Raw genomic sequence first — 56,999 nt, 5'->3', positions numbered from 1 at the left:
CCGACCGTCCGCCTTGGGGTCGTCGAGGGAGATCGGGCAGCCGCTCCCGCCGAAGCCGAGACCGGAGTAGGCCAGGGCCACATAGCCGCGGGCGGCGAACGCCTTGGCGGTGGCGTCGGTCGAGCCGTCCGCCTTGCTGCCGCCGAAGCCGTTGGTGGTCAGCACGGCGGGCGCCGGGTGCGCGGCATCGACGCCGGCGGGGCGGTAGAGGTCCGCGTCCAGGGTGCAGTCTCGGTCGCCGGCACGGACGGTCAGCTTGAACGCGGTCACGGTGTACGGGTCGGCGGCGGACGCACTCGCGGGGGCGGCCAGGACGAGCGGCGCGGCGAGGGCGGTGCAGGCCAGCAGGGCGAGGGGGTTGCGGAGTACCGGGCGGGACACGGCACGGGACACGCTGGGCACGAATGACCTCCACAAGGACGGCCGTACCCACCAGTCGGTAACGGCGGCCTCATGTTGTGACACGAGTAACTGACGTGTCAACGCCCCTGACAGGAGTGACCGACAGGTGGTCATTTTTCTTTGACAGAACGTCAGTTTCTGTCAGAGAGGTGTCAGTTGACCGCATTTCTGCGGAGTTCAGCGGAGCGCGGGCCCTTCGAAGGTCAGCGTGCCGGCCGTGGCGTCCAGCTCCGCCATGACACCGAGCGGCAGCGTCAGGGCTGAGTCGCCGTGGCCGAACCCGAACTCCTCGACCACCGGCACCCCGAGCCCGCCCAGCCGGTCGGCCAGCACCTCCCGCACCCGCGCATACGGGCCGCAGTGCGCCCAGGAGCCGAGGACGATCCCGGCAACACCGTCCAGCCAGCCGGCCCGCAGCAATTGGGTCAGCGCCCGGTCGAGGCGGTACGGGGACTCCCCCACATCCTCCAGGAGCAGCAGCCCGCCCGCCGCACAGGGCCGGGCATGCGCGGTGCCCAGCTCGGAGGCGAGCATCGTCAGACAGCCGCCCAGGGTGACCCCACGGGCTCGTCCCGACACCAGCGGCCGGGACTTCGGCGAGGACACCGTACGGACCGTCGAGGGCGCGAAGAGGGTCCGCCGCAGCCCCTCCCGGGTGGCGTCGTCCTTGAGGAAGACCTCCCCCGCGACGGCCGGGCCGTGCAGTGTCGCCACCCCCGCGCGCACCGCGAACGCCTCGTGCAGCACGGTCACATCGCTGAAGCCGATCAGCGGCTTGGGCGCGGCGGCCCGGACGGCCCGCCAGTCCAGCAGATCGACCATCCGCTGGGCGCCGTAGCCGCCACGTGCCGCGAACACCGCCCTGACGGCCGGATCGCACCACGCCCGCTGGAGGTCACGGGCACGGTCCTCATCGGAGGCGGCCAGATAGCGCAACGTGGCGTGCGCACCCCGGGCATGGGGCGCGGCCACCGGGTCGAGGTCCCAGCCGCGCAGCACGTCGAGCCCGCGGTCCAGCCGCTCCGGCGCGACCGGACCACTGGGCGCGACGACCGCCACCCGGTCGCCCGGCCGCAGGCGCGGCGGCCGGACCCCCGGCGCCACCGTCATGTGCGCAGCTCCAGGGCCGGGATGTCGTCGCGGCGGAAACCGAAGGTCTGCGCGTACAGGGAGAGTTCGGCCTCCACGGCCCGCACGATGGTCTCGGCGCGACGGAAGCCGTGGCTCTCACCGGCGAAGGCGAGGTAGGCGTGCGGTATGCCGCGCCCCGCGACCTCGGCGAGGAACCGGTCGCACTGCACGGGCGGGCAGATCACGTCGTCCAGCCCCTGGAGCAGCAGGAACGGCGCGGTGATCCGGTCCGCGCGGTTCAGCGGCGAGCGCTCTCGGTAGCGCTCCGGGACCTCGGAGAACGGGCCGACCAGCGACTCGAGGTACTGGGACTCGAAGTCATGGGTCCCGCCCGCCGCCCAGCCGGCCAGGTCCAGGATGGGGTAGCTGATCGTGCCGCAGGCGTAGACGTCGGTGGCGGTGAGCGAGGCGGCGGTGGTCCACCCGCCCGCACTGCCGCCGCGGACCGCCAGCCGGGCGGGATCTGCGGTGCCCTCGTCGGCCAGGGCGCGGGCGACGGCCGCGCAGTCCTCCACGTCCACCACGCCCCACTGGCCGCGCAGCCGCTCACGGTACTCCCTGCCATAGCCCGTCGAGCCGCCGTAGTTCACCACGGCGACGCCGATGCCGCGGGAGGTGAAGTAGGCGAGCTCCAGGTCGAGCACCAGCGCCGCATGGCTCGTCGGGCCGCCGTGCGCCCAGATCACATACGGCGGCAACTCGCCTTCGGAACCGACGAATTCGGGGTGGTGCGGCGGATGGACATGCGCATGGACGTCCCGGCCGCCGGGCCCGGTGAAGGTACGGATCCGCGGCTCGGGGTAGTACGCCGGATCCACGGCGTCGACATGCCCGGCGGCGATCACCCGGGAGCGGCCGGTACAGGCGTCCAGCTCGACGATCTCGTACGAGCTGCGCGGCCCGGCGGCGATCCCCATGACGCGGCTGCCGTGCACCGCGAGGGTGGGGGCCCATTCCGTCCAGGGACCCGCCGAGTCGACCAGTTCGCCGGAGGCCGGGTCGAGGATCCCCAGGGTGGTGGTACCGCGACCGTGGATGACCGCGAGCGTGCCGTTGTCCAGGGGGAGGAACCAGCGCTGCCCGACGTTCCACAGCGGACCGGCGAACTCCTCCTCGCGGGCCGGGCACAGGCGCCGGCTCGCCACCACGCCGTCGTCCGCCGCGTCCGGGTCGATGCGCTGCAGCTCCCACCAGCCGCCGGGATCCGAGACGAAGAGCAGCGAGCCGTCGGCGGCCCACTCGACCTGGGCGACGGACTCACCGGCCCCGCCTCCCCCCGCACCGAGATTGCCGACGACCGGCCCGATGTCGTCGAACTCCCCCTTGGCGGTGATCCGGGCGAGCATCACCAGCGTGCCGTCCCAGGGCATCTGCGGGTGGTCCCAAGCGATCCAGGCCACGCGCCGACCGTCCGGCGAGACCCGCGGACCGGTGACGAAACGGTGCCGGTCGTCGCTCAACTCCCGCACCGAATCGCGATGTCCGGCCGCCGAACCGTCCAGCGGCACGGCGGCGATCACCCGGCGGACGTCCGTCGGCCGCTCGCCGGTGAACTCCTCCATGACGCACCACACCTCGCCGAGCTCCGGACGCAGCACCGGATCGACCCAGCGCAGCCCGTCGCCGGTATCCGACAGCGGGGTCAGCGGGCGCGGCGCCGCGCCGCCGTCCGGCTCGTAGGCGTACAGCCGCTGGTCGGCGAAGTCGCTGAACACGACGAGGGGGCCGCTCCCGGTGACCGTGCCGGCCCAGGGCTGGCCGCCGTACTCCAGCACCCGGCTGCGGACGTTCCACGGCGCGGGCAGCACCGACTCCGTGCCACCGTCAGGGCGCCGCCGGACCAGCGCCCGCCGGCCGCCCTCGGCGGGGCGCGGCTCCGTCCACCAGACCTCGTCGCCGACCACGCCGACGAACGCCGGGCGGCCGTCGTGGGCGGCTACCGTCCCGGCGTCCACCGGAGACGGCCAGGCACCGTAAGGAGCTGTGGTCACCATGCTGTCGTACCTCCTTCACCGGACACCGCCCGGTGCCCGCCCCATGCCCCACGACTGCCGTGGGCCCGCCCTGATTCCTGCCCCAGGGGTGTCCGCAAAGTCCGGACACCCCTAGGCCCGTCTGAGGAAATGGTCGAGGACACGGACTCCGAAGTGCAGAGCCTCGACCGGCACCCGCTCGTCCACGCCGTGGAACAGCGCCTGGTAGTCGAACCCCTCGGGCAGCTTGAGCGGCGAGAAGCCGTAGCCGGCGATGCCCAGCCGGGAGAACTGCTTGGCGTCCGTGCCGCCGGACATGCAATACGGCACCACATGGCCCTGCGGATCGAACCGCTCGACCGCGGCGCGCATCGCGGCATACGTCGGTGAGTCCAACGGGGCCTGGAGCGCCACCTCGCCGTGGTGGTAGTCCCAGGTCACCTCGGGGCCGGTGAGCGCGTCCATGGTCGTGCGGAACTCGGCCTCGCCGCCGGGCACGACCCGGCCGTCCACATAGGCGACGGCGCTGCCCGGGATCACGTTGATCTTGTACCCGGCCTCCAGCATCGTCGGGTTGGCGCTGTTGCGGACCGTCGGCTCGACCAGCTTGGCGCACGGGCCGAGCTTGCTCAGCAGCGCATCGACGTCGAAGCCGGGCGCGGTGACGTCCACGTCGATGTCGTGCAGCGCGGCCAGTTCGTGCAGCGCGGCCCGCACCGTCGGGGTGAGCCGCACCGGCCAGGTGTGCTCGCCGATCCGGGCCACGGCGGCGGCCAGCCGGCTGACGGCGTTGGCGTGATTGACCTTGGAGCCGTGGCCCGCCTGCCCCTGAGCGGTCAGCTTCAGCCAGGCCGTGCCCCGCTCCCCCGCCGCGATCGGATACAGCCGCATCCCGCCGCCCCCGTGGAACGTGAACGCACCGGACTCGCTGACGCCCTCGGTGCAGCCCGCGAACAGATCGGGGTGGTGGTCGGCGAGGAAACCCGAGCCGTCATCCGCGCTCGCCTCCTCGTCGGCGGTGAAGGCCAGCACGATGTCGCGCCGCGGCCGGACCCCCGCCCGGGCCCATCGACGGGCGACCGCGAGCACCATCGCGTCCATGTTCTTCATGTCGATGGCGCCGCGGCCCCAGACCACGCCGTCACGGACCTCCCCGGAGAACGGGTGCACACTCCAGTCGGCGGGCTCGGCGGGCACCACGTCCAGATGGCCGTGCACCAGCAGGGCGTCCGCCCCCGGGTCCGTGCCCGCGATCCGGGCGACGACGTTCGTGCGACCCCTGGTGCGCTCCAGCAGCGTCGGTTCGAGACCGGCCCCGGCCAGCCGCTCCGCGACGTACTCCGCGGCCGGGCGCTCCCGGCACGCGCCGTCACCGGCGTTGCTCGTGTCGATGCGGATCAGCTCGGAGGTGAACCGCACCACTTCGTCGAGAGCCTGCTGGTCCACCGCGCCGGCGGGGCCGGAGCGGTCGGTGGGGACGGGCCGGTCGGCAGGGCCGGGGCGGCCGCTGGACGCAGTGTGGTCGGCCGGACGGTCAGCCATATTGTTCCTCCACGGCGGACGAGACGACGGTGGTGACCGCCTTGAAGCACCGGATGGCTTCGTACATCTCCTGACTGGTATACGCGACGCGACGCTCTCCGCTGCGCTCCACGCCGGGCACGCACGTCGCCGCGCCCACCAGATGCTCCGCGTCGAATTCCAGCTCGAAGCGGTACGGGCCGCGCCGCACCGGCTCATGACGCAGGGCCAGCGCCGCACCCTGCTGCGCCGCGGCCCGGATGTCGGCCGCCGTGCGCGCCGGGGGCCGGCACACCGCGGCATAGCGCGACACATAGTCCTTGACGGCCACCCCGGGAGCCTGCGGCGCGTAGCCCAGCGCGTCCTGACACGTCCGGTCGTCCCCGGTGACCAGCACCACCGGCACGCCGTACTCGGCCACCACAAGGGAGTTGAGATACCCCTCGCTGGCCCGGGTGCCGTCGACCCAGACCCCGGTGAGGGTGTTCGCCAGATAGGTGTGCGCGAGGACCCCCTCGGTGCCCGCGCCGGTGTGGTAGCCGACGAAGGCGATCCCGTCGACATCGCCGTGCTGGACGCCCTCGACCATGCTCAGCGACTTGTGCCGTCCGGTGAGCATCTGCGCCCGCTCGTCGAGCTGCTCCAGCAGCAGATTGCGCATCGTCCAGTGCGCTTCGTTGACGAGCACCTCATCGGCACCGCCGTCGAGGAAACCGGCGATCGCCGCGTTCACATCGGAGGTGAACATATGCCGGCAGCGCTCCCACTGCGGCGTCCCCGGCAGCACATCGGCGGGCCAGGTCACGCCGGTGGCGCCTTCCATGTCCGCGCTGATCAGGATCTTCATGCCTCGTCACGTTACGCGGCCCCGAACACCCGGGCCAGAGCTGTGGATAACTCCGGAGGTCCAGACCAGTGAAGGTGTACCCGGGTGGCTCAGAGCGGGGCCGCACCGGTCGCTCGCGGGCCCGGCGGCACCCCCCGGAGCGGCCGGACCTCTCCGGCACGGGGCCCACAGCCACCCTCCCGTCGCCGTCGCCACAGCCGCCCGGCGCAACGCGCCGTCGCCGCCCTGAGCCCCCGCGCTCCTTCCCCCCCCCGCGCTCCCTCAGGCCACCGCGCTCGCCGAATCCGCGAGCTTGCGCCGTGTCGCACGGACGGCCGGCAGGAGACAGGCCGCTCCGGCGACCACCACGGCCGCGCCGTCGACGAGCAGCAGGGTGCGCAGGTCCGGCCCCTGGGCGATGCCCGTGCCCCAGCCGCTGGCGCTGCCCTGGAGATCGATGAGCCACTCGGAGGCGGCGACACCGAGCACGCTGCCCAGCAGGGCGGCGGCCAGCGTGATGAAGACGGTGGCCGCGACGATCACCGCGGCGATCTGGCGCGGGCTCAGGCCGACGGCCCGCAGGGCGAGCAGGTCGCGGCTCCGTTCGCGTACTCCGGCAGCGACCGTCGTCGACAGCTCGGCCAGGCCGATCAGTACGAGGACCGCGATCAGGCCGATGATGACGGCGCGGACCGCCGAGAGCTGCCCGGCGGGGTTGGGGATCTCCCGGAGTTCGAGGCGGCCGGCGGACGCGTCGGCCAGGGCGTCGCGGACGGCTGCCGGGTCGGTGCCGTGGCGGAGGACCAGGTGGTAGAAGTCCGGGTGCGGTGCCGTGGCGCCGTCGCGGAGGGTGTCCAGCCCGGTGGAGACGACCCGGCCGCCGTCGGCCGGTTCGATGCTGCGGCCGACGATGTGCAGGACGTGCGGCTCTCCGGCGACGGTCATGCGGACCCAGTCGCCGACGTGGGCGTCGAGAAGGTCCAGGAGGCCCTGTCCGGCGACCGCCTCGTCCGGGCCGCGGGCGGCGCGGCCCTCCGCGACGGTGAAGGGGTAGGGGTGCGCGTGGGTGCCCAGGCCGCGCAGCGTGATGGTCCCGGTCTGCCCGGGCACCAGGGCCTGGACCTCGGCACCGGGATAGGCGGTGACCCCCGGCCGGGCGGCGAGGAGTTGGCGCAGCTCCCGGTCGCCCAGGCTGTCGGAGCGTGCCGTGAGAGCGGCGGGCAGGCCGACGCTCTCGGGGTGGCCGGTGAAGCGGTCCAGGGTGGCCCAGGTGCCGAGGGCGATGGTGACGAGCAGCAGCGGGACGGCCAGCCGGGCCACGGCCGCCGCGGCGCGCAGCGGACGGTGGAAGGCGCTGCGCCAGCCGAGCACCAGGGCCGGGGGGACACGGAGGCCGAGCGCGCGCCGGGTCGAGCCGGACGCCCGGCGGCCGGAGGCCACCGCGGCGCGGGCGACGGGCACCGGGGGCACCCGCCCGGCCCGCCACGCGGCCAGCCAGGTCGCCGACCCGATGAAGACCACCACGCCGGCGCAGACGGCGGCCGGGAGCCAGGCGTGTTCGGGAAGGTCCCGCCACAGGGCCAGCGCCTCCCCGATGCGGCCGGGCGCGAGCGGGCCGAGCACCTGTGTGAGCAGGGCGCCGAGGGTGACGCCGATCAGGGCGAAGCCCAGGTGCAGGACGAGGAACATGCGGACCACCTGGCCGGGGGTGAAGCCGATGGCCTTGAGGACGGAGATGTCCCGCAGGTGGCCGTGGATCCGGGTGGTGATGGCGCCGCCCACCGCCAGGGCCGCGGCCAGCAGCGCACCGAGTCCGAACAGGGCGAGCAGCCGGCCCAGGAGCTGGTTGTCACCCGCGGCCTCGGCCTCGGCCTGGCGCCAGGTGGAGACGTCGGTGATCTGGTCGGCGCCGAGCCTGGTGACCGCCCGCTGGACGACGTAGTCGGTGTCGTCGGGGTCGGCGAGGCGCAGGCCGACGGTCCGGCCGCGCTGGTCGCGGTCGGCGTCCGAGGCCGCGAGCGTCGTGGGAAGCACCCATGCCGCCCCCGGGGTCTCGCCCGCCCGGAAGGCGACCTCGGCGGTGTCGGCGACACCCACCACCCGCAGGGGTGCGGCGAACCCGCCGAGCGCGATGGAGTCGCCGGGCTTGGCCCACATCGCGCGGGCCACCGAGCTGTCCAGGACGATGCCCCGGCCGGCGCCCGCACGGTTTCCGCAATCGCGGGCCGCATCGAGCCAGCGGCCCGCGGCGATCCGCGGGGCAGCGGTGCCGGGACGGTGCGGTGTGCCGCGCAGCTCCAGCGTCGCCCTGGAACCGCCGAGTCGCAGACTCGCGGTGGTGCGGACCGTACGGAAGGGGCCGGAGGCGGCCCGTACCTCGTCCAGACCGGCCAGCGACGCGGTGGGGGCGTCGGCCCGGGTGTGGATCCAGACGTGGGCGCCGGAGGTCTGGGTGAAGACCCGCTGCCAGGGGTCGGCGGCGTACGCGAAGAGGGCGGAGGCGAGCAGCAGCGAGACGGTGATGCCGGCCGTCGCCAGCACGACGAGGACGGCCGCGGGGCGGTGTGCCCGCAGATGGGCCCGGGTCCAGCGGGCCGCTGCTCGCACGGGTCAGCCCTTCAGCTTCAGCACGTCGGTCACGTCGGCCCCGGAGGACCCGCCGCCCAGGTGCACGTCGTCGGCCACCTGACCGTCGAAGAAGCTGATCACCCGGTCCGCGGCGCTCGCCATCCGGGCGTCGTGGGTGACCAGGAGGATGGTCTGGCCGCGCCGGTGGAAGCGGGCCAGCAGTCGCAGCACCTCCCGGGTGCCCTTGCTGTCCAGGCTTCCCGCGGGCTCGTCGGCGAGCAGCAGGCTGGGGGCGTTGACCAGGGCGCGGGCCAGGGCGACGCGCTGCTGTTCGCCGCCGGAGAGCTCGCCCGGGGTGCAGTTCTCCTTGCCCGTCAGGCCCAGCTCCTCGAGGAGTTCGGTGCGGGCGGCGCGGGCCTTCTTCGGGGCGCGACCGGCCAGCAGCGCGGGGAGTTCGACGTTGTCGGCGACGGTGAGGTTGGAGACGAGGTTGAAGAACTGGAAGACGACGCCGATGTGGTGACGGCGCAGCGCTGCCCAGCGGGCCTCGCTGACGGCGTCGACGCGGCGGCCGTCGAGCCAGAGGGCGCCGCTGTCCGGCCGGTCGAGGCCGCCGAGGAGGTGCAGGAGAGTGGATTTGCCGGCGCCGGAGGGCCCGGTGACGGCGACGAATTCGCCGCGTTCGATGGTCAGGTCGACGCCCCGAACGGCCCGGACCGGCGCGGCACCCTCCGGCCGGTGGGTCTTGACCAGGCCGACTGCCCGCACTATCGGGCCGGACGGCTCGGTCTGGTTCATTCCCACTCCTCTTGGCAGCGCTCCAGCCAGTCGAGGTCCGCCTGCAGATGGAGCATCGCGCCCTCGATCAGCAGTTGCGCGACCCGGTTGTCCCGGTCCTCGGCCGCGGCGAGCCTGGACAGGTCGCGCATGGTGTTGAGGTAGTGGCGGCGCTGCTTGTTGATCAGGGCGATCTGGTGGGCGGTCCCGGTGTGCGGGGCCAGGGCGAGCTTCATGAAGAACTCGTCCCGCACCCGCGGTTCGGCGGTGGATTCCTCGAACCACGCGTCCACCGCCTCGCGTCCCGCCGCGGTGATCCGGTAGATGCGTTTGTTCGGGCGATCCGTCTGCTCGACGTCCTCCCCTTCGATCAGGCCCGCCTTCTCGAGCCTGCCCAGGGTGACGTAGATCTGGCCGACGTTCGGCTGAGGGTATGCCGCGCCCAGGAGGTTCTCAAGGGCCTGCTTGAGTTCATAGCCGTGTGCGGGGCCGCTGACCAACAGCGCCAGGAGTGGCAGCCGCACGCTCTCCCTCTCCCTCTCCGCCCGTGGTGGTCGGTCCGTCGCCGTCGACCGGTCCGGGCTCGTCCGGCCGGGGGGCCGGTTCGCCGTCGTATATTCCTGCAGAGCCGCGGCGTACGGCAGCTCTTCCCGCATTCCTGCGGCACTTTCCGCGGGACCTAGTATCCCCGCATGGCTAACAGGTATACAGGGGGCCTACCGTCGGGCCGGTGACTCGTCGGTGCCGGCGCGAGGAGGAGCCCATGCGGTGGAAGCGTGCCGCGGGCCGGGCTCTGCTCGTGTGCTCGCTGCTGGTCGGGGGCATGTCGGGTGCCCGGGCGGATGAGCCGCGCGCCGACGCGGACGGGCGCGGCCCGGTGACCCTGGTCACCGGCGGCGATCTCACCGGCTATCTGCGCGGAGTGCTCGACGGCTGGAACGCCCGTCATCCCCGGGAGCGGGCCACCCTGGTCGAGCTGCCGGACGCCGCCGACGAGGTACGGGCGCAGATGGCCACCGAGCTGCGCTCCGGCAGCGACCGCTTCGATGTGCTGAACATCGACGTGGCGTGGACGTCGGAGTTCGCGGCCGCGGGGTGGATCGCGCCGGTGGACGGGCGACGGTTCCCGCTGCGCCGCTTCCTGCCGCCGGTGGTGGACACCGCCACGTTCCGGGGACGGCTGTACGCCGTGCCGTATGTGACGAATGCCGGACTTCTGTACTACCGCAAGGATGTGCTCGCCCGAGAGGGCGTCCGACCGCCGCGCACCTGGGCCGAGTTGGCGCGGCTGGCGAGGACGGTCGCGCCCAAGTACGGACTGGACGGTTACGCGGGGCAGTTCCTGCCGTACGAGGGGCTGACCGCCAACGTCGTCGAGGCGGTGCAGTCGGCGGGCGGCACGGTGCTGGCGGGCGACGGCGCACGGGTCACGGTGGATTCGGCGGCGGCGCGGCGCGGACTGGCGTTCCTCCTGGACGGGGTGCGCGAGGGGTGGATCCCGCGGCGGGCGTTGACCTTCAAGGAGGAGGAGTCCCGGCGGGCGTTCCTGGACGGCAGGCTGCTGTTCCTGCGGAACTGGCCGTACGCGTACGCGCTCGCCGGCCCGGGGGCCTCGAAGGTGACCGGAAAGGTCGGCACGGTGCCGCTGCCGGGCCCGGACGGGCCGGGGTCCAGCGTACTGGGCGGCTCCAATCTGGCGGTCAACCGCCATTCGCGACACCAGAGGACGGCGGCCGACCTGATGTCGTACCTGACGTCCGAGGCGGTGCAGCGCCAGGTACTCACCAAAGGGGCGCTGCCACCGGTGTGGGCCGGTCTGTACGAGGAGCCGGCGCTGGTGCGGCGGTTCCCGTACCTGCCGACGCTCAGGCGCAGCGTGCTGACCGCCCGGCCGCGACTCAAGAGCCCCCGGTACGACCAGGTGAGCCTGGCGGTTCAGGCCGTGATGCACGACGCGCTCGCGCACGGACGGAGCACCGGCGCGACGGTCGACCGACTGGACCGGGAGCTGCGGGCCATCGTCGGTCGCAGTTGATCAACTTCTTGCTTCTAGTTACACGTTAAGTAGCTCGCGGCCTTCACTTACCTCACCAAACCCGGGCATATCTCTGTCATTTTCGACAGTTTCGTTGACACCCAAATGACACGCCTACTTAACATGCATGCATACCAACGACCTGACCGGCGAACTGCAGGCCGCTTCGGCATGCTCGGGCAAGAACGGGAACACGGCAGATGCTCACCACCTCCGCAGGGAACGGCCCCTCGGTCGGACTCGCACCTTCTCCCTCCCCGGCACCGGACACCGCTCCGGACGCGTCACAGCGCTGGTGGCGGGATGCGGTCATCTACCAGGTGTACGTCCGCAGCTTCCGCGACACCACCGGCGACGGCATCGGCGACCTGGCGGGCGTCCGCACCGGCCTGCCGTACCTCAAGAAGCTCGGGGTGGACGGCCTGTGGCTCAGCCCGTTCTTCCGCTCCCCCCAGCACGACCACGGCTACGACGTCGCCGACTACCGCGCGGTGGACCCCGCCTACGGGGATCTCCCGGAATTCGACCGCCTGGTGGCCGACGCCCACCGGCTGGGCCTCAAGGTCCTCCTGGACATCGTCCCCAACCACTGCTCCAGCGAGCACCCGTGGTTCCGCGCCGCCCTGGAGGAAGGGCCCGGCGGCCCGGCCCGCGCGCGCTTCCACTTCGCGGCGGGGCGCGGGACGGACGGTGAGCTGCCGCCCAACAACTGGCGGGCGATGTTCGGCGGGCCCGCCTGGTCCCGGGTCACCGAGGAGGACGGGCGGCCCGGCCAGTGGTACCTCCACATGTTCACGCCCGAGCAGCCCGACCTGAACTGGCGCAACCCCGAGGTCGGCGCGGACTTCGAGAAGGTGCTGCGCTTCTGGCTGGACCGCGGCGTCGACGGGTTCCGCATCGACGTCGCGGCGGGGCTCTTCAAGCACCCCGACCTCCCCGACTCCCCCGACCCGGCGGCCGACGAGCGGACCCGCGACTCGGTCAACCCCCTGGCCTGGAACCAACCCGAGGTCCACGAGGTGTGGCGCGAGTGGCGGGCGCTGTGCGAGGAGTACACCGCGCAGGACGGCCACGACCGCCTGCTGGTCGGCGAGGTCTCGGTCCGGACCCCGAACGAACAGGCCGCCTATGTCCGCGCCGACGAACTGCACCAGGCGTTCTTCTTCCACCTCCTGACCGCGCCGTGGGACGTCGACGTCTTCCGTACGGTCATCTCCGAGGCGCTCACCGATATCGCCGCCACCGGCTCCACCGTCACCTGGGTGCTCAACAACCACGACCAGGTGCGGACCGTCACCCGCTACGCGACCGGGCCCGACGACCGGACGAACGGAGCGGGCGCGGCACGGGCCCGCGCCGCCGCGCTGCTGATGCTGGCGCTGCCCGGGGCCGCCTACGTCTATCAGGGCGAGGAACTGGGCCTGCCGGAGGTCGACGACCTGCCCGACGAGGTCCTGACCGACCCGATCTTCCACCGCACGGGCAGCCGCCTGCACGTCCGCGACGGCTGCCGGGTGCCACTCCCCTGGTCCGGTACGGCCGCCCCGTTCGGCTTCAGCGCACGGGCCGCCGACGCGGCGGCCGGGAGCGCGGGGAACGGGAGCGCGGGCACCGGGAGTCCGGAGGCCGGGGGCGCGCACACCTGGCTGCCGCAGCCCGCGGCGTTCGCCGGGCACACCGTGGACCGGGCGGTCGCCGACACAACCTCGTTCTGGCACCTGTACCGCGAGGGGCTGCACCTGCGCCGCACGCTCCCCCAGCTCGGCGAGGGCACCCTGCGCTGGCTGGACTCCCCGCCGCAGGTGCTGGCCTTCGTCCGTGGCGACGGGCTGGTGTGCGCCGTCAACTTCGGCACCCGGCCGGTCCCCGCCCCCGTCCCGGGCAGCCCGCTCCTGGCCAGCGGCGCATGCCCGGCGGGAACGCTCCCCGGCTCCACCGCGGCCTGGTGGATGCACCCGCCCGCCGCCCGATAGCCGCCGCGGCGCACGCCGCGCCCACCCCACTCCCCGGCGCCTCCGCCGGCGTCGCCGGGCCCCAGCGCCCGGCGGCGTGGCACACCCCGCGCCACGCGAACACCCCGCCCCACCGACGCCTTTCGCCCTTCGACCGATGGGAACCCCGATGAGACACATCCCGGTACGCCACCCGCGCACCACCCGCACCGCCATATCCGGCGCCGTCGTGCTCGGCCTCGCACTCACCGCGACCGCCTGCGGCGGCAACGTCTCCCCCGGGGGCGGCCATCAGGAGCTCAGCGGCCAGTCGCTGACCGTCGCCGGTGTCTGGACCGGCGTGGAGCAGAAGAACTTCAAGCAGGTGCTGGACGCGTTCGCCGAGAAGACCGGCGCGAAGGTCTCCTTCTCCTCCACCGGCGACAACGTCTCGACCGTCGTCGGCAGCCAGATCGAAGGCGGCAACGCCCCCGACGTGGTCATGGTCCCGCAGGTCGGCGTGCTCCAGCAGTTCGCCAAGAAGGGCTGGCTGACGCCCCTCTCGGCGGAGGTCGGCGCCCAGGCCGACAAGAACTACGCGCAGGTGTGGAAGGACTACGGCACGGTCGGCAAGACCTACTACGGCCTGTACTTCAAGGCGTCCCACAAGTCGACGGTCTGGTACAGCCCGGAGGCGTTCTCCCAGGCCGGCGTCAAGCCCGCCGGGACCTTCGACGACCTGCTCAAGTCCGGCCGTACGCTGTCCGATTCGGGCGTACCGGCCTTCGCCGTCGCGGGTGAGGCGGGCTGGCCGCTCACCGACTGGTTCGAGAACATCTACCTCTCGCAGGCCGGCGCCGCGAAGTACGACAAGCTCGCCGCCCACAAGATCCCCTGGACGGACCCCAGCGTCGTCAAGGCGCTGACCACCCTCGGCAAGGTCTTCGGCGACAAGAACCTGGTGGCCGGCGGCGGATCGGGCGCGCTGCGCACCGACTTCCCCGAGTCCGTCCAGCAGGTCTTCGGCCCGCAGCCGGAGGCCGGCATGGTCTACGAGGGCGACTTCGTCGGCGCGCTGGTGAAGGACGAACTCAACAAGGAGGTCGGCAAGGACGCCAAGTTCTTCCCCTTCCCCTCGGTCGACGGCGGCAAGGCACCGGTGGTGAGCGGTGGTGACGCCGCCGTGGTACTCAAGGCCGGGAAGAACAAGAAGGCCGCGATGGAGCTGGTGAAGTTCCTGGCCGGTCCGCAGGCGGCGGGCATCTGGGCCAAGGCGGGCGGCTACATCTCGCCCAACAAGAGCGTGCCGGCCGGCGACTACCACGACCAGGTCACCCGCAAGGCGGCCAAGTCGCTGACGGACGCCGGGAATTCCGTGCGCTTCGACATGTCCGACCAGGCCCCCGCGGCCTTCGGCGGCACCCAGGGCGCCGGCGAGTGGAAGGCGCTCCAGGACTTCCTGCGCGACCCCTCGGACCCCGAGGCCACTGCCCACAAGCTCGAGGCCGCCGCCGCCAAGGCCTACCGCAGCTAAGGGACACCGCCATGCCAGTCACCACTCCCCCGGCGCCGCCCACCGCGGCCCGCGGCACCCGGCCCGTCCCGGACGGCTCACCCGGCCGGGACGGTGCCCCCGGGCGGCGCGCCGTCCGCCGCCGCCGGCACATCGCGGCTCTCTTCCTGCTGCCCGCGCTGCTGCTGCTGGGCGCGCTCGTCGCGTACCCCATCGTCTTCTCCGTCGTCCGCAGCCTGTACGACGCCTCGGGCACCACCTTCGTCGGCGCCGACAACTACACGCAGATGTTCCAGGACCCGGCCACCCTCCGCGCCATCCGCAACAGCGCCGTCTGGGTCGTGTTCGCCCCCGCGCTGCTGACCGGACTCGGCCTGGTCCTGGCCGTACTGACCGAGAAGATCCGCTGGAAGACGGCGTTCAAACTGCTGATGTTCATGCCGATGGCGATCTCCTTCCTCGCCGCCGGCATCATCTTCCGCCTCGCCTACGAGCAGGACCCGCAGCGCGGCGTCCTCAACGCCGTCACCGTCGGCATCCACAACAGCTTCCAGGACGACGGCGCCTCCTTCCCCACCGCCAAGACGCGCATCGGCGACAAGCAGCTGACGAAGGCGCACGACGGCTCCTACACCACGGCCCGACGCACGGGTCCGGGGAAGACCGTCGATCTCGCACTGGTGGGCGTGGCCCCCAAGGACCTGCCGCCGCAGGCCCGCCCCGCCGCGGGCGCCGCGCGGACCCAGGCCGGTGCGGGCGAGCTCCGCGGCGCGGTCTACCTCGACTTCACGCCCGGCGGTGGCGGCCGGCCGGGCGTCGTGGACGGCGCGGAGAAGGGACTGCCCGGCCTCACCGTCGAGGCCGTCGACACGCACGGCAAGGCGGTGGCGCACGCCACCACCGGCCCGGACGGCGCCTACCGGCTGGCGGACCTCGCGCCCGGCTCCTACGCCCTGCGGCTGCCGGCCGCGGACTTCGCCCCGCCCTACGAGGGCGTCTCCTGGCTGGGCCCGGCCCTCATCACCCCCGCCATCATCGGCGCGTACATGTGGATCTGGACCGGCTTCTCCCTCGTCCTGATCGGCGCGGGGCTCTCGGCGATGCCCCGGGACATCCTGGAGGCCGCCCGGATGGACGGCGCGAACGAGTGGCAGGTGTTCCGCCGGATCACCGTCCCGCTGCTCGCGCCCACCCTGGGCGTGGTGTTCGTGACCATGGTGATCAACGTGATGAAGGTCTTCGACCTCGTCTACATCATCGCCCCCGGCCCCGTGCAGCAGGACGCCAACGTGCTGGCCCTGCAGATGTGGCTGGTCTCCTTCGGCGGCGGCAACAACCAGGGCCTGGGCAGTGCCCTCGGCGTCCTCCTGCTGCTCCTGGTGGTCCCGGCCATGGCCCTCAACATCCGACGCTTCCGCAGGAGCCAGTCATGACCACCCTCCAGCGGGCCGCCGCGCCCCGCGCGCGCAAGACGGCACGGCCGGCGAAGCGGCTCACCACCAGCCTGATCCAGGCGCTGCTGCTCCTCGTCGGACTGGTCTGGCTCACCCCCGCCGCCGGGCTCTTCCTCTCCTCGCTGCGGACGGAGGAGGCGAACGCGGGCAGCGGCTGGTGGCAGGCGTTCACCGCGCCCGGCCAGCTGTCGTTCGACAACTACGCGGCGCTGCTGAAGGACTCGGGCATCGTCCAGGCCTTCTGGAACACCGTGCTGATCTCGGTGCCCACCACCGTCGCCGTCGTGGTGATCGCCGCACTGGCCGGATACGCCTTCGCCTGGCTGGACTTCCCCGGCCGGGACTGGATCTTCCTGCTGGTCGTCGCGATGCTGGTGGTGCCCGTCCAGATCGGGCTGCTGCCGGTGGCCAAGATGTTCGGCGCGCTCGGGCTGTTCGGCTCCATCCCCGGCGTGGTCCTCTTCCACACCGCCTACGGCCTGCCCTTCGCAGTCTTCCTGCTGCGCAACTTCTTCGCGGAGATCCCCAAGGAGATGCTGGAGGCGGCCCGGATGGACGGGGGCGGGGAGTGGCGGATCTTCTCGCAGCTCGTACTGCCCCTGGGGCGGCCCGCGATCGCCAGCCTGGCCATCTTCCAGTTCCTGTGGGTGTGGAACGACATGCTCGTCGCGCTGCTCTTCGCGGACAACGCCTCGCAGCCGCTGACGGTGGCCCTGCAGTCGCAGATGCGGCAGTTCGGCAGCAACATCGGGGTGCTGGCGCCCGGCGCCTTCCTGTCGCTGATCGTGCCGCTGATCGTGTTCTTCGCCTTCCAGCGGCAGTTCGTCCAGGGGATCATGGCCGGCTCGGTCAAGTAGCCGGTACCCGATCGCCGGACCGCCGGAGGCCGGCCGTCCGGCGATCGGGTGAGGATTCGGCGCACGGTACGGAGCGGTGCCCGGGCGACCGGCGTGCCGGCTCCGTACCGTGGCCGCGTGGCGGCGACCGGAGGGGGCGAAGGAGGGGACGGGACGGCCGGGACCGGGCGCCCGGACCGGCTGATCGCCCTCTCCGACGGCATCTTCGCGATCGCCATGACGCTGCTGGTGCTGGACGTCTCGGTGCCCGAGGCGCTGAACGACCGGGCCTTCGAGGACGCCGCGCGGCAGCTGTGGCCCAAGCTCGCCGCCTACGCGTTGAGCTTCACCATCCTCGCGGCGTTCTGGCGCGACCACCGCCAGATCTTCCGGCACGTACGGCAGCTGGACCCCCTGCTGGAGCGGCTGACGCTGCTGGGCCTCGGCGCGATCGCGCTGCTGCCGTTCCCGACCGCCCTGCTCTCCGAATACTCCGGGCACCCGGTCGCGGTCGCGGTGTACGCGGGCGCCATCGCCGTCATCGACGTGCTGCACCTCGCGCTCTTCCACACCGTGTGGCGCCGCGCGCACCTCCGGGCGCGGCCGGTCGACGACCGGTTCGGCCGGAGCCTCACCGTCGACCTGGGCACCACCGTCCTGGTCTTCGGGGTGTCGGTGCCGGTCGCCTTCGTCTCGCCCGCGGTGGCGATGTGGCTCTGGGCGACGCTGGTGCCGCTGAAGTTCTGGCAGGGGCGGCACGGTCTTGCGGCGGGCGGGACGGACAATGGACCCGGCACCCCCTGACCGGCCCGACGAGGAGGATCACCGATTCCCATGACGTCGCACGACGCGTTCCACCCCGACCTCCCGGACGACGGCCCGCGGGACACCGAGAGCTCCCTGCCGCTGCGCGCCCGGCTGCACCACATCCGGGCCGGCGCACTCGACGGCGACACCGCCCAGACCGGCGGGATGCGGCGCTTCTCCGCGATCAGCGGGCGCACCGTCGGCTCGGAGCGCATCTGGATGGGGCAGACCCATGTCGCGCCGGGCACCGCCTCCGCCGACCATCACCACGGCGCCTCCGAAACGGCGATCCATGTCGTCAAGGGGCACCCGGAGTTCGTCTTCCTCGACGACTCGGGCGGCACCCCCGAGGAGGTCCGGCTCCGCACGTCGCCCGGCGACTACGTCTTCGTCCCGCCGTACGTCCCGCACCGCGAGGAGAACCCGAGTCCGGACGAGGAGGCCGTCGTGGTGATCGCCCGCAGCACCCAGGAGGCCGTCGTGGTCAACCTGCCGGGGCTGTACGTCCACGGCCACCGGCCGCCCGCCGGCTGACCTCCACCCCGGCGCCCGCCCGCACCCGGCCGCCCCGCGCACCGCCGCCCGCCCGTGCGGCCGGTCCGCGCGCTCCTATTCCGCGCCCGCGTCCTCCGGTGTGCCGTGGGCCAGTGCGGTCAGGACCCCCAGCGCGTCGGCCAGGGCGTCGAGGGGCGGGGAGGCCAGGGCCAGGCGTACGGCGTTGGGGGCGTGGCCCCGGCCGATCGTGAAGGCGCCCGCGGGGGTCACGGCGATGCCGCGGCGAGCGGCGGCCGCGACGAAGGTGTCGGCCCGCCAGGGGTCGGGGAGCTCCCACCACAGGTGGTAGGCGTGCGGATCGGACCGGACGGTGTACGGGGCGAGGTGTGCCGCCGCGAGCTGCCGGCGGGCCGCGGCGTCGCGGCGCTTGTCCGCCTCGATGGCGGCGGCGGTGCCGTCGGCCATCCAACGCGTCGCCGCGTCGAGCGCGAAGCCCGGGGCCGTCCAGGCGCCCGAGCGCAGCGCCGCGGCGAACTCCTGTGTGCGGCCCGCGGGGGCTACCAGGAAACCCACGGTCAGGCCGGGGGCGAGGCGCTTGGACAGGCTGTCGGCGACCACGGTGCGCTCGGGGGCGAGGTCCGCGAAGGGCCGCAGGTCATGGCGGAGAAAGCCGTAGATGGCGTCCTCGATCGCGAAGAGGTCGTGCCGGCGCAGGGTTGCGGCGATCCGCTCGCGGCGCTCGTCCGGCATGGTGATGCCGAGGGGGTTGTGCAGCGCGGGCTGGAGGTAGACGGCCCGCAGCGGCGGCGCATCGTCGATCGCCCCGGGGACGAGGCCGTGTTCGTCCATCGCCAGCGGCACGAGGGTGACGCCGAGGCGGGCGGCGATGCCCTTCACCACCGGGTACGTCAGTGCCTCGACCCCCAGGCGTTCGCCGGCCGGGACCAGGGCGGCGACGGCCGCGGCGATGGCCTGCCGGCCGTTGCCCGCGAAGAGCAGCTGCCCCGGGTCCGGCGTCCACCCGGCCCGTGCCAGGTGGGTGGCGGCGGCGTGGCGGGCGGGGGCGGTGCCCGCCGCGCCGGCCGGCCGCAGGGCATGGGTCAACGCATCGGCGCGCAGCAGGTGTTGGAGGCCGGCGGCGAGTGCGGCGGGCTGCCCGGGCAGCACCGGGAAGTTCAGCTCCAGGTCGATCCGCGCCTCGCCCGGTTCGGCCAGCGCCGGTTCGGCGGCCGGCAGCGCGGTCCGTACGAAGGTTCCGCGTCCGACCTCACCCACCGTCAGACCGCGCCGGGTCAGCTCCCGGTAGACGCGCGCCGCGGTCGAACCCGCGATGCCGCGCCGGCGGGCGTACCGGCGCAGCGGCGGCAGCCGGTCCCCCGGGCGCAGCCGCCCCGACGCGATGTCGGCCGCGAGCTCATCGGCGATCGCGCGGAAGTCGCCCACCGGACCGTCCTCTCCGTACGGCGCACTTCCAGCATTGCACCGAGCACATTGTTTTCATTGCACCGAGACATTGCCCTCTATAGCATCGAGGCGTCAAGTCGGCCACCACCGGCAGCAGATGGGGGAATACGCGATGACCAGCATCGGATACGACGACGAGGGCGCCGGCGAGGCGCTTGTCCTCATTCACGGACATCCGTTCGACCGCTCGATGTGGCGGCCGCAGACCGACCACTTCCGCCGGGCCGGATGGCGGGTGATCGTCCCGGATCTCCGCGGCTACGGCGAGCATCACGCCGCGGCGGCACCCGTGACGGAGAAGACCACCCTGGAGACCTTCGTCCGGGACGTCGTCACACTGCTCGACCGCCTCGGCGTCGAACACTTCGTGCTCGGCGGGCTGTCCATGGGCGGACAGATCGCGATGGAGTTCCACCGGCTCTTCGCGGCCCGCATCCGGGGCATGCTGCTCGCCGACACCTTCGCGGGCGCGGACACCGAGGAGGGCAGAGCCGTCCGCCGTGCCACGGCGGACCGGCTGCTGCGCGAGGGCATGTCCGGCTACGCGCACGAGGTGCTGACCACGATGGTCTCGCCGCGGACCGTCGAGGCCCGGCCCGATGTCGCCCGCCACGTACTGGAGATGATGACGGGCACCTCCCCCGCGGCCGCCGCCGCGGCGCTCCGCGGCCGCGCCGAGCGCCGCGACTACACCGACCTGCTGCCGCACATCACCGTGCCGACGCTGGTCGTCGTGGGCGAGGAGGACGCGTTCACGCCCGTCCGGGATGCCGAGCTGATCGCGGACCGGGTGCCCCACTCGACGCTCAGGGTCATCGCCCGGGCGGCGCATCTGCCGAATCTGGAGCAGCCCTCGGAATTCAACGCGGCGCTGGCGGAGTTCCTCGGCTCCCTGCCGCCCGGCTCTCCCGCGCCGCGCCCTCCCCGGGCGGCCCTACCGCCCGCTCAGTGGGCGTCGTAGATGCCCCGGTAGTGCCCCAGCGCACGCTCGCGGACCTTCCGGTCGCTCCACCGGCCGAAGCGGCCCGGCGTCAGCCGGTCCGGGTCCACCAGGGGTCGGCCGGCGTCCAGCAGGAGATGGGCCAGGTGACGGCCGACGCCGCCGGCGTGGGTGAGCCAGCTCGCCTCGGCGCACCAGAGGCCCGGGGCGCCGGGCGCGGGGCCGACGAGGGGGAGCTCGTCGGGCGTGAGGGCGAAGACGCCGTTGAGGCGGCGCCCCAGGGGTGCCTGCCGGAAGGCGGGGACGAGCGCCATGGCCTCGGCGACGGCGGACCCGAAGTCGGATTCCCGGAAAGGGTGTTCGGCCCCACGCAGGCCCGCGGTCGGCTCCAGCGGGAGCGGGGGGGTGCGCATAGCTGCCGACCCCGTAGCGGCGGCCGTGGCGGCGGGTGTAGACGGCGTGGTCGGGGTAGCGCACGATCGGCGCGTCGATGGGGGTGTCGTCGAGCCCGGGGAGTTCCTCGGTGAAGAGATAAGGGTGGTGGACGTCGACCATCGGGAGCCGTACCCCGGCCGCGGCGGCCAGGACCGGGCCCCAGATGCCGGTGGCGAGGACGACGCGGCCGGCCCGGAGCAGTCCGTCGCCGTCCGCCCCGGTGCGTACGCCGACGACGCGGCCCCGCTCGCGCTCCAGGGCCCGTACCGGGGTCCGCCAGCGGAAGCGGGCGCCGGCCCGCTCCGCGGCGGCCACCAACGCCTCGGCCAGCGCGGCCGGTTCGGCCGCCCCGTCGGAAGGGATGTGCAGTCCGCCGAGCGCCCGTTCGCCGTCGACCAGCGCCGGCGCCAGCGCGGTGACCGCGGCCCCGTCGAGCACTTCGGCCCCGATGCCCAGCCCGCGGCCGTGCGCGACGTCCTCGTGGGCCCGGGCCAGGCGCTCCTCGGTGGTGGCCACCTCCAGACAGCCCACCTGACGGAAGACCGGCCGGCCCGCCGGGTCGGACAGCTCCCGGTAGGTGGCGACGCTGTCCTTGGCCAGTACGGCCAGCTCCTCCGTCGCACTCAACTGCCCGACGAAGCCGGGCGCCAGCCCCGTGGAGCCGGGCAGCGCCCCCCGGTCGCGGGCGTCCAGGACGGTGACCCGCTCGTGCCCCAGCGCGGTCAGGTGATAGGCCACCGAGGCCCCCACCACTCCGGCTCCGACGATCACTATCTCCTCAACTGCCATATCCACGCCTCTCCTTCGGCCGTCGCGTTCCGGACTCCGCACCCGGGATGATCAAGATATCCGGCCGCCGGCGGCGGGATGGCGGGGCGCCGAGCGGGCAGACGACGAAGGACCAGGAGGGGAACGCCCGTCCGCCCGTCGCCGGTGGGCGGTGACGATCCGGGGTCGGCGCACGGCACCGGTACAGGGCAACTGCGCGCTCGTTGCAGTCCTTGTGCCACACCGCGGCACACCGATCCCGGGAGAGTCCCGCATGCGTATGCCCAGTGACGACCACGACCTGCTCGTCAGAGACTGCCAACTGCTCGTCGTCGACGGCGCCACCGAGATACCCGGGGGCTGGATCGCGCTCCGCGACGGCCGTGTCGCCGCCGTCGGCGGCCCGGACACCGCGCCCCCGAGCGCGGCACGGACGGTGTCCGCCGCCGGACGCCTCGTCACACCCGGCCTGGTCAACACCCACCACCACATCTACCAGAACCTCACCCGCTCGTTCGGCCCCGCGGTCAACGGCACCCTCTTCGACTGGCTCACCGCCCTCTACCCCCTGTGGTCCGCGCTCGACGCGGAGGCCGTCCACCTCTCCACCTACATCGGCATCGCCGAACTGCTGATGGGCGGCTGTACGACCTCGGCGGACCACCTCTACGTCCATCCGCGCCCGCGCCTGGTCGACGCCCAGATCCGGACGGCGCAGGAGATCGGGTTCCGCTTTCACGCGACCCGCGGCTCCATGACCCGCTCCGTCGAGGACGGCGGACTGCCACCCCGCTGCGTCACCCAGACCGACGACGAGGTACTCGCCGACAGCGAACGCGTGGTGACGGCCTATCACGACCCCTCCCCCGGGGCGCTGATCCGCGTCGCGCTGGCACCCTGCTCGCCTTTCTCGGTGACCAGGGAACTGATGGTGGAGACCGCGGAACTGGCCGAACGGCTCGACGTACGGCTGCACACCCACCTCGCCGAGGACGGGGACGAGGACACCTTCTGCCAGGAGACACACGGCTGCCGTCCCGTCGAGTACTTCGCGTCCGTCGGCTGGATGAGCGACCGCACCTGGGTCGCCCACTGCATCCGTCCGGACGGGCCCGAGCGCGCCCGGCTCGCCGCGGCCGGCGTGGGCGTGGCGCACTGCCCCAGCTCCAACATGCTGATCGGCGGCGGCACCGCCGCCGTCCGCGAGATGCGCGAACTCGGTATGCCGGTGGGGATCGGCTGCGACGGCTCCGCCTCGACCGACCACGCCTCTCTGTGGATGGAGACCCGCGGCGCCCTGCTGCTCGCCCGTTACCGCGGCGGCCCCGCGGCGATGAACGCCCGCGACGCCCTGGACATGGCGACCCGCGGCTCGGCCCGCTGCCTGGGTCGCGCGGACGAGCTCGGCCATCTGCGGCCCGGCGCCTGCGGCGACCTCGTCGTCTGGGACACCCACGAGGTGGCACTCGCCGGATCGTTCACCGACCCGGTGGAGGCCTGGCTGCGCTGCGGACCCTCCCGCGCCTGGACCACGATCGTCGCCGGACGCGTCCTGGTCGATCAGGGCGAGCCGCAACTGCCCGCACTGGAGGAGAAGTTGCGCGAACATGCCCGGGTGGCCCGCCGTATCCAGCGCCTGAAGTGAACGGGGCGGGCCCCGCGCCGCCGAAGCGGCCGCTCGGTCGGCCGCCCGCGCACGGCGGTGGCGGCGGCCTGCCACCCGACTGCCAACCTCCCTGCCAGCACGGCTATCCGGCCGTACGGAGTGCAAGGGTCCTTGCCAGTGCCGGGCCGCCGGGCCTCCCCCGTGACTCGGGCGGTCCGGCGCGTGTGCCGCAATCACGCTGTGGGAGGAAGACCATGAAGACGCTGTGCCGTGCCCTCATCGCCGGAGCCCTGACCCTCGCCCTGGGCGGGCTGGTGGCACCCGCCACCTCCGCGGCCGCCCCGGCGGCCGCCGGCGCCCGGGTCACGACGGCGGCTGCCGCGCCGAGCTGCCGCGCCGCCGACAACCTCGGCGAGATCGCCGCGAAGTTCATTTCCCGCTGCAAGAAGGGCTCCATCCGCAGGGAATTCCCCACCGACCGGCTGTCCCGCTCGCTCGGCCAGATCTACGACGGCAAGCTGAAGGGGGACCGGGACGACGTCAAGGCATGGAAACTGCTGAACGACCGCCGGTTCGACAAGTGAGCGACAGGTGAGAAGGCGGCGGGCCCCCGGGGAACGATTGATCCCGAGCCCGCCGGCCGCAGCAACCGACCGCGACGACACGGGCCGACACCGACCGGGCAAGGAGTCCGCCATGACCGGCACGACCATCCCCCATGTGGCGATTGTGCTGATGGAAGCACACTCCGACGCGGCCGGCCGGCCGCCCCTGTTCCAGGAGACGTTCCTGCTGGTGCACGCGCCGGACGAGAAGTCCGCGCGCGAGCGGGTCGTACAGCGGGCCCGGGCGGCCGAGACGGCGTACCGCAACGACCGGGGCGAGACCGTCACCTGGCGGCTGCGGACGATCGTCGACGTCAAGGAGGCCGAGGACACCGATCTGAGCGGGGACGCCGATCTCTACACCCGTCACTTCCGGGACTACGCGTCCTACGAACGGTTCGAGCCACTGCTCTCCGGCGAGGAGATCTGAACACCGCCCCCGCTCGCGTCACCCGAGTGGCCCGCCCCGCCTTGCCGGGGCGGGCCACTTCGCCTTCCCGGGGCCCGTGCGCCCGGGACATCGCATCCACCGCACGGTGAACCGCGTCACCGGCCGGCGCTACGTACAGGGCGTCACCGGATGCCACCTGTGGGAGAACGCATGACACACGACACGATCGCTCCGCCCCCCGTGGGCAGGCGCGACAACCCCTCGCTCGCCACGGTGCTGGGCACCGAGCTCGCCCGCAACCGCCGGGGCTTCGTGCCCTGGTACCACCTCCTCGCGCCCGTCATCATCACCGTCCCGCTCTTCCTGGGGGCGCTCGGCTCCTCCGAGGCCAAGGCGGGCCAGACGTTCGAGGTGTTCCGGAACGTGACGCTGGAGTTCTGGGGCGTGCTGGTGCCGATGACGGCGGGCCTGGCCGCGGCGTTGTCGGTGCGCGCCGATCAGGACGCCTGGCGGCTGCTGCTCTCGTACGGCGTGCCGCGCGGACGCTACTTCGTCGGAAAGGTGGCCGCACTCGGCGTGCTGGGCCTCCTCTCGTCCACGGTGCTGCTGGTGATGCTGTCCCTCGGCGCGATGCTCAGCGGGGGCTTCCCCGGCGCGATGGGCACGATCGCCGCCGCCGTCTATCTGCCGTGGCTGGTGGGCCTGTCCATGACCGCCCTGGCGGTGCTGGTCGCGGTGATGTGGGGCATGGGGCCCAGCATCGGGGTGGGTGTCGCCGGGCTGCTGTGCGGGGCGCTGGTCTCGGACAAGGTCTTCTGGTACGCGGTGCCGTTCGCCTGGCCGATGCGGGTGGTGCTGCCACTGGCCGGGATCGGGCCCAACGGCGTACCGCTGCCGAAGGACAGCCCGGTCACCGATCCGTCGGCCATTCCCCTGGCCATCGGCCTCGCCGCCGTTCTGACGGTGGTCCTGCTGATCATCGGCAGCCTGCACATGAGCCGTAAGGAGATCTGACCAGTGCGACACGAAGTCGCTCCCGAAGAGCGGGCGATCTGTGAGGAGTTGGAGTGAACAGATCGTCCCGGGCCAGTGTCCAGGCCCGTCCCCACGCTCGCATGCGTCGCTGGCAACGGCGGGGTGTGAAGCCGAGCGGGAAAGCCCAAGAGCGGTCCAGGCCATCGGACAGCCACAGGTGAAGGGGAAGGATGGACGGGCGAACGCGAGTGAACCCTTGATGACGTCCCGTTATCTCCACGCCGCGCAGATGGCGACGTAATCGGCGGTCATAGGGCCTGGCGCGGAAGAGCGCGATGCGACCCCCTCAGTTGGTCAGGAGGGGAGCGGACACCGCAGGCCCCGGGATTAAGAGGGCGCCCACCCCATCCGTATCTCAGAGGAGTGGAACGTGGAAACCCCGTTGGAGTCCGGGCGACGCCCGGTAAGCCGGAGGCAACGAAGGCCCAACTCTCCAGCGGGACAGGATGATCCGAGAAGCGAATGCCGGCAGGGCGAAAGCCGGGGGAAAGCAGCGGAGTACCGCTGCATAACCCGCCGGATACGGGACTTGTGCCCGGCCCGAAAGGGAGCCCACGCGGATCAGGTAGGCCTGTGAAGAAGAACTGTCTGGAAACCAGAACTGAGGGAAAAGTTAGATGCCGGAGGAAGGTATGACCGTAGACGTTGGACCAGAATTGAAAGGCATGTGGCCGTCAAGGGGGCTAACTCCCGAGACGATCCAAGTCTAGAGATCTACTGGGCGACCCGCGCACGTAAAAAACTGGCAGCCGTATCGGACAGAATGTCGGTCACGCTGGCAGCCCGCCAAAAAGGGGTTTGTGCTCTGTGCAAACAGCCACTGATCTCTGGTGCCGAGTACGAACCTGACAGTCCCCGTGAATGGGCAACCTGGTTCTCGGCATCCATGAAGCTGCTTCACAAGCATCACTTCGTGTACAGGCCGAATGGCGGATCGGACGATGGGACCAATCTTCGCCTCGTACACGCTGAATGCCACCGCCAGCATCACGCTGGAGATCACAGGAAGGTCGAGCAAGTATGAACGCTGATCGCAGCCCAAGGGGCCCGCTTGAGCCGGATGCGGTGAACAGCCGCACGTCCGGTTCTGAGGGGGCCGGGGCATGGCAACATGCCCCGGCTACCCGACTGACCGCGATGACACCGGGCTTCTCCGGGCTGCCGACGGACCCGATGCCGACGGCCCTCACGATCCGTGATCTGCACAAGCACTACGGCACGCATCGCGCCCTGGACGGCGTGGATCTGACGGTCCAGGTCGGCGAGGTCTACGGTCTCCTCGGCCCGAACGGCGCCGGCAAGACGACCCTGATGAAGGCGCTGCTGGGCCTGCAGCGGCCGACCTCGGGCAGCATCGAGATCTTCGACCGGCCGGTGGGGCGGGAGTCGCTGGCCGACGTCGGCGCGCTGATCGAAGTCCCGGGCCTGTGGCCGACCCTCACGGCCGACGAGACACTGAAGGTGCACGCCAAGCTGCGGGGCGTACCGCAGGAATGGATCGAACCGGCGCTGCGTCTGGTGAAGATGACCGAGGCCCGGAGTCGGAAGGTCGGGGCATACTCCCTGGGGATGCGCTGGCGGCTGGGGATCGCGGTGGCGCTGCTGGCCAAGCCCCGCCTGATCGTGCTGGACGAGCCCACCAACGGCCTGGACCCGGTGGGTATCCGCGAGATGCGCGGGATCATCCGCTCGCTGGCCGGGGAGGGCGTAGCGGTGCTCATCGCCAGCCATCAGCTGGCGGAGGTCGCCCAGGTCTGCGACCGGGTACAGGTGCTGGTGGCCGGGCGGACCCGCTTCGAGGGACCCTTGGCGGGGCTGGCCCTCGACGGTGATGTGGAGGCCGGGTTCTTCCGGCTGCTGGAGTCCGCGGACGCGGGGATTCGCTGACGCGGGACTCGCCGATGCGGGATTCGCTTATGCGGGACTCGGCAATGCGGGATTCGGCGATGCCGGATTCGGCGAGCCCGGCCGGTGGCCCCGGTGGCGAACGCCACCTGGGCCGCCCGGACGGCCGGGCGGCCCAAGTGCCTCGCACCGCGGGTCAGCAGGCGCGGGCCGGCACGGGAGGCGCCAGGCCCCACCCGGCGGCCAGCATGAGCAGTTCGGCACGGCCGGCGACGCCAAGGCCGTCGTAGAGACGTCGGATGCGGCGGTACATCGACCGCTCGGAACAGTAATGGCGTCGTGCGATCTCGTTCACGGTCGCCGAGGTGCAGAGCACCTGCAGCAGTTCCCGTTCGCTGTCCGGGAGTTGGGGTGGTGGCGTACGGTGCGCCGCCGGCGGGCCCTGCGGCGGACGGGAGCGCTGTTCGGGCACGGCGGCCGGATCGGGGGCGGCACGGCGCGCCGCTGCGGCGGGCGGCGTATCGAGCTCCGTCCGCGCCCTGGTGGCGGATTCGGCCAGGGCGGGGCCCGGGAGGTTCAGGCCCTGCGGGGTGCCGCCCGGGGCTCCGCGGGATTCCCGGCCGGTGTGGCCGTAGTGCGCTCCGGGGTCGCCGGCCGGTAGGGGGCGCAGCCAGGTGGCGGAGCCGTCGACCGAGCTCGCCACGCGGTGCGCCCGGCACTGCGCGTAGAGCATGTCGAGCTGCCGGTCCCCGGGAATGGCGAGGTTGAGGACGAAGTTCGCGCCGGAGCGGATGGCGTAGTAGGTCTGGTGGCCCGAGACGTCGTTGGTGACGGCGACGAGCAGCGCAAGCGGATGCCGGATCCGTACGGCGCGCAGTGCCTCGGCCTGGAATTCGCTGGTGACCGGCATCAGGACCGGAAGGTCCAGGGCGCTGCCGGGAGTGGTCAGGTCGGCGTCCTCGACGAAGTCGACGCGATCCAGTCCTGGGCGGAGGCCGCTGAGCGGGGAGTGGTGCGATTCGAATTGTGCCCGCAGGCTGCACTGGGCCAGCAGATGGAGCCCGGTGGCAGATGAGGCGTACTGATGCTGCTGCATGGTGTTGCCCCCCGTGTGGTGCGTTCGTGCGGTGTTCCTTCGGTGGTGCGCGGGCCGGGCTGCTCGGGTCAGTGAGCGGCGCGGCAGAGCTTGAGGGTCTTGCTGAGCAGGGAGCCGAGGCTCACTTTGTCGCCGTCGTCCCCGGAGGCGCGCAGCGCGTCGATGGCGCGGTATCCGGCATGACGGGCACGGTCGTTGAGAGCGTAGGTGGTGCCGTCGGGGGCGGTGAAGACCGCCTGGTTGTCCCTTCTGCATTCGGCAGTTCCGTGGTCGACCTTGAGCGGCCAGGTGTAGCCGAGGTTCTTCTCGCTCATCTTCTGCCGGGCGGCGGTCGGGCTGGGGAGGGGTACGGGGTCGGTGGTGTGCGGCCCGCTGCGGCCGCCGCCCCCGCAGGCGGTCAGGCCCAGCAGGACCAGCCCTGACAGGGCCAAGACGGCGGCGAACCGGGGGTGCCGGGCGTATCGGGCTCCGGCGTGCCGGGGGGATGTGTTCATGAGTGGGCTGCCTCGCTGTCCGTGGTCGGTGCATCGGGTGAACCGGCCGCGCGGTGCGGAGCGTTCGCGCGGTGCGGAGCGTTCGCGCGGTCCGTATGTGAAGAATCTGCGCGGCCGGTGGTGTGGGACCGCCCGTCGGCGCACAGAAGCGCGGCGTAGCCGTCTTCGAGCGACGGCTCGACCGGGCGCGCCCCGGCGGGCGGGTCGGTGGTGACGATGCGGTACTCGGGCCCCGCCGAGGTGGTCACGGCGCTCACCACCTCCGCGCCGGGTGGCGGCCCGGCCGCCGTGAGGACGTAGGTGCATCCGGCGGCCTGACTGATCAGCCCGGCGGTGGTGTCGTGGAAGACCAGCCGGCCACCGGTGAGGACGGCCACCTCGGGACAGGTCTGGGCGACGTCGTCGAGGATGTGGGTGGACAGCAGCACGGTGCGGCCGCCGCCGAGCCCTGCCAGCAGGGCACGGAAGCGCATGCGTTCGTGCGGGTCGAGCCCGGTGGTCGGCTCGTCGACGATCAGGACGGACGGGTCGCCCATCAGTGCCTGAGCGATGCCCACGCGGCGCTTCATGCCGCCGGAGAATCCGGCCAGCCGCTCCCCCGCGCGGTCTTCCAGGCCGACCTCCGCGATCTTGGCTTCGACCTGGGTGCGGCGGGTGCGCTTGTCGCGGATGCCTTTGAGGACGCCGATGTAGTCGAGGAACTCACGGGCCGTCAGGTCGGGGTAGAGGGAGAGCTCCTGCGGGAGGTAGCCGAGGGTGCGTTTGACGGCGGTGAGTCCGTGGGTGGTGGCGAGGTCGTGACCGGCGACGGTCACGCGTCCGGAGGTGGGCCGCAGGACGCCGGTGAGAATGCGCAGCAAGGTGGTCTTCCCCGCGCCGTTGGCACCGAGGAGTCCGACGGTGCCGCGTTCGATGTGCAGGTCGACGGCGTCCAGCGCGCGCCGGCCGCCGGGGTGGACCTTCGTCAGTCGCTCAGTGGTGATGTTCATGATGCTCCGTGTCGGCGTAGGCGGGCGACGAGGTGGCCGAGGCCGTAGCAGGCCGCGGCCGTGGCCAGGACGAGGGCGAGGTTCAGCAGGGCGGTGGCGTCGGTGACGGCGGGGCGCAGCGGGCCGGTGCCCTGCCTGCGGGCCCATACCTCGGGGGCGTGCGCCCAGGCGACCAGCGGATAGCCGCCGAGCGGGGAGAGGACCGTGCCGGTGGCGGTGGGCAGCGGGGAGAAGCGGGGCGGGAAGTGCAGGGCCCACAGCCAGACCGCGGTGGTGACGGCGCGCGCCGCGGCGACCGGCATCAGCACCCCGAGGAGCCCGGCGAACGCGGTGACCAGAAGCGCGGCGGGGAGTACGGCCACCGCCAGGGCCACGGCCGCTGATGCCAGTGGCGCGGCCGATCCCGCGGTCGCCGAGATCACCGCGCCGTAGAGGAGGAACAGGGCGACGACCGGCGCCAGCGCGGTCAGCAGGGGCCCGAGCAGGGCCCCGGTCGTGCGGGGCAGTTGTCCGGTGGGGGTGGCGGTGAGCAGCTCGGGCATGCCGCGCGCTTCGACGGTGCGGCGCAGCCGGTCGGTGAGCGCGAGGCCGACGCCCAGGGTGCAGAGGGTGTTGACGAGGACCGCGGCGGCGCCGCACCGGGCCGCCGGGTCGCTCTGTCCGGTGACGACGGGTGAGGTGGCGGCGAGCAGCAGGCCGAGCAGGGCCAGCGGGAGGACGGCGGCCCAGACGGCCTTGCTGCGGGCGGCCATCAGCGCTTCGTAGCGCAGGGTCCAGATCAGGGTGGTCATCATGCCTCCCCGGGTCCGAAGCCGCTGCCGCCGTGGCCGAGGCGGGCACCGTAGTGGCCGCCGGGCCGGAGTGCGCGCAGGGCCAGCGCGGTCAGCCAGCCGCCGGCCAGCAGGGCGGGCACCGCCTGTGCGGCTCCTTCCGCAACCACCCGGTCGATCAGCAGGAGTTTGGCCAGCACCGTGGCGACGACCAGTCCGGTGGCGGTCGCCGCCGAACCGGACCGCACCGTCGCCCAGACCGCGCAGCCGCCGAGGAGTGCGGTCAGCCCGGCCAGTTCGGCGAGGGTGGTGGCCGGGTCCAGGCGGTGGCCGGTGGCCGCCAGGGCGCCGGTCATGGCGACGGCAGCGGCCGCGCTCACGGCGGCGGGCCAGGCCAGGCGGCGGGCGACGGTGCGCGCGTAGGCGGTGGGCAGCGACAGGTGGAGTTCGGTCATCGGCTCCCGGGCGACCACGGCCGCACAGGACAGGGCCGTGGCGGTGGGGAGGGCGCTGGTGACCAGGGCGCGACCGAGCAGCATGCCGTCGCCGGTGCGCGCGGCCATCGCGCCGTATGCCAGGAGCGCCGCCAGGACCGGCAGGACATAGGCCTGCCGTCCGCAGCGGCGGACCTCGTGGGCCCACCAAGTCGCCGTGGTCATTGCGCGGTTCCTCCCAGGTGATTCCCGCGGGATGCGGGCGGTACGGAGAGTACGTAGCGTCCTCGCCGGAGGCGGTTCACAGGGATCCGGAACGGCGGGAGGCGGGCCGATTTGGGGCGCTTTGCGCCTCCCCCACCCCACCCACACACCCGCCCCCGCCCCCACCGGCCCTCCCCCCGTAGGGGGGAGGGCCGGTGGGGGCGGGGGCGGGGGCGCGGCATGTCGCGCGGCGGCGGCTAATCGGCGGGCGAGGCTCCGCCCGGCGTCCGCATGGCCGTGGCGGCCCACGCCAGCAGGGCGAGGGTCAGTACGAGGGTCCAGGGGGTGGTCGACAGCAGCGCGGTGAGCAGGCTCTGGAGGGGGGTGGTGAACATGCCCTGGGGGCCGCCGAGCAGTCCGAGGGTCCAGAGTGCGCCGCCCGCGGTAGCGCCCACCGCCGGCGCGAACCGCACGGACAGGGCGAGGGCGAGGGATGCGGCCAGCAACGACTGGCCGAGCCAGCTGGCGACCACGGTCCGCCATCCGGGTCCGTCGACCAGCGCCGAGGAGGCCAGTGCCAGTGCCACGTCGAGGCTGAGGACCACGGTCAGCCGGGCCAGGAACACCGCCGCGGGCGGCACCGGCAGGGTGAACAGCAGCTCGCGCCTGGGGTCCCGGCGAGGCGAGGCGACCAGCAGTGCGCCGATGAGCATCAGCAGCACCACCGCGCCGCCGAACACCCGCAGTGCGAGGCGTTCCTGGGTGAAGGTGGAGGCCAGCGCGGCGGCGCCGACGATGCCGAACGCGCTGAGGGGTGCCCAGATCCGGGGCAGCAGCCGGGCCTGGCGCAGCGCGAGCAGTCCGGCCAGCCGCCAGGGCTCGGCGAAGCCGCGGGTGGGAGTGGGGGCGGGCCGCGGCGGGGCGACGGCCTGCGGGGCGGGAGCGGTCCGGTCGGTGGGCGCGAGCGCGGGTCCCATGAGGACGTCGAACGACGGGACGGCGACGGTCTGTTCCACGGCGTCCGTTCGCGCCGCTTCGCCGATGCCCTGCCAGACTGCCATCCGGGTGCGGCAGTCGGGGCAGTCGTCGAGGTGGCGCTGCTGCTGCGTGGGGACCGCGCCGGGGTGGGACAGGCGTGCCAGGGCGTCGTCCGCGAGGTGGTGTGTCATCGTCGTCCCGATCCTTCCAGCCGCGTGGCGGCGAGCATCTTGCCCAGCCGCCGTCGCGCATGGGACATCCGGCTCTTGACGGTGCCCACCGGGATGGCGAGCACGGTGGCCACTTCCGGGTAGGCCAGGTCCTCCACCAGCACCAGCGCGAGCACCTCGCGCAGATGTTCGGGAAGCGCCCGCACCGCTGTCAACAGCGCGGTGCGGTCGGCGTCCCGCAGGATCTGGTCCTCGACGCTGGGCGCCGGGTCCGGCACGTCGTGTGCCTCGGCGAGGTCCGCCAGCTGCGGCCGCGACTTCCGTAACTGGTTGTGGGCCTGGCGCCTGGCCACGCCCAGCAGCCATCCCCGCACGGAGGATTCGCCGCGGAAGCCGTCCGCCGAGCGCCACACGGCCAGCCATGTCTCCTGGAGGACCTCCTCCGCGACCCCCTGGTCGGAGGTGAGTCTGCGGATGAGGCGGAGCATGGCGGCGGCATGCCGCTCGTAGAGGGCCCGCAGGGCTGTCTGGTCGCCGCGGGCGACGGCGGTCAGCAGAGCTTCGTCCGAACACACACCAGGTACGTATCCAGGAATCCGGGATCGGTTCACGGATTCACCGCATTGATCTGGTGTCCGAACCGAGCTCCGCCGCGTGGGCCACGCTCCGCACAACTGCCGCGCCCGGGCTCATCTGCCGCGGAACTGCCAGAACTGCCAAGACCGGCCGGATCGGTTGAAGAGCCGCGAATGAGCGTGGTTGCGTGAAGCACGGATCGCGATCCATGACCGTCCATGCGATTTCAACGGAGGACACGATGGGAATCAACGGACCCACCCAGACACCGGACGACGGCCTGTTCGACCTCGACCTGGAGATCGGCGTCGAGAAGTCCGTCGCCGGCCCGGCCGTCACCAGCATCTCCTACTGCACCCCCGGGTGCACCAGCGACGGCGGCGGCTCCGGCTGCAGCCACTGCTGCTGATGTCACCGGCCGCCGGGGCCGGGCGGACACCGCCCGGCCCCGGCGGCGAGTTCCCGTACCGCGCCGGGCAGGGAGAAGGGGGAGCCATGGGGGAAGCACGGACATCGCGGGCGCCGTTCGTGGCGCGGGACGTCTTCCTGCTGCGTGCGCCGTTGTCGCCGGGTGCGCCCGGTCTGCCGGTGCCCGGGGCCGGTCCCCAGGACGCCGATGCCTGTGTCGGGCTGCTCGCCTCGGCCGCCGCCGATCCCGCCCTGAGCGAGGCGCTCGATCTCGCCTCCCCCAGCCTCAGTGCCCTGGTCGACCGGGTCGCCGAGCGCGGCGCCGCGGGGATCAAGGCAGGTCAGCTGCGCCGTGCGGCCCTCGCCGTGCTCCGCTACGACATCCGGATGCGGACCAGGCCCACCCCGTTCGGGCTGTTCGCGGGCGTGGCGGCGGGCGGGTTCGACACCACCGCCAAGGTGGAGCGCAGCGGCGTGCACCGCACCCGTACGCATGTCGACATGCAGTGGCTCACCAGGGTGGGCCACCGCCTCGAGCGCGATCCGGCGGTGCTCGCCTCGCTCACGGTGCAGGCCCACCAGGCGCTGCTCTCCGCCGGGGACCGGCTGGTGCTCGTCTCGCCCTCCACGCAGGGCGTCGCCCCCGGGGAAGGCGGTACGGGGCGCTCCTCGGTGTCCGTGCGCAGGACGCCTGTTGTGGCGCGGGCGGTGCGGGAGGCGGCCGTGCCGCTGCCGTACGAGGAGTTGGTCCGCCGGACCGCCGCGGCGTTCCCCACGGCGCCGGTGGGCCGGATCCGTGCCCTGCTCGCGGAGCTGGTCCGGCAGGAGGTGCTGATCACGGGTCTGCGGCCGCCGCTGGACGGCGGTGACCCGCTGCGACATGTCCTGGGTCTGCTCACCCGGGTGGCCGGGCCCGGCGAGGAGACCCGGCGGATCCGTGACACCCTGTTGGTCCTCGACCGCGAGCGGCGGGTGTACGACGACCGGCCGGCCGGTGAGGGGCGCGCTCCGTTGCGCCGGCTCCTGGAGACCGCCCGGTCCCTGGAGCCCGACGACACGCCTCTGCACATCGATACCCGCCTGGACACCGCGCTCCGTCTGCCGTATGCGGTGCGCGAGGTGGTCGAGGAGGCCACGGGTGTGATGTGGCGGCTCTCGCGGCCCAAGCTGGGGCTGTTCGCGCTGCGTGACTACCACCGGCGTTTCCTCGACGTGTACGGCGCCGACCGGCTCGTGCCCGTGCTCGCGCTGCTCGACGCCTCGCAGGGGCTGGGTGCCCCGGCCGGGTACGGCTGGCCGAACGGCGAGGCGGTGGCGGTGCCGCCCGACGATCCGCGCACCGCGGGGCGGGATCGTGCGATGGCTCGGCTGGTGGCGGCGGCGCAGCGGGCCGGGGAGCGGGAGGTCGTGCTGCGGGACTCCGACGTGGCCGAGCTCTGCCACGATGTCGCGGACCCGGCGGATCTGCCCGCTTGCTGCGAGGTGACGGTGCAGGTCGTGGCGCCCTCGGCGGATGCGTTGACCGGTGGGGAGTTCCGCGTCTTCCTGTCGCCGTCGCCGGGTTCGCACCGGGCGGGTGCGACGTTCGCCCGGTTCGCCGACCAGGACCCGGGCCGGCGGGGCGCGTTCGTCGCGCTGCACCGCGACAATCCGGTGCACATCGAGGGGGCTCTGCCGGTCGATCTCGCTTTCCGGCCCCGTTCCGGGCGGGCCGCCAACCTCGCCCACACGGTTCCGGCCACCGGTCGTCGGATCAGCGTGGGGGTGCCGGATGCTCCGGGTGTCGAGGAGCTGCGGCTGTGCGACATCGGTGTCGGTGCGACGTTGGACCGGCTGACCGTGGTGCATCTGCCCTCGGGCCGCGAACTGGTGCCCGTGCTGGGCAACATGGTCAGTGCCCCCGCCCAGGCCCCGAACGCGGTGCGGCTGCTGTGGGAGATCGGCCTTGAGGGGCAGCGCCTGTGGGAGCCGTGGAACTGGGGGTCGCTGGCGGACGCGCCCTTCGTTCCGCGGGTGCGGTACGGCCGGTTCGTGCTGGCCTGCGCGTCGTGGCGGACGGATGCGATCCGGGCGGCGGCCGGGCGGCTGCGTGCGGTGGTCGGCGGGGGGCGGGTGGCCGAGTGGGCGCGGGTGGTGGCGGAGTGGCGGGCGGCCTGGGGGGTGCCGCGGCGGGTGCTCGCGGTCACCGCCGACCAGCGGCTGCTGCTCGATCTCGAGGACGTCTGGCACCGCGAGTTGCTCCTCGACCAGGTGGTGCGTCATGGGGACCTGATCGCGCAGGAGGTGCCGGGCGAGTACGAGGGCTGGCCGGCCGGGGTGTTGGCCGGGGCGGTTTCCGAGCTGGTCGTCCCGCTGGTGCGCCGGGCGGACGGGGTGCCGCGGCGGCGCCCGTACGGTGGCCGGCGGTCGGCCGGGCGCACCGTCCACGGTCTGGGCGGCAACTGGCTCTATCTCAAGCTGCACGGTGCGGCGCGCGCCCAGGACGATCTGTTGCGTGATCATGTTCCCGAACTCGTGGCCCTGGCGGGTGAGTTGGGTGCGGACTGCTGGTTCTTCATCCGCTATACGGACGAGGGCGGTCATCATGTGCGGCTGCGGCTGCACGGCGCGGATCCGCGTGTGCTGTGGGGCACGCTGGCGCCGGAGGCCGGTGCGCTGCTGGCGCGGTGGCAGGAGGCGGGGCTGCTGCGGGGCCATGGTGTGGCGCAGTACGACCCGGAGACCGAGCGCTACGGCGGGCCGGCCGCGCAGGGTGCGGCCGAGCGGGTCTTCCGGTACGACAGCGAGGCCGCGCTGGCGCTGCTGCGGCTGGCCAAGGATCCCGGCAACGGCTATGGCGTCGACGACTTGGCCGTCATCTCCTGTGCGGCGCTGGCGCACGCCTTCGGGCCGCCGGTGGCGGGCGGTGCCGGGGTGGTGGATCGCTGTGACGGGGACGGGGCCGCGGCCTGGCTGTCGATGACGGGTTCGCGTCGCGATCTGCCGGCGGCGTTCCGTGCCGAGGCCGCGCGCTGGCGCCGCACGGTCGACCCGTTCGGCGGCTGGCCCGGTCTGTGCCAGGAGCCGGCGGGGGCTGCCGTCCTGGCTGCGCTGGGGCCGCGCGATGCGGCGGTGCGGCAGCTCGCCGCGCAGGTGCGGAAGTCGGGGGTGACCCCCGAGGGGCGGGTGGTCGGCAGTCTGCTGCACATGGTGTGCAACCGGCTGTTCGGTGGCTCGGGCGCCCGGGAGGCGGCCGTGCTGGGTATCGCCCGCGGTGCCGTTCAGGATCACCTCAACCGACGGAGGCATCAGTCGTGAGCACCACTCCGACGTCGGCCGACCGGGCCGTCGCGCTGGTTGCCGAGCGGCTCGCGGATCCCGGGCGCACGGCGGCCGTGGCCTCCCGCGAGGACAACCGCGATCCCGTTTACGACGCGGTGATGTGGGGCCCGTTGACGCTCGCCAACGGGCTCCCGGGGACTGCTCTGCTGTTCGGTGAGCTGGCTCGGGCGGACGGGACGTGGCGGCCGGTCGCCCATCGTCATCTGGCGGCGGCCGGGCGGCTGTTGTCGTCGGCGCCGAGCCGGGGGCTGTTCTCGGGTCCGGCCGCGCTGCTGGCCGCGGCGCAGACGTGTGCTGGGGGTGCGGGGCACTACGGGTCCCTGCGGCGCGGGCTGGCGACCTGGGTGGCCGAGGACCAGGCGGAGCGGCTGCGGGCGTTCCGTGCCCGGGTGCGGGCGGGTGGCGTCGGTGTCGACTGGGCCGCGTACGACCTGATCAACGGGGTGTCCGGGACGGCCCGGCTGCTGCTGGACTCGGCGGCGGATCCGGCGGAGAGCAGTCCGGTGGTGGAGTCGGCGCTCGCTGCGTCGTTGCGTCATCTTGTCGCGCTCTGCGAGCCGGTCGGTGTCGGCGGCCGTCGGGTTCCGGGCTGGTGGGTGCCCGGTGAGCTGCAGATCAGTGACCGGGACCGGTCGGAGTACCCGCGCGGTGATTTCAATCTCGGGATGGCGCACGGGGTCAGTGGGCTGCTGGCGGTGCTGTGTTCGGCGTTGGAGGCGGGCCGTGAGGTGATGGGGACGACGGGGGCCGTCGAGCGCATCGCCGAGTGGCTGCTGGGGTGGACGCTGCGGGACGGGGCGGGCCCTTACTGGCCCGCCCGGGTGGGCTGGGACGCGGAGTTGGCGGAGCGGCGCCCGGATGCCGTGTTCACGCGTACCGCGTGGTGTTACGGCACGCCGGGGGTGGCCGCCGCGCTGCACCGTGCGGGGGGTGTGCTGGGGCGGCCGCGCTGGCGGGCCGCCGCGGTCGATGCGCTGCGTGCCGCGCTGCGCCGGGACGAGGGGCGGTGGGCGATCGAGGGGCCGACCGTGTGCCATGGGTATGCGGGGCTGCTGTGTGTGCTGGCGAGGGTGGCGGCGGATTCCGGTGACGGTGAACTGCGTGTCGGGTGCGAGCGGTTGACGGCCAGGGTGCTGGGGTGTGCGGATGATGCGGCGCCGTTCGTGTTCCGGCATCTGATGCGTTTCCCGGCGGCCGCGAAGTCGCCGGTGGCGCACCGGGCGGTGAATGTCGCGGGCATGTTGGAGGGTGCCGCGGGCGTCGCCCTGGCGCTGCTGCCGGTGGGGGCCGGTCCGCTGCCCTGGGACCGTTGTCTGGGGCTCGCGTGACCGGCGGGCCGGCGGAGGGCGCTGCCGGGTCGGTCACGCCGGCGTTCGAGGTGACGGGTCTGGTGGTGCGGTACGGCGGGCTGACCGCTGTGCGGGAGGTGTCGCTCCGTTCGGCTCCGGGGCGGGTCACGGCGTTGCTGGGGCCCAATGGTGCGGGGAAGTCGAGTCTGCTCAGGGTGTTGTCGACGGCGGCGCGGCCGGACGGCGGCAGCGTTCGGATCTTCGGGCACGACGTCCGGGCGGCGCCGATGGCGGCCCGTAGGCAGCTGGGGCTGGTCTTTCAGGAGCGTACGTTGGACAAGGAGCTGTCGGTGGAGCGCAATCTGTGGTTCCACGCCCGGTTGTTCGGCATGCGGCGCGCGGATGCCCGTGCCCGTATCGATGTGATGCTGGATCTGCTCGGTCTGACCGGCCGCCGCCGGGATCCGGTCGAGGAGCTGTCCGGGGGGCTGTCGCGCCGGGTGGAGATCGCCCGGGCTCTTCTGCACCGTCCCGGTCTGCTCGTGCTCGACGAGCCCACCAACGGCCTGGATCCGGCCGTGCGCGGTGCGGTGTGGGCCGATCTGCTGCGGCTTCGGGACGAGTTGGGGGTCACGGTGCTGTATTCGACGCATTACATGGACGAGGCGGAGTACGCCGACGACATCGTCATTCTGCGGCGGGGCCGGGTGGTCCGGCAGGGCAGTGCCGACCGGCTCAAGAGCGGTCTGGACTCGTCCCGGATCGTGGTGTCGTGCGGGGACGACGAGGCCGCCGCCCGTCGGCTGCGGGAGGTGGGGTTCGAGCCGCTGCTGGGCCCGGACGGGGTCAGTGTGCACTGCGCGGAGCCGGAGTCCCGGATCGCGGAGGTGGTGCGGGCCCTGGATGTGCCGGGCCTGACGGTGTCCGTCCGTCATCCGTCCATGAACGACGTCTATCTGGCCGCTGCCGGGCAGGACGGGCCGTCCGGCCGGTGGGGGCCGGTGCCGGAGGAGGTGAGGGCGCCGTGACGGCGGTGACCGGCGCGCCGGCCGCGCCTGAGGGGCGGCTGTCCGTGGCGCTGCGCGCCGTGTCGGTGATCGCCCACCGCGATCTGCTCCGGCAGGTCAAGCGGCCGGGTGTGCTGGTGAGTCAGGGCGTGCAGATCGTGTTCTTCGTGCTGGTCTACGCGGTCGGCTTCGACGGCATGATCCCTTCCGTCGGGTCGGTGTCGTTCAGCGCCTATGTCTTCCCGGGCATCATCGCCATCCAGGTCGTCTCCATCGGTGTCGCCTCCGGTCAGACGTATGCCTGGGACCGGGAGTACGGGGTGTTGCGGGAGCTGCTCGTCGCCCCGGTGCCGCGGATCTGCCTGCCGTTGGGGAAGGTGGCGGCGGGGGCCGGCATGGTGACCGTGCAGAGTGTGCTGATGCTGGCCTTCTCGCCCTTGATGGGGGTGGATCTGACGGTGTCCCGGTTTGCGGCGGCGGTCGGCTGCTTCGCGCTGGCGGCGACCGTGTTCAGTGTGGTCGGGCTCTGCCTGGCCACCGTCATCACGCGGGTCCAGACGCTGCAGGCCACCGTCCAACTGGCCATGTTCCCGATGCTGTTCCTGTCCGGTTCGGTCTTCAGCATGCGGGACGTTCCGGGCTGGTTGGCCCTGGTCATGCATCTCAATCCGATGACGTATGCGGTGGATCTGGCCCGGCAGTGTCTGCTCGGGGGTGGCGGGCTGCTGGTGTGGTGGGTGGATCTGGCGGCGCTGGGCGGGATTCTGGCGGTGGCGCTGGCGCTGCTGCGGGTGCGGAGCGGGCGGTGAGCGCGGCGGGTGGTCCGCCGGTCTCCTGGGAGCCGTTGCCCGCGCACGTGCGGCCGGGCGGGGCGCGGCCGCCGGAAGGGGCTGTGGCGGAGTCGGCTGTGGCGGAGTCGGCTGCCGCGGCGGGGGTATTGTCCGGGGCGCTGGGTTGGCTGGGCGCTCATCTGGAGTGGTTCGCCGCCGCCCGGTGGGAGGAGTTCCTGCCGCGGCGCCCGTTCCCGCCCGGCCCGCTGCTGGAACTGCTGGGCCTGGTGCGGCTGCTGGACCGATCGGGCCGGCTGTCCGCGGACGCGCCGCTGTCGTCGGGTGCCCTCGATCTCGCCGAACGGGCGGTGGCCGGCGCGGACTTCGTCCGTGGTCTGCGCCGCGCCGACGAGCTCTTCCCGTACCACCTGAATCTTCTTGCCCTGTTGGAGCTGCTCGGCCGCCCGCAGCCCGCGCTGCGGGCGTTGGGCGAAGGGCTGCTGGCATCCGGCGCCGGCGGTCATGCCCAGCCGTACAAGCCGCTGCTCGGCCGGATCGAGCTGCGCTACTTCCTCGACCGTGGCGGATTTCGGGCCCCGGCCGTGCTGCCCGACGTGGCCACGCTCTATCGGGCGAGTCTGCCCGCGCTGCGCCCGGATGTGCTGCATCTGACCGGGAGCGAGATCTATGCGTGGACCCATGTCCTGTTCTATGTCACGGACTTCGGTGCCCGTCGTCCGCTGCTCGATCCGGCGGAGCTGGCGCGGCTGCGCGAGACGGTACGCGTCCTGCTGGCCGTCCACCTCGCCCGCGGCAGCCTCGATCTGGTGGCGGAGCTGCTGCTGTGCGCCGCGGCGCTGGGGTACGGGCCGGACACGCCGGTGCGCGACGGCTGGTCGGCGCTGTTCCGCGCCCGGCGGCCGGACGGCGCGGTGCCCAGCCCCGTGCACCGGCCCGGGGTTCTGGCCGGGCTCACCGGCGACAAGGCCACGGCCTATCTCTTCGGCACCTGCTATCACACGACCCTGGCCACGGCCCTGGCCGCGGTGGTGCGGGCCGAGCAGGGCGCCGCGCCCGAGGGCGTCGCCGGTCCCCGGCTCCCGTGCGCGGCGCCCGCCGACATCCTGCGGTGGGCCGCGGCGACGACGGCGGCGCCGGGGGCCGCCCGGGCCTGCGAGGTCGCTCCTTTGTTGGTGCTCTGTGTCCAGGCGCGGGACCTGCGGGTCCTGGCGGAGGTGCTGCGGGCCGCGGAGGCGCTCGGGTGCGGCGAGGATCCGGTGGTGCGTTCGGCGGCCGCGTACCTCGCGGCGGGGACGAGCCGACCATCCGGCTGACCACCGGTACGACTTTGCACTCCCCCGGGTGACCGACACGCCGATCACTCCCGTGTGCGGCCGGTCCCCCGGTATCAACACCACATGATCGAGGACGTGCGCCAGCAGCCGGGGTCCGGCCGTATCACGGCAGACCTCCGGGGAATCCCCGAAACGGCCCTGTGGACCGTCTATCACCGGGCGGCCGAGGCCACCCGGGCGGACCGGGTGCTGAGCGATCCCCGCGCGGTTCAGCTGGTCGCCGAGGTGGACTTCCCGTTCCGGGAACGGCTCGGTGCCGTCCGGCCGTGGGCGGCCCAGGCGATCGCGCTGCGCGCCCTGGCCTTCGACGGCGTGGTGCGGGACTTTCTCTCCCACCACCCCGAGGGCACCGTGATTGCGCTCGGGGAGGGTCTGGAGACGCAGTTCTGGCGCGTGGACAACGGCCGGGTCCGGTGGGTCACGGTCGATCTTTCCGAGCCGCTGGCGCTGCGCGGCCGGCTGCTGCCGCTCGGTCCGCGCCAGCGGCTTGTGGCCTGCGATGCCCGGGAGCCCAGCTGGATGGCGGGCATCGACGCCTCCCGGGGGGTGCTGGTCACCGCTCAGGGTCTGTTGATGTATCTCCAGCCGGCCCAGGCCCACGGTCTGATCGGTGCGTGCGCGGCGGCGTTCCCGGGCGGCGCGATGGTGTTCGACAGCGTGTCCCGTCGCTTCAGTGCCCGTTCCCGTGACGGGGTGCGGGGGCCGGGCGGTCATCGTCTGCCGCCGATGCCGTGGGGAATGGACGCGGCTCAGCGCGCGCAGCTGCGCACCGCTCACCCGGCTGTGACCGAGGTGACCGATGTGCCGCTGCCTGCGGGCCGGGGCCTGCTCGGCTTCTTCGCGCCGCGGGCCGCGGCGGTGCCCCTGCTGCGCGGGGACCGTCCGCTGATCACCCGGCTGCGGTTCGCCGCGGCGGTGGACGCCCCTTAGGAGTTGCCTTCGCATGATCTCGGGTGGTGGATCACGGTCGGGCGCTAAGCCGCCATGAACTGTCGGATGGCGAGGGGGAGTTCGTCCGGCCACCGCTGCCCGAATCCCCGCGGGGCCGGAAGCGGTGGGACGACCGCACCGTGCTCAGGGGAAGCGTGGGGAAGTTCCGCACCGGGACCGCTTGGCGCGTGGCCGGTCCCGGCCGCGGCCGGCTGGGCATCGGGCACGGCGAGGTCGGGTCAGTGCGCGGGTGCCTTGCGGTTACCGCGGTAGGCGATGGCCACGAGTGTGGTCATGGCGAGCACGGCGGCGCCGACGAGGATCGTGGGCGGTGCGAAGACCCCGGTGAACAGGGTGATCACGTAGGGGGAGAGGAAGCCCAGGTACGCCAGCGTCCAGAAGTAGGAGGTCAACCGCGCCAGCCGGTGAGCCGGCGCGAGGGCGGCGACCTCGGTGAGGCCGTAGGCGACGCACAGGCCGTAGCCCGCGCCGAGCACCATCGACGCGATCAGGGCGACCACCGGCTGGGCCTGCGCCGCGGCGAGCGCGGCGATCAGCAGTCCGAGGGCGATGGCGGCCAGCCCCATGGCGCCGACGGCGACACGGTGCCGGGCGGCGAGCGAACGCGCGAACGGTGCCACAAGGATGCCGGCGCCTGGGGTGACGGCGGTGATCACACCGGCGTAGACGGTCTCCCAGCCCTTCAGGTCGGCGTCGACCAGGCCGGGCAGCGTGCGAAGGCCACCGCCGGGGCGATGAACACCCATGGAGCGACGGGTGCGACCAGCCGGCGGAACTCGGCCGCCGAGGCGCGCCGCTCCTGCGGTGCGTCGGGCGCGGGAGCCGCCGAGGCCGTGCCGGAGTGACCCGGAGAGGACTCGGGGGCGCGGGCGGCGCAGAGCGCTGCGACGGCGGAAACGATCAGGTGCGGCGGCTGCTGGACCGTGGCAACGGCCCTGTCGTGCCGACCATCGCCGGACAGCGGCTGGTTTCCCACGCCCGCACTCTGCTCGCTGCCGCGAACGCGGCCGTCGAGGATGTCGCCGAGGCCGCCCTGGCTCCGCCGGCGGCCGCCCGCACCTTGCGGGTACGGATCATGGGCCACGGCTCGGCGGAGGTCACCCCGGCTGCCCTCAACGCCTTCCGTCGCGCCCGGCCCGAGGTGCCGCTGGAGCTGATCCAGTTGACCTTCACCGAGCACCTCAGCGCGCTGCGTGAGGACCGCGTGGACGTGGCCTTCGTGCGGCCCGCCTTCGAAGCCGAGGGCATCGAGGTGGACATCCTCACCGCGGAACAGCGGATCGTGGCGGTCCCGGCCCGTTCGCTCCTCGCGGACGCCGCCGAAACCGGGGTCCGCGTGGCCGATGTCATCGACCTGCCCTACCTGAGGCTGCACCCGCGCACGCCACGCAGTTTCACCGACTATCTGTACTTCGAGACCGGCGAGCGCCGTGCGCCCGATCACGCCCTCACCCCGCAGGACATCCTCACCAGCGTGGCGGCGGGCCGCGGCGCCGGCTCCGGTCTCAAATCCTTCGCCCGCTACTACCCCTGGCCCGGCACCCGCTACGTACCGGTGCTGGACGCCCCATGTGTGCACAGCGTCCTCGCCACCCGCACCACCGACACCAACGCCGAAGTGCGCATCTTCCGCGCCCTGACGGTGGCCCTGGCACGCGAGATGGGATCCGCCGAGGAATACCCCTCAGCGGCGAGGAGACGTCCGTCCATGACCAGTGTGCGGAAGTAGGAGATGCCGGAGCCCGGTCGATCGACCGGGCTCCGGTGGCGCAGGGTCGGGCGTGCGGTGTGCGGGGCGCCCGCGCGGCGGGGCCCGCGAACCGGTCATTGCCGCCGACAGGCCACACGTCAGGCATGAAGATCACGATCTACGGCTGGAGTACCAGGGCGTGCCCGCAAGGTCGTCGGGGCTGTCGTCTGTTCGTGGTGCATCCTCATGAGCTGACTGATCCGGCTTGCGCCAGGCAATGCGCTCGCCACCCGCTACGGCAAACGCGCCCACCACTACGAAGCCGTCGTCACCCTCGCCTGCCTGCGGCCATGGCTGCCCCGACGTTGCGGACGCCGCCTCCCAGGGCGCGCCGTCGGCGTCCCGTCCGGCCGCGGCGTCCGGTGCGGGTTCAGTCCTCGTGGCCGAGCTGCAGGTCGCGTTCGGTGCGGCCGCCGCCGGCCACTTGGAGGACGGTGGCCACCGGTGGGTATCCGGCGGCGATGACGGTGTACTCGCCGGCCGAGAGGTCCACGAAGCGGAACAGGCCGTCGGGGCCGGTGGTCGCGGTGTCGACCACGTTGCCGGCGGCGTCGAGGAGGGTGACCCGGGCGTCCTCCACGGGGCGGCCGCCGCCGGCCCGTACGGTGCCGCGCAGCACCGCGCCGCCGGCGAGTTCGATGTCCTGACGGGTTTCGCGGGAGGCCTGGACGGTGACCGGGAGGGCGGCGGGCCGGAAGGCCGGGGCGCTGGAGGCGAGGGTGTATTCGCCGGCCACCAGCTCCCCGATGACGTAGCCGCCTTCGCGTCCGCTGCGGGTGGTGGCGACGACGTCGCCCCGGACGTCGGTGAGGGTGACCATGGCGTCGCGGACGGGTGTGCCGTCGCCGGTGGTCACGGTGCCGGCGAGGCGGCCCGCGCCGCCGAGGACGACGTCCAGGTCGACCGGCCGCTCGCCGACGGTGACGGTGACGGCCTGCGGCTGGTGTCCGCCCGCGGCGGCGATCAGCACGTAGGAGCCGGCGCCGGGGGTGCTCAGGGCGTACCGGCCGTCGTCGCCGGTGGCGCCGCGACCGATCTGGCGGCCGGCGACGTCGATGAGGGTGAGTGCGGCGCGCGGCACGATGGTGCCGTCGTGGTGCTGGACCGTGCCGCACACCGGGACGCCTGCCGGGTTGCCGGGGTAACCGGTAGCCGGCGAGGGCCCGTTGGCGGCGGAGCGGGCCCGGGGCACCCCGGCCGAGGGGTCGGGCTCGCCGTAGGGCAGGTGGGAGGTCTGGGGGGTCTGCGATGCGGGAGAGGGGTGGGACACCAGTGGTTTCTCTTTCCGGAGGATGACGAGCAGAAAGCCCACGACGAGTGCCGGCGCGAGGTAGCGGAAGACCCCCGGCACGGCGTTCGCGTATGCCGCGAGGTGGCCGTCGCGCAGTTCGGCGGGCAGGGCGCGCGCCAGTTGCGGGGTGAGCGGCCCGGGGCCTTCGTGGGCGAGTCGGCCGGCGAGGCGGTCGGCGCAGAGGGCGCCGAAGAGGGCCGCGCCGACGCTGCCGCCGATCTGGCGGAGGTGGTGGCCGGCGCCGGGGTCGGGGCTGGGGTCGTGTCGGCGTACGGAGTCGCGGGCGGCGAGTACCAGCACCGGCAGGACGAGCCCGAGTCCGAGGCCGAGGAGGGCCGTCCAGAGGCTGCGGACGTCGCGCGGGGTGTGCGGGGTCGTCCCGGACAGCAGCCACATTCCCGCCGCGGCCGCGGCGCAGCCGAGGATCGGGAGGATCCGGTGGCGGCCGGTGCAGCCGGTGCGGCCGATGAGCGGGGCGGAGACGAGACAGGCGAGCGCGATGCCGCCCGTCATGGGCAGCGTCAGCAGGCCGGCGCCGGTGGCCGTCACGTCGTCGTGCAGGTGCAGAAGGGCCGGCAGGTGGTGGGTGGCGCCGAAGAGCGCGAGGCCGACGACCGCGCCGACGAGCCCGGTGAGGCGGAAGACGCAGTCGCGGAAGAGCCGGAGTGGCAGCAGCGGTTGGGCGGCGAAGTGTTCGACGGTGAGGAAGAGCAGGGCGGCGGCGAGCGCTCCGGCGCCGGGCCCGATGGTCACCGGTGAGTCCCAGGCGTATTCGGTGCCGATCCGGCCGGTCAGCAGGGCGAGGCAGGTGGCGAAGGCGGCGAGGAGCAGCGCGCCTGCGATGTCGGGACGGGGGCGCTCCGGGGGGCCGGGGAGTTCGAGGGCGAGGGCGAGGACGAGGAACGCCGCCACCCCCAGTGGGATGGTGGCGTAGAAGCACCAGCGCCAGGAGGCGTGGTCGGTGAGGAGGCCGCCGGCCAACGGCCCGGCCACGGCGGCGAGTCCGCAGGCCGCGCCGGTCAGGGCCAGGTGGCGGCGGCGGGCCCGGGGCGGTACGACATCGCCGGTGATCGCGTGGGCGCCGATGAGCAGGCCACCGGCGCCGAGGCCCTGGAGGGCGCGGAACGCGAGGAGTTGGTCCATGGAGCGGGACCAGCCGGAGAGCGCGGAGCCGGCGACGAAGAGCAGGATCGCGAGGAGGAAGGCCGGCTTGCGGCCGAAGAGGTCGCCGAGCTTGCCGTGGACCGGCAGGGCGATGGCGGCGGCGAGCAGGTAGGAGGTGATCGCCCCGGAGGTCGTGGGCAGGCCGTGCAGCTCACGGGCGATCTTCGGGAGGGCGGTGGCGACGACGGTCTGGCCGAGGGCCGCCGGCAGCAGGGCCAGCAGCAGGCCGGTGCGGACCAGCCGCCTCCGGCCGGGGCCGGGCGGGGGGACGGCGGGGCCGTCGGGTCCGGCCGCCGCGGGCAGCGCCGGCGCCTCGGTCCGTTCGGCCCGTTCGATCAGGGTGGTCCCGCCCACGTACTGCCTCCCTCGTCACACCTGCACCACGGCCCCTTTTTCGCATCGGGGACAGCAGCGAACAAGTACGACGAAAGGGGGTGGGCGGGGCGGGGGTGGGCGTCAAGTACGTTGCCCGGGGCGCCCATTGGGCTCCCATCAGGGGTTTCCGGGCGTCGGGCTGTCCGGAGGTCCGGACACTCCGACGCCGCGGAAACCACCCGAACCGGTGACCGCTACTTCTCGGTCTCCTGGGCGAGGTTGGCGAGGATCGCGTCGTAGATCCGGCCGAGCCCCTTGGGGGCGAAGGTCCGCTCGAAGAAGCCGCCGATGCCGCCCGCGCCCTGCCAGGTGGTGGTGACGACGACCTGGGCACGCTTCTCACCCGCCGGGGTGACGACCCAGGTGGTGACCATGGAGGAGTTGCGGTCCTTCTCGACGAGCTGGCCGTCGGTGGGCTCGTCGACGTCCAGCAGGCAGTCGCGCACCCGCTTGCTGGTGGCCTGGAGCTTCCAGTGGACGAGGGTGCCCTTGCCGTCGCCGCCCTCACGGACCTCGTACTCGCTGAAGTGCTCGGGCAGCAGCTTCTGGCGCGTGCCGCTGTAGTCGGCGAGCGCGTCGAACACGTCCTCCGGGTCCGCCGCGATCTCGCGCTGCGTAATGGCCTCGACCTGACCCATGTGCGTCTTCCTCCAGTAGTCGGCTGCCGGTCCTGCGGTGCGCGCCAAGCCAACCACCACCGGGTGGCGCGCCCAAAATCCGGGTGACAGCAGAGAAGGGAACGCGTGTTCTATTATTGTGAACGGGGGCTCGCCAGGACCCCGAAGGAGGCCCGATGCGCTGGGACAATCTGGGCGAAAGCCCTGCCGCGCTGTTCGGTACGGACATCGTCAGCCGGACGGTCGACACCCCCGAATTCCGTGGCATCACCTTCCACGAGGTACGCGCCCGCTCGATCGTGAACCGCGTCCCGGGCGCCTCGCAGATGCCGTTCGAGTGGACCGTGAACCCGTACCGGGGCTGCAGTCACGCCTGCGTCTACTGCTTCGCGCGCCGGACCCACAGCTATCTGGACCTCGACACCGGGCTCGGCTTCGACTCCCAGATCGTGGTGAAGGTCAACGCCCCCGAGCTGCTGCGGCGCGAGCTGTCGGGGCGGCGCTGGCGCGGCGATCACATAGCCATGGGCACGAACGTCGACTGCTACCAGCGGGCGGAGGGCCGCTACGCGCTGATGCCCGGAATCCTCACGGCGCTGCGCGACCACGCCAATCCGTTCTCGATCCTCACCAAGGGCACGCTGGTCCTGCGCGATCTGGCGCTGCTGCGGCAGGCCGCCGAGGTCACCGACGTCGCCGTCTCGGTCTCCGTCGGCTTCCTGGACCACGAGCTGTGGCGCACCGTCGAGCCGGGCACGCCCGCGCCCGAACGCCGCCTCGACGTGGTGCGCACGCTCACCGCACACGGCATCGCGTCCGGTGTCCTGATGGCGCCGGTCATCCCCTTCCTCGGCGACGCCCCGGAGCAGCTGCGGGCCACGGTCCGGGCCGTCGCGGAGGCCGGCGCCGGGTCGGTCACCCCGCTCGTGCTGCATCTGCGGCCCGGCGCCCGCGAGTGGTTCATGTCCTGGCTCGGCCGCCATCACCCGCACCTGGTCCGGCGCTACGAGCGGATGTACGCCGCCGGCCCGTACGCCCCCACCTGGTACCAGCGCCGCATCACCCGCCAGGTCCACGAACTCGCCCGGGAGTACGGCATCGGCCCCCACCGGCCCGGCGCGCACCGCACGGTCGCCGCCGTCGCGCCCGCCGCGGGCCGGGCCGGCCCGGGCGATCAGCCGGCCGGGCCCACGCAGTTGACGCTGCTGTGATCCTCCGGCAGGGCGAGCAGGGCACGCGCCAGGCGGTCGCGGGCCGCCGTCTGGGCGGCGATCCGCGCATCGATGACCGCGAGCCGCTCGCGGGCGATCCGCAGGCCCTCGGGCGAGGGTTCGACGGTGGTCATGTCGCCGTCCAGACAGTGCGTGAAGCACCGCACGTCCGCGAGGGTGAGGCCGGCGTCCAGGAGGTGGCGGATGTTGCGGACCCGCACGCTCGCGCGCGCGTCGTAGTCGCGATAGCCGTTCGCCGTCCGCTCCGAGCCGATCAGCCCCTCGCGCTCGTAGTTGCGCAGCGCCCGCGGCGACGTCCCCGTCAGCCGTGCCAGCTCCCCGATCCGCATCGGACCACCTCCCCGGCCGTTCTACCATCCGGCGGCCGGCGGCCCCGCCCCGTCAGCCGACCACCGCCCCGCCGTCAACCGGCAGCACCACTCCGGTCACGAACGACGCGGCGGGAGCGGCGAGTCGGGTGATCGCCCAGGCCACCTCCTCGGGATGCCCGACCCGTCCCATCGGGGTGTGGTCGATCTGCCACTGGCGGACGGCCCTCCGCCGCTCCGGGGACCAGCCCTGGTGCAGTGCGATGGGGGTCTCGATCGCGCCGGGTGCGACGGCGACGACCCGTACGCCGCGCGGTGCGAGCTCCACCGCCCAGCTGCGGGTGAGGAGTTCGAGCGCCGCCTTGGTCGCGGCGTACACCGCATTGCCCGGCCAGCCGCGCTGCCCGACGGAGGTGCTGACGTTGACCACGACGCCGCCGGTCCGCTCCAGATGCGGCAGCGCCGCCTGGGTCAGCAGCACCGGCGCCACGAGGTTGGTCGCCAGCTGCGGCGCCATCAGCTCCTTGGTGTAGCTGCCGAGGGCGCCGCCGCCCACCGTCGCGGCGTTGTTGACCAGCACGTCCAGCCTGCCGTACGTCTCGGCCGCGTACCGCACGAGGTCCTCGGGCACTCCGTCCTCGGTGACATCGGCGGTGTACGGCACGATCGCGCCGCCCTCGGCGCACTCCCCCGCGGTCTCCGCCAGCGGCGCGCCGCGGCGGCCGACCACGACCACCCGCGCCCCCTCGGCCGCGAAGGCGCGGGCGGTGGCGCGGCCGATGCCGGTGCCGGCGCCGGTGACGATCACGACCCGCGCGGCGGGCGGTGGGGACGGGTTGCCGTTCTCTTCCGGTTCCATGCCGACAGTCTCGGACCCTGCCCCCAGCGTCAAGGTCACGTCACGGTCTCCCGGCCGTCGCCGCCGGCCCCGTCCGGCTCCTCCCCCGGCACCTGCTCGTGCACCCCCAGTCGCGCGAGTGAGGCCGCCGCGGCGGCCGCGAGGCGGGGGTGCGGGAGGGCCGCGGTGAGGCTTGGGACGGCACGGCGGTCACCCAGGGCGCCCAGGCCCTCGACGCAGGCGAGGGCCACCCGCCAGTAGGGGTTGTGCGGGGTGAGCAGCCGCTCCAGGGTCGCGATCAGGGCCGGTACGGACTGCGGGGCGCGGAGTTCGGCGAGCAGGCGCACGGGGTGCAGGGCGTAGGCGGTGCGCAGCGGGTTGGTGGCGAGGGCGGCGGCGGCACGGGCGGTACGCGGGTCGCCCAGGCGCCCGAGGGCGTGTGCGGCGGTGGCGCAGCGGATCGGTTCGCGGTAGTTCAGCAGCAGCACCAAGGTCTCGAAGGCGCGCTTGTCGCCGGCGCAGCCGAGGATGAAGGCCGCGATCTCCCTGGCCCACAGGGGGCGTTCGACGGCGACCAGCATGCGGGCCAGCTCTTCGCGTCCGGCCGGGCTGTTCTTCCGGGCGAGGCCCAGCAGTCGCTCGTAGGCGACCAGATCCTGTGGGGAGCGGAGCTCGGCCCGCACCCGGTCCGTCAACTCGTGGAATTCATCTTCCATTTGCCGTACCCTCCCGCCGGGCCGCCCCGGATCCGCGGACGTGGCCTGCGCCACAGCCTAATGACCCGCACTACCCCTGGCGCTCCGGTTACCCACGGGTTAACCTGCTGGAACGAGCAGCACCCCTGCTCGGGCGGCCGGTGACGCAGCCGCCAGTACGTGAAGTCGGTTCGGCACCGCGACACAGCACGACACCATCGGGAAGCACACGGCACGGCCCCGGGACAGGGCTCGCCGCGGCTCCCGCTCCGCCGGCGCTGCCCGCAGCACCGCGGCTTCCACGGCTCACCCGCCGTATCCCTCGAGCCGCTGCTCACGGCCGCCCGCGCGGCACCCCTCAGTCGTCACTTCTCCCCTGCCCTCAGGGGAACACCCTCAGGAGTCTCGCGATGGGCCCTCAGTCCAGCCCTGATCTCTCAACCGCCGCTTCCTCCCTGTCCCTTTCCACCGTGGCCGTCGTCGGCCTCGGCACCATGGGTGCCGGTATCGCCGAGGTGCTCACCCGGGCCGGCCGCGAGGTCATCGGCATCGACACCGACGAGGCCGCGGCCCGGCAGGCCGTCGCCGCCCTGGAGGCCGCCACCGCCCGCTCCGTGCGGCTCGAGCGGATCACCGAGCGGGAGCGCCAGGACATCCTGGCCCGCTTCCGCACCTTCTCCGATCTGCAGGCCGCCGCGGACGCCGACCTCGTCATCGAGGTGGTGCCCGAGGACTACGAGCTCAAGCGGCAGGTCTTCGGCGCGTTGGACGCCGTCGTCCGACCGGACACCATTCTGGCCACCGGCACCAACGCCCTGTCGGTGACCCGGCTGGCCGCCGACTCGCAGCGTCCCGAGCGGGTGCTCGGTGTGCACTTCTTCAACCCCGCGCCGGCCATGAAGCTGGTCGAGGTGGTCTCCTCGGTGCTGACGGCGCCGACCGCGGTCGCCGCCGTCACCGAACTCGCCCGCGATCTGGGCAAGGACCCCATCGCGGTGGGCGACCGCCCCGGCTTCGTCGCCGACGGCCTGCTGTTCGGCTACCTCAACCAGGCCGCCGCGATGTACGAGTCCAAGTACGCCACGCGCGAGGACATCGACGCCGCCATGCGGCTCGGCTGCGGCCTGCCGATGGGCCCGCTCGCCCTCCTCGACCTGATCGGCGTGGACACCGCCCGCACGGTCCTGGAGGCGATGTACGCCGAGTCGCACGACCGGCTGCACGCCCCCGCCCCGATCCTGGGCCAGCTGGCCGAGGCCGGGCTGACCGGCCGCAAGGCGGGCCGCGGCTTCTACACCTACGACGCACCGGGCAGTGCCACGGTCGTGCCGGACGCGGAGAGCCCGGCGGCCGACGGCGAGCTCGGCGCGGGCCGTCCGGTCTCCCGGGTCGGCGTCGCCGGTTCCGGGACGATGGCGAGCGGTATCGCCGAAGTCTTCGCCAAGGCGGGCTTCTCCGTGGTGCTGGCCGCCCGCAGCCCGGAGAAGGCGGAGAAGGCGAAGGCCCGGATCGCCAAGTCGCTGGGCAGGTCGGTGGACAAGGGCCGGCTGGCTCCGGAGGCCCGCGACGCCGCGCTGGACGCGATCACCCCGGCCGGTTCGCTCGACGCGTTCGCGGACGTCGACCTGGCGGTCGAGGCGGTCGCCGAAGACCTGGCGGTCAAGCAGCAACTCTTCGCCACCCTGGACAAGATCTGCAAGCCCGGCGCGGTGCTGGCCACGACGACCTCGTCGCTGCCCGTGGTGGCCTGCGCGCGCGCCACGTCCCGCCCGCAGGACGTCGTCGGCATGCACTTCTTCAACCCGGCCCCGGCCATGAAGCTGGTCGAGATCGTCCGTACGGTCCTGACGGCCGACGACGTGCACGCCACGGTCCGCACGGTCTGCGCCAAGGTCCGCAAGCACCCGGTGGACTGCGGCGACCGCGCCGGCTTCATCGTCAACGCGCTGCTCTTCCCGTACCTGAACAACGCGATCAAGATGGTCCAGGAGCACTACGCCTCCCTCGACGAGATCGACGCCGCCATGAAGCTGGGCGGCGGCTACCCGATGGGGCCCTTCGAACTCCTCGACGTCGTCGGTCTGGACGTCTCCTTGGCCATCGAGAAGGTGCTGCACGCCGAGTTCCGCGACCCCGGACTCGCCCCGGCGCCGCTGCTGGAGCACCTCGTCGCGGCGGGCTGCCTCGGCCGCAAGACCGGCCGCGGCTTCCGTGAGTACGCCAAGCGCTGACGGGAGGGGACACTCCCGGCCACGCGCCGGGGGAGCGTGGGGCGGACTGCTGGATCCTTCGACCGGCGGTCCGCCCCAGGTCACGGGGGCGCGACCGGTACCTGATGCCGCAGGCCGAGTAAATATGCAGTACCGTCCCCACATGTCCCAGCCCGCTCGTACGCCGACCTCCGACGCCGCCGACACCCCCTCTCCCGGCACCCGCCGCGCGGCCGCCCAACGGCTCAAAATGCGCCGCGAACTGTCGGCCGCGGCGATGGAGCTGTTCGCGACCAAGGGCTACGAAGCGACCACGGTCGACGAGATCGCGGCCGCCGCCGGGGTCGCCCGCCGTACCTTCTTCCGCCACTTCCGCTCCAAGGAAGAGGCGATCTTCCCGGACCACGACGACACCCTGGTCCGCGCCGAGGCCGTACTGGACGCCGCCCCGGCACACGAGAACCCCCTCGACACGGTCTGCCGCGGCATCAAGGAAGTCATGCGGATGTACGCGGCCTCCCCCACCGTCTCCGTCGCCCGTTACCGCCTCACCCGCGAGGTCCCCACCCTCCGCGAGGCCGAGATCGCCTCGGTCGCGCGCTACGAGCGCCTGTTCACCCGCTACCTCCTGGGCCACTTCGACGAGGGCGCCCACCGCGAGGGCGACGACGACCCGCTGCTGGCCGAGGTCGCCGCGTCGGCCGTGGTGACCGCGCACAACCACGTGCTGCGGCGCTGGCTGCGCGCAGGCGCCGAGGGCGATGTGGAGACCCAGCTGGACCATGCCTTCGAGATCGTCCGCGAGACGTTCGGCACCGGCATCGGCGCCGGCCGCACGGCCACCGAGCCCGCCCCGGCCGCGGTTTCACGGGAGGGCGAGGTGCTGGTGGCGGTGGCGCGGACGGACGCGCCGCTGGAGGAGGTCATGCGGACCATCCGTAAGGCGATCAAGAGCCGGGACTGATCGCACGACCGCCTGACGCGCCCCGCCCGCCCGTGCTATTCACATGGACGTGGCGGACGCGAGCGGGGCGGGGCCGGATCCTGCCACCCACAACACCATCAGCGGCGGGCAGGCCCGCGACGTCATCCAGGGCGGCGTCGTGCAGTACTACGCCGCACCCGCCCCGGTCCGCTCGCTGAACGCGCTGCCGCCCCGCCCCGCCGCCCTGGTGGGGCGGTCGGCCCCGCTGGCCGAACTCCTCGCCCTGCTCGCCCCGGAGAGCCGTGCGGGCCGCTCCCCCGTCATAGCCGTCACCGGGGAAGGCGGCGTCGGCAAATCGGCGCTGATGGCGGCCGCCGCCCACGAGGCGCACAAGTGGTTCCCGGGCGGGGTGCTCTACGAGGACGCACGGGCGCACAGCGCCCGCGGGCGGCTGAGCGTCGAGGAGCTGCTGGGCACCTGGCTGCGCTCGTTCGGCATCCCCGGCGACCAACTCCAGCCGCACCGCACGGGGCTGCTGGCCCAGTTCCGCAGCCGGCTGCACGAGACGGACCAGGCGCTGCTCATCCTGCTCGACGACGCCTGCCCCGAGGAGCACATCGCGCCGCTGATACCGCCCGACGGCCGCCACCGCCTTCTGGTCACCGCCCGCACCGCCCCGGACGACGCGCGGATCACGGTGGTGCGGCTGGACACCCTCACCCCGGCGGACTCCGTCGCGCTGCTGGAGGCCGCGGCCGCCACACCGGTCCCCGCGTCGCAACTCGCCGAAATCGCCCTGCTCTGCGGCCACTTGCCCCTGGCGCTGGATGTCGTGGCGGGCCGGCTGCGCGACGGCGCCGACAGCGGGCGGCGCGTCCTGTCCGCGTTACGTCCGCCGGGTGAGCGGCTCGCCGAACTCGACCCGGTGCGGCAGGCGTTCGACGCCTCGTACCAGGCACTGGGCGCCCCGGACGCGCGGCTGCTGCGCTTCCTGGGGCTGCACCCCGGCACCGAGATCGACGCCGAGTCGGCCGCCGCGCTGGCCGGCGTCTCGACGGCGGAGGCCGACCGCGCGCTGCGCCGCCTGACCCGGGCTCAGCTGCTGCGCCCCGCCGGCTCCGAGGGGCGGGTCCGCTGCCACGACCTGCTGCGGCTGTACGCGGCCGAACTCGCGGGCGGTGAGCCGGAGTCGGCGCGCGACGCGGCGCTCGACCGCCTGCTGGCCCACTACGGCCGGCGCGCCACCAGCGCCGACGACCCGTGGTTCGACCGGGAGCGCGGGGCCCTGGCGGCGAGCGTGACGGAGGCCGTGCGCCGGGGCCGGTACGACCTGGTCGGCCCGGTCGTGGACCCCTTGGGGGCGTACCTGCTGCGGCGCTCCCGCACCGTGGACGCGCTGTGCGTGCTGCGGCAGGGCGTGCTCGCGGCCCAGCAGCGCGGCGACCACGGACGCGAGGCGGAGCTGCTGCAGACGATGCGGCGCCAGTACCGCACCCTGGAGCGCTGGCGGGAGGCCCAGGCGTGCGCGGAGGCGGGCCATCTGGCCCGTATCAGGGCCGGGGTGCGCTCGCCCGAGCTGGACGACGACCTCGGTGAGCAGGCGGCGGAGCGCGGGGACCACGAGGCCGCGGCCCACCATCACCAGCGGGCCGTGCGGACCTGGGCGCGGCGCGGCGACCGGCGCCGGCTGGCGGCCTCGCTGCTGGCCCGCGGGGACGCCGAGGAGCGGCTGGGGCGCGCGCAGGAGTCGGCGGTGTCGTACCGGATGGCGGTGGTGGCGGCCGGGGACGGGAGCGATTTCGCGGTCGCGGCCTACGCCTGGATGAAGTTCGCCGGCTGCGCCGCACACCGCCACGACCGTGGGCAGGTGGTGGCGGGGCTGCGGCGCGGGCTGCAGTCGGCACGCCGGTCGAAGGATGTGCGCGCCACGATCGAGGCGCTGGCGCTGCTGTCCCAGGCGGAGATCGAGTCGCAACGGCCGGGGGCGGCCGAGCAGTTGCTGCGGGAGGCACTCCGCGAGGCCGAGGCGCACCGGCTGCCGCTGCTGCGGTCCAGGCTGCTGGCGATCAAGCCGCCGTGGCTGAAGCTGGAGCGGGACCCGGATGCGCGGGAGGCGGCCGACGCCCGCCGGGACCGGCACCGCAGGCAGCCGTCACCCGAGGTGCCGCGACCTCCGGTGGAGAACGCGGCCCGGCATGTCCGGCCCGTTCTGCTGCGGCTGCTCGCGCTGCCCGCCTGCGGCGCGGTGTGGGCGCTGGGGCTGCTGGGCCACGCGGTGGCGCAGGGCGGCCCGGTCGCGCTGTGGCTGGCGCATCTGGGGTTGGCCGGCGGCACGGCGTGGGCGGCTCGGCGGGTGTGGCAGCAGAGCCGCGGCGGCCGGCTGGGCGATCTGGCGGCGGTCGCTCTGCACCGGTTCCACTCAGCGGGTGCCGCGGGTCTGCTGGCGGCGGGGGCCTGGGTCGGGGCGACGGGCGGGAGCGCCACGGCGGCGGCTCTGCTGGTGGGGCACTCCGCGGCGCAGCGGTGGCCGGCGGTGCGGGAGCGGCGGCTGTCCCGGAGCCGGCCTGCCGGGCGCGGTTGAACGATCATCGCTCATATCGCTCATCTGAACCCTGTGCCACTCACCCGAGAAATTCATGGCACTCAGTGTCTTGCCACCTGGCACGCGGTGTCATACGTTGAGTGTGTCCGAGCGACCGATGCATGGCGCCCCTCCCAGACGGAGTCTGGGGGACCATCCGTGCACCGGCTGTCCCAGCAGCCCTTCGCGACTGCTCGCCCGGACGCCTGCGTCACAGGCATCGCACCCGCGCCCACCGGCGCACTGCCAGGCATCGTGACCGACGCCACCGCTCCACCGCGGCGGTCGAGGAAGCGGCGCCACCCCGGCCGAACCGACGGCACCACCCCCGCACCACCCCCGTATCCCCCAAGCCGTTGCCCACGCTTCCCCGAACTCTGGACTCCGCCCGGAGCAGGGGAGACTCCCGTCGCCGGAGGCACATCGTGAACGAAATCCTGGACGCCATCCTCGCGCCCGACACCACCAGCGAGGACTTCGCCGCGCTGACCATCCCCGAGTCCTACCGCGCGGTGACCGTGCACAAGGACGAGGCCGAGATGTTCGCCGGCGTCCCCAGCAAGGAGAAGGACCCCCGCAAGTCGCTGCACCTCGAGGACGTTCCCGTGCCCGAGCTGGGCCCCGGTGAGGCCCTGGTCGCCGTGATGGCCTCCTCCGTGAACTACAACAGCGTCTGGACCTCGATCTTCGAGCCCGTGTCGACGTTCGGGTTCCTGGAGCGTTACGGCAAGCTCTCGCCGCTCACCAAGCGTCATGATCTGCCGTACCACGTCATCGGCTCCGACCTGGCCGGCGTGGTGCTGCGCACGGGTCCGGGTGTCAATGCCTGGGGCCCGGGCGACG

50 protein-coding genes (1 of these 50 running past the window's edge) are annotated in these 56,999 nt (G+C 73.2%); 27 read left to right on the top strand and 23 right to left on the bottom strand.

Annotated elements, in window-relative coordinates; all coding sequences use genetic code 11:
- The 8 genes from ACGFML_RS30670 to ACGFML_RS30635 form a co-directional block, all read right to left on the bottom strand.
- Positions 1-402 carry the beginning of a CocE/NonD family hydrolase gene (locus ACGFML_RS30670; protein ID WP_393548882.1) on the bottom strand. It extends 1,425 nt beyond the left edge of the window, so the window shows 402 of its 1,827 coding nt (coding positions 1-402); the start codon lies at positions 400-402; the stop codon falls past the left edge of the window.
- 177 nt (positions 403-579) lie between these two features.
- Entirely contained in the window at positions 580-1,512 is a 933-nt protein-coding gene (locus ACGFML_RS30665; RefSeq protein WP_393548881.1) for an LD-carboxypeptidase, read from the bottom strand.
- The gene (locus ACGFML_RS30660; RefSeq protein WP_393548880.1) at positions 1,509-3,527 is read right to left on the bottom strand and encodes a S9 family peptidase; all 2,019 of its coding nucleotides are present in this window, start codon (positions 3,525-3,527) and stop codon (positions 1,509-1,511) included. Before ACGFML_RS30660 ends, ACGFML_RS30665 begins: the two co-directional genes overlap by 4 nt.
- Positions 3,528-3,638: 111 nt before the next feature.
- Complete coding sequence (locus tag ACGFML_RS30655) at positions 3,639-5,048, bottom strand: M20/M25/M40 family metallo-hydrolase (RefSeq protein WP_393548879.1); 1,410 nt, start codon at positions 5,046-5,048, stop codon at positions 3,639-3,641.
- The gene (locus tag ACGFML_RS30650; RefSeq protein WP_393548878.1) at positions 5,041-5,874 is read right to left on the bottom strand and encodes a M55 family metallopeptidase; all 834 of its coding nucleotides are present in this window, start codon (positions 5,872-5,874) and stop codon (positions 5,041-5,043) included. The genes ACGFML_RS30655 and ACGFML_RS30650 overlap by 8 nt, the downstream gene beginning before the upstream one ends.
- Before the next feature lie 261 nt (positions 5,875-6,135).
- Entirely contained in the window at positions 6,136-8,460 is a 2,325-nt protein-coding gene (locus ACGFML_RS30645; protein WP_393548877.1) for an ABC transporter permease, read from the bottom strand.
- 3 nt (positions 8,461-8,463) lie between these two features.
- Positions 8,464-9,219 (bottom strand): ABC transporter ATP-binding protein, encoded by a 756-nt coding sequence (locus ACGFML_RS30640; protein WP_393548876.1) that lies wholly within the window; start codon positions 9,217-9,219, stop codon positions 8,464-8,466.
- A complete protein-coding gene (locus ACGFML_RS30635) occupies positions 9,216-9,722 on the bottom strand; it encodes a PadR family transcriptional regulator (protein ID WP_393548875.1) in 507 nt (168 codons plus the stop codon). The genes ACGFML_RS30640 and ACGFML_RS30635 overlap by 4 nt, the downstream gene beginning before the upstream one ends.
- Before the next feature lie 239 nt (positions 9,723-9,961).
- Between ACGFML_RS30635 and ACGFML_RS30630 the strand changes: the two genes are divergently transcribed.
- The 7 genes from ACGFML_RS30630 (at position 9,962) to ACGFML_RS30600 (ending at position 18,308) form a co-directional block, all read left to right on the top strand.
- A complete protein-coding gene (locus ACGFML_RS30630; RefSeq protein WP_393548874.1) occupies positions 9,962-11,233 on the top strand; it encodes an ABC transporter substrate-binding protein in 1,272 nt (423 codons plus the stop codon).
- Between the two features lie 200 nt (positions 11,234-11,433).
- A complete protein-coding gene (locus tag ACGFML_RS30625) occupies positions 11,434-13,206 on the top strand; it encodes a glycoside hydrolase family 13 protein (protein WP_393548873.1) in 1,773 nt (590 codons plus the stop codon).
- 148 nt (positions 13,207-13,354) lie between these two features.
- Positions 13,355-14,698, top strand: a complete 1,344-nt coding sequence (locus ACGFML_RS30620; RefSeq protein WP_393548872.1) for an ABC transporter substrate-binding protein — start codon at positions 13,355-13,357, stop codon at positions 14,696-14,698.
- Between the two features lie 11 nt (positions 14,699-14,709).
- Entirely contained in the window at positions 14,710-16,110 is a 1,401-nt protein-coding gene (locus tag ACGFML_RS30615) for an ABC transporter permease subunit (RefSeq protein WP_393548871.1), read from the top strand.
- Positions 16,107-16,988, top strand: coding sequence for a carbohydrate ABC transporter permease (locus ACGFML_RS30610; RefSeq protein WP_393548870.1), 882 nt, complete (start codon positions 16,107-16,109; stop codon positions 16,986-16,988). The genes ACGFML_RS30615 and ACGFML_RS30610 overlap by 4 nt, the downstream gene beginning before the upstream one ends.
- A 117-nt stretch (positions 16,989-17,105) precedes the next feature.
- Positions 17,106-17,771 carry a TMEM175 family protein gene (locus ACGFML_RS30605; protein WP_393548869.1) on the top strand — a complete coding sequence of 222 codons (666 nt, stop codon included), beginning with the start codon at positions 17,106-17,108 and terminating at the stop codon, positions 17,769-17,771.
- Between the two features lie 30 nt (positions 17,772-17,801).
- Complete coding sequence (locus tag ACGFML_RS30600; RefSeq protein ID WP_393548868.1) at positions 17,802-18,308, top strand: cupin domain-containing protein; 507 nt, start codon at positions 17,802-17,804, stop codon at positions 18,306-18,308.
- 75 nt (positions 18,309-18,383) lie between these two features.
- On the opposite strand, the gene ACGFML_RS30595 is transcribed toward ACGFML_RS30600, so the two are convergent.
- On the bottom strand, positions 18,384-19,712 hold the full coding sequence (locus ACGFML_RS30595) for a PLP-dependent aminotransferase family protein (RefSeq protein WP_393548867.1): 1,329 nt from the start codon (positions 19,710-19,712) through the stop codon (positions 18,384-18,386).
- Positions 19,713-19,845: 133 nt separating this feature from the next.
- Between ACGFML_RS30595 and ACGFML_RS30590 the strand changes: the two genes are divergently transcribed.
- Positions 19,846-20,694, top strand: coding sequence for an alpha/beta fold hydrolase (locus ACGFML_RS30590; protein WP_393548866.1), 849 nt, complete (start codon positions 19,846-19,848; stop codon positions 20,692-20,694).
- Here the strand turns inward: ACGFML_RS30590 and ACGFML_RS30585 are convergent.
- Positions 20,668-21,897, bottom strand: a complete 1,230-nt coding sequence (locus ACGFML_RS30585) for an NAD(P)/FAD-dependent oxidoreductase (RefSeq protein ID WP_393548997.1) — start codon at positions 21,895-21,897, stop codon at positions 20,668-20,670. The genes ACGFML_RS30590 and ACGFML_RS30585 overlap by 27 nt on opposite strands.
- 253 nt (positions 21,898-22,150) lie before the next feature.
- On the opposite strand from ACGFML_RS30585, the gene ACGFML_RS30580 reads away from it, so the two are divergent.
- The 6 genes from ACGFML_RS30580 (at position 22,151) to ACGFML_RS30555 (ending at position 27,400) form a co-directional block, all read left to right on the top strand.
- Positions 22,151-23,521 carry an 8-oxoguanine deaminase gene (locus ACGFML_RS30580; protein WP_393548865.1) on the top strand — a complete coding sequence of 457 codons (1,371 nt, stop codon included), beginning with the start codon at positions 22,151-22,153 and terminating at the stop codon, positions 23,519-23,521.
- Between the two features lie 215 nt (positions 23,522-23,736).
- Positions 23,737-24,066, top strand: coding sequence for a hypothetical protein (locus tag ACGFML_RS30575; RefSeq protein WP_393548864.1), 330 nt, complete (start codon positions 23,737-23,739; stop codon positions 24,064-24,066).
- A gap of 112 nt (positions 24,067-24,178) precedes the next feature.
- Complete coding sequence (locus ACGFML_RS30570; protein WP_393548863.1) at positions 24,179-24,517, top strand: DUF4288 domain-containing protein; 339 nt, start codon at positions 24,179-24,181, stop codon at positions 24,515-24,517.
- Between the two features lie 171 nt (positions 24,518-24,688).
- Positions 24,689-25,492 (top strand): ABC transporter permease, encoded by an 804-nt coding sequence (locus ACGFML_RS30565; RefSeq protein WP_393548862.1) that lies wholly within the window; start codon positions 24,689-24,691, stop codon positions 25,490-25,492.
- A gap of 784 nt (positions 25,493-26,276) precedes the next feature.
- Positions 26,277-26,537, top strand: a complete 261-nt coding sequence (locus tag ACGFML_RS30560) for an HNH endonuclease (protein ID WP_393548996.1) — start codon at positions 26,277-26,279, stop codon at positions 26,535-26,537.
- A 113-nt stretch (positions 26,538-26,650) separates the two neighbouring features.
- Positions 26,651-27,400 (top strand): ABC transporter ATP-binding protein, encoded by a 750-nt coding sequence (locus tag ACGFML_RS30555; protein ID WP_393548861.1) that lies wholly within the window; start codon positions 26,651-26,653, stop codon positions 27,398-27,400.
- Between the two features lie 154 nt (positions 27,401-27,554).
- Here ACGFML_RS30555 and ACGFML_RS30550 read toward each other — a convergent pair whose 3' ends face one another.
- The 7 genes from ACGFML_RS30550 to ACGFML_RS30520 all read right to left on the bottom strand — a co-directional run bounded on the left by ACGFML_RS30550 (position 27,555) and on the right by ACGFML_RS30520 (position 33,068).
- On the bottom strand, positions 27,555-28,454 hold the full coding sequence (locus ACGFML_RS30550; protein ID WP_393548860.1) for a hypothetical protein: 900 nt from the start codon (positions 28,452-28,454) through the stop codon (positions 27,555-27,557).
- Positions 28,455-28,522: 68 nt separating this feature from the next.
- A complete protein-coding gene (locus tag ACGFML_RS30545) occupies positions 28,523-28,948 on the bottom strand; it encodes a DUF2511 domain-containing protein (RefSeq protein ID WP_393548859.1) in 426 nt (141 codons plus the stop codon).
- A complete protein-coding gene (locus ACGFML_RS30540; protein WP_393548858.1) occupies positions 28,945-29,937 on the bottom strand; it encodes an ABC transporter ATP-binding protein in 993 nt (330 codons plus the stop codon). The genes ACGFML_RS30545 and ACGFML_RS30540 overlap by 4 nt, the downstream gene beginning before the upstream one ends.
- Positions 29,934-30,731 carry a hypothetical protein gene (locus ACGFML_RS30535; RefSeq protein WP_393548857.1) on the bottom strand — a complete coding sequence of 266 codons (798 nt, stop codon included), beginning with the start codon at positions 30,729-30,731 and terminating at the stop codon, positions 29,934-29,936. The genes ACGFML_RS30540 and ACGFML_RS30535 overlap by 4 nt, the downstream gene beginning before the upstream one ends.
- The gene (locus ACGFML_RS30530) at positions 30,728-31,366 is read right to left on the bottom strand and encodes a hypothetical protein (RefSeq protein ID WP_393548856.1); all 639 of its coding nucleotides are present in this window, start codon (positions 31,364-31,366) and stop codon (positions 30,728-30,730) included. Before ACGFML_RS30530 ends, ACGFML_RS30535 begins: the two co-directional genes overlap by 4 nt.
- A gap of 236 nt (positions 31,367-31,602) precedes the next feature.
- The gene (locus ACGFML_RS30525; RefSeq protein ID WP_393548855.1) at positions 31,603-32,514 is read right to left on the bottom strand and encodes a hypothetical protein; all 912 of its coding nucleotides are present in this window, start codon (positions 32,512-32,514) and stop codon (positions 31,603-31,605) included.
- Positions 32,511-33,068 carry an RNA polymerase sigma factor gene (locus ACGFML_RS30520; protein ID WP_393548854.1) on the bottom strand — a complete coding sequence of 186 codons (558 nt, stop codon included), beginning with the start codon at positions 33,066-33,068 and terminating at the stop codon, positions 32,511-32,513. Before ACGFML_RS30520 ends, ACGFML_RS30525 begins: the two co-directional genes overlap by 4 nt.
- Positions 33,069-33,310: 242 nt before the next feature.
- Between ACGFML_RS30520 and ACGFML_RS30515 the strand changes: the two genes are divergently transcribed.
- The 7 genes from ACGFML_RS30515 to ACGFML_RS30485 all read left to right on the top strand — a co-directional run bounded on the left by ACGFML_RS30515 (position 33,311) and on the right by ACGFML_RS30485 (position 42,149).
- On the top strand, positions 33,311-33,478 hold the full coding sequence (locus tag ACGFML_RS30515) for a gallidermin/nisin family lantibiotic (protein ID WP_393548853.1): 168 nt from the start codon (positions 33,311-33,313) through the stop codon (positions 33,476-33,478).
- 86 nt (positions 33,479-33,564) lie between these two features.
- Positions 33,565-36,774: a lantibiotic dehydratase gene (locus ACGFML_RS30510; RefSeq protein ID WP_393548852.1), complete on the top strand. Its 3,210-nt coding sequence runs from the start codon at positions 33,565-33,567 to the stop codon at positions 36,772-36,774.
- Entirely contained in the window at positions 36,771-38,126 is a 1,356-nt protein-coding gene (locus tag ACGFML_RS30505; protein ID WP_393548851.1) for a lanthionine synthetase C family protein, read from the top strand. The genes ACGFML_RS30510 and ACGFML_RS30505 overlap by 4 nt, the downstream gene beginning before the upstream one ends.
- Positions 38,123-39,115, top strand: coding sequence for an ABC transporter ATP-binding protein (locus ACGFML_RS30500; protein WP_393548850.1), 993 nt, complete (start codon positions 38,123-38,125; stop codon positions 39,113-39,115). Before ACGFML_RS30505 ends, ACGFML_RS30500 begins: the two co-directional genes overlap by 4 nt.
- Positions 39,112-39,903, top strand: coding sequence for an ABC transporter permease (locus tag ACGFML_RS30495; protein WP_393548849.1), 792 nt, complete (start codon positions 39,112-39,114; stop codon positions 39,901-39,903). Before ACGFML_RS30500 ends, ACGFML_RS30495 begins: the two co-directional genes overlap by 4 nt.
- A 98-nt stretch (positions 39,904-40,001) precedes the next feature.
- On the top strand, positions 40,002-41,198 hold the full coding sequence (locus ACGFML_RS30490) for a DUF6895 family protein (protein ID WP_393548848.1): 1,197 nt from the start codon (positions 40,002-40,004) through the stop codon (positions 41,196-41,198).
- 84 nt (positions 41,199-41,282) lie between these two features.
- Complete coding sequence (locus ACGFML_RS30485) at positions 41,283-42,149, top strand: class I SAM-dependent methyltransferase (protein WP_393548847.1); 867 nt, start codon at positions 41,283-41,285, stop codon at positions 42,147-42,149.
- A 239-nt stretch (positions 42,150-42,388) separates the two neighbouring features.
- Here ACGFML_RS30485 and ACGFML_RS30480 read toward each other — a convergent pair whose 3' ends face one another.
- Positions 42,389-42,916 carry a hypothetical protein gene (locus tag ACGFML_RS30480; protein WP_393548846.1) on the bottom strand — a complete coding sequence of 176 codons (528 nt, stop codon included), beginning with the start codon at positions 42,914-42,916 and terminating at the stop codon, positions 42,389-42,391.
- Between the two features lie 95 nt (positions 42,917-43,011).
- Between ACGFML_RS30480 and ACGFML_RS30475 the strand changes: the two genes are divergently transcribed.
- A complete protein-coding gene (locus ACGFML_RS30475) occupies positions 43,012-43,899 on the top strand; it encodes a LysR family substrate-binding domain-containing protein (protein ID WP_393548845.1) in 888 nt (295 codons plus the stop codon).
- Between the two features lie 391 nt (positions 43,900-44,290).
- Here the strand turns inward: ACGFML_RS30475 and ACGFML_RS30470 are convergent, their stop codons facing one another.
- Positions 44,291-46,729, bottom strand: a complete 2,439-nt coding sequence (locus ACGFML_RS30470; RefSeq protein WP_393548844.1) for an MFS transporter — start codon at positions 46,727-46,729, stop codon at positions 44,291-44,293.
- A gap of 215 nt (positions 46,730-46,944) precedes the next feature.
- Positions 46,945-47,388 carry an SRPBCC family protein gene (locus ACGFML_RS30465; RefSeq protein ID WP_393548843.1) on the bottom strand — a complete coding sequence of 148 codons (444 nt, stop codon included), beginning with the start codon at positions 47,386-47,388 and terminating at the stop codon, positions 46,945-46,947.
- 155 nt (positions 47,389-47,543) lie between these two features.
- Here ACGFML_RS30465 and ACGFML_RS30460 point away from each other — a divergent pair, with 155 nt between their 5' ends.
- Positions 47,544-48,578 (top strand): Rv2578c family radical SAM protein, encoded by a 1,035-nt coding sequence (locus tag ACGFML_RS30460; protein WP_393548842.1) that lies wholly within the window; start codon positions 47,544-47,546, stop codon positions 48,576-48,578.
- Here the strand turns inward: ACGFML_RS30460 and ACGFML_RS30455 are convergent.
- Genes ACGFML_RS30455 through ACGFML_RS30445 form a run of 3 tightly spaced genes read right to left on the bottom strand, consistent with a single transcriptional unit; the run spans position 48,542 to position 50,461 of the window.
- Complete coding sequence (locus ACGFML_RS30455) at positions 48,542-48,928, bottom strand: MerR family transcriptional regulator (protein ID WP_393548841.1); 387 nt, start codon at positions 48,926-48,928, stop codon at positions 48,542-48,544. The genes ACGFML_RS30460 and ACGFML_RS30455 overlap by 37 nt on opposite strands.
- 52 nt (positions 48,929-48,980) lie before the next feature.
- On the bottom strand, positions 48,981-49,766 hold the full coding sequence (locus tag ACGFML_RS30450; RefSeq protein WP_393548840.1) for an SDR family NAD(P)-dependent oxidoreductase: 786 nt from the start codon (positions 49,764-49,766) through the stop codon (positions 48,981-48,983).
- 35 nt (positions 49,767-49,801) lie between these two features.
- Positions 49,802-50,461, bottom strand: coding sequence for a HEAT repeat domain-containing protein (locus ACGFML_RS30445; RefSeq protein WP_393548839.1), 660 nt, complete (start codon positions 50,459-50,461; stop codon positions 49,802-49,804).
- A 389-nt stretch (positions 50,462-50,850) separates the two neighbouring features.
- Here ACGFML_RS30445 and ACGFML_RS30440 point away from each other — a divergent pair, with 389 nt between their 5' ends.
- The 4 genes from ACGFML_RS30440 to ACGFML_RS30425 form a co-directional block, all read left to right on the top strand.
- On the top strand, positions 50,851-52,671 hold the full coding sequence (locus ACGFML_RS30440; RefSeq protein WP_393548838.1) for a 3-hydroxyacyl-CoA dehydrogenase family protein: 1,821 nt from the start codon (positions 50,851-50,853) through the stop codon (positions 52,669-52,671).
- A 142-nt stretch (positions 52,672-52,813) separates the two neighbouring features.
- Entirely contained in the window at positions 52,814-53,614 is an 801-nt protein-coding gene (locus ACGFML_RS30435) for a TetR family transcriptional regulator (RefSeq protein WP_393548837.1), read from the top strand.
- Positions 53,615-53,663: 49 nt separating this feature from the next.
- A complete protein-coding gene (locus tag ACGFML_RS30430) occupies positions 53,664-56,156 on the top strand; it encodes an AAA family ATPase (RefSeq protein WP_393548836.1) in 2,493 nt (830 codons plus the stop codon).
- A gap of 425 nt (positions 56,157-56,581) precedes the next feature.
- A partial coding sequence (locus ACGFML_RS30425; RefSeq protein ID WP_393548835.1) for an alcohol dehydrogenase catalytic domain-containing protein occupies positions 56,582-56,999 on the top strand: 418 nt, incomplete at its 3' end.

The organism is Streptomyces sp. NPDC048650, assembly GCF_043199095.1.
In the GTDB taxonomy this organism is placed as follows: Bacteria; Actinomycetota; Actinomycetes; order Streptomycetales; family Streptomycetaceae; genus Streptomyces.
This window is presented reverse-complemented; position numbering and strand designations above follow the sequence as displayed.

Bases quoted from the DNA above. Each gene is read 5' to 3' on its own strand.
- ACGFML_RS30525 (WP_393548855.1), bottom strand. From the start codon at position 32,514: ATGACACACCACCTCGCGGACGACGCCCTGGCACGCCTGTCCCACCCC.
- ACGFML_RS30660 (WP_393548880.1), bottom strand. From the start codon at position 3,527: ATGGTGACCACAGCTCCTTACGGTGCCTGGCCGTCTCCGGTGGACGCC.
- ACGFML_RS30455 (WP_393548841.1), bottom strand. From the start codon at position 48,928: ATGCGGATCGGGGAGCTGGCACGGCTGACGGGGACGTCGCCGCGGGCG.
- ACGFML_RS30575 (WP_393548864.1), top strand. From the start codon at position 23,737: ATGAAGACGCTGTGCCGTGCCCTCATCGCCGGAGCCCTGACCCTCGCC.
- ACGFML_RS30610 (WP_393548870.1), top strand. From the start codon at position 16,107: ATGACCACCCTCCAGCGGGCCGCCGCGCCCCGCGCGCGCAAGACGGCA.
- ACGFML_RS30460 (WP_393548842.1), top strand. From the start codon at position 47,544: ATGCGCTGGGACAATCTGGGCGAAAGCCCTGCCGCGCTGTTCGGTACG.
- ACGFML_RS30530 (WP_393548856.1), bottom strand. From the start codon at position 31,366: ATGACCACGGCGACTTGGTGGGCCCACGAGGTCCGCCGCTGCGGACGG.
- ACGFML_RS30640 (WP_393548876.1), bottom strand. From the start codon at position 9,219: ATGAACCAGACCGAGCCGTCCGGCCCGATAGTGCGGGCAGTCGGCCTG.
- ACGFML_RS30545 (WP_393548859.1), bottom strand. From the start codon at position 28,948: ATGAACACATCCCCCCGGCACGCCGGAGCCCGATACGCCCGGCACCCC.
- ACGFML_RS30625 (WP_393548873.1), top strand. From the start codon at position 11,434: ATGCTCACCACCTCCGCAGGGAACGGCCCCTCGGTCGGACTCGCACCT.
- ACGFML_RS30550 (WP_393548860.1), bottom strand. From the start codon at position 28,454: ATGCAGCAGCATCAGTACGCCTCATCTGCCACCGGGCTCCATCTGCTG.
- ACGFML_RS30560 (WP_393548996.1), top strand. From the start codon at position 26,277: ATGTCGGTCACGCTGGCAGCCCGCCAAAAAGGGGTTTGTGCTCTGTGC.
- ACGFML_RS30620 (WP_393548872.1), top strand. From the start codon at position 13,355: ATGAGACACATCCCGGTACGCCACCCGCGCACCACCCGCACCGCCATA.
- ACGFML_RS30515 (WP_393548853.1), top strand. From the start codon at position 33,311: ATGGGAATCAACGGACCCACCCAGACACCGGACGACGGCCTGTTCGAC.
- ACGFML_RS30590 (WP_393548866.1), top strand. From the start codon at position 19,846: ATGACCAGCATCGGATACGACGACGAGGGCGCCGGCGAGGCGCTTGTC.
- ACGFML_RS30655 (WP_393548879.1), bottom strand. From the start codon at position 5,048: ATGGCTGACCGTCCGGCCGACCACACTGCGTCCAGCGGCCGCCCCGGC.
- ACGFML_RS30665 (WP_393548881.1), bottom strand. From the start codon at position 1,512: ATGACGGTGGCGCCGGGGGTCCGGCCGCCGCGCCTGCGGCCGGGCGAC.
- ACGFML_RS30450 (WP_393548840.1), bottom strand. From the start codon at position 49,766: ATGGAACCGGAAGAGAACGGCAACCCGTCCCCACCGCCCGCCGCGCGG.
- ACGFML_RS30480 (WP_393548846.1), bottom strand. From the start codon at position 42,916: ATGGGTGTTCATCGCCCCGGCGGTGGCCTTCGCACGCTGCCCGGCCTG.
- ACGFML_RS30440 (WP_393548838.1), top strand. From the start codon at position 50,851: ATGGGCCCTCAGTCCAGCCCTGATCTCTCAACCGCCGCTTCCTCCCTG.
- ACGFML_RS30565 (WP_393548862.1), top strand. From the start codon at position 24,689: ATGACACACGACACGATCGCTCCGCCCCCCGTGGGCAGGCGCGACAAC.
- ACGFML_RS30445 (WP_393548839.1), bottom strand. From the start codon at position 50,461: ATGGAAGATGAATTCCACGAGTTGACGGACCGGGTGCGGGCCGAGCTC.
- ACGFML_RS30510 (WP_393548852.1), top strand. From the start codon at position 33,565: ATGGGGGAAGCACGGACATCGCGGGCGCCGTTCGTGGCGCGGGACGTC.
- ACGFML_RS30535 (WP_393548857.1), bottom strand. From the start codon at position 30,731: ATGATGACCACCCTGATCTGGACCCTGCGCTACGAAGCGCTGATGGCC.
- ACGFML_RS30435 (WP_393548837.1), top strand. From the start codon at position 52,814: ATGTCCCAGCCCGCTCGTACGCCGACCTCCGACGCCGCCGACACCCCC.
- ACGFML_RS30555 (WP_393548861.1), top strand. From the start codon at position 26,651: ATGACACCGGGCTTCTCCGGGCTGCCGACGGACCCGATGCCGACGGCC.
- ACGFML_RS30615 (WP_393548871.1), top strand. From the start codon at position 14,710: ATGCCAGTCACCACTCCCCCGGCGCCGCCCACCGCGGCCCGCGGCACC.
- ACGFML_RS30630 (WP_393548874.1), top strand. From the start codon at position 9,962: ATGCGGTGGAAGCGTGCCGCGGGCCGGGCTCTGCTCGTGTGCTCGCTG.
- ACGFML_RS30485 (WP_393548847.1), top strand. From the start codon at position 41,283: ATGATCGAGGACGTGCGCCAGCAGCCGGGGTCCGGCCGTATCACGGCA.
- ACGFML_RS30585 (WP_393548997.1), bottom strand. From the start codon at position 21,897: ATGGCAGTTGAGGAGATAGTGATCGTCGGAGCCGGAGTGGTGGGGGCC.
- ACGFML_RS30465 (WP_393548843.1), bottom strand. From the start codon at position 47,388: ATGGGTCAGGTCGAGGCCATTACGCAGCGCGAGATCGCGGCGGACCCG.
- ACGFML_RS30600 (WP_393548868.1), top strand. From the start codon at position 17,802: ATGACGTCGCACGACGCGTTCCACCCCGACCTCCCGGACGACGGCCCG.
- ACGFML_RS30540 (WP_393548858.1), bottom strand. From the start codon at position 29,937: ATGAACATCACCACTGAGCGACTGACGAAGGTCCACCCCGGCGGCCGG.
- ACGFML_RS30570 (WP_393548863.1), top strand. From the start codon at position 24,179: ATGACCGGCACGACCATCCCCCATGTGGCGATTGTGCTGATGGAAGCA.
- ACGFML_RS30580 (WP_393548865.1), top strand. From the start codon at position 22,151: ATGCGTATGCCCAGTGACGACCACGACCTGCTCGTCAGAGACTGCCAA.
- ACGFML_RS30650 (WP_393548878.1), bottom strand. From the start codon at position 5,874: ATGAAGATCCTGATCAGCGCGGACATGGAAGGCGCCACCGGCGTGACC.